Origin of the sequence: Nonomuraea cavernae, from assembly GCF_014646355.1 — a bacterium.
GTDB lineage: Bacteria > Actinomycetota > Actinomycetes > Streptosporangiales > Streptosporangiaceae > Nonomuraea > Nonomuraea cavernae.
Map to the genome: position 1 here is coordinate 2400 of NZ_BMNH01000024.1, position 57671 is coordinate 60070.

A 57671-nucleotide genomic window follows, 5' to 3' on the forward strand; every position below is an offset into this window, starting at 1 on the left:
CGCGTCCTGGCGGGAGCTGTGCGGCATGCTGGAGTACAAGAGCCGCTGGTACGGGCGGCGACTCGTGGTGGTGGACCGCTGGTTTCCCTCCTCCAGGCTGTGCTCTGTGTGCGGGACTCTCCAGCCGTCCATGCCGCTGAACGTCCGGACCTGGGTGTGCGCCTGCGGCGCCTGCCATGACCGGGACGTCAACGCGGCCAGGAACATTCTCGCCGCCGGGCTGGCGGAGAGCTGAAACGCCTGTGGAGCCGATGTAAGACCTCAAGGGAAGTCCTCCTTCCTGGCGGGCGGCCGGCGGTGAAGCAGGAACCCTCACGGGCGACCGTGAGAATCCCCCGCGTTCACGAGGGGGAGAAGGTCAACATTGCTCCTTATGCCTTCGTGCCGACGAGGGTGAGGAAGACGTCCTCGAGGGTCGGCTGCTTCTCGACGTATTCGACCTTGGCGGGCGGGAGCAGTTGCTTGAGCTCGGCCAGGGTGCCGTTGACGATGATCCGGCCCTCGTGGAGGATCGCGACCCGGTCGGCGAGTTGTTCGGCCTCGTCCAGGTACTGCGTGGTGAGCAGCACCGTGGTGCCCTGGGCGGCGAGCTCCTTGACGGCCTGCCACACCTCGATGCGCGCCTGCGGGTCGAGCCCGGTCGTCGGCTCGTCGAGGAAGATGATCGGCGGGTTGCCGATGAGGCTCATCGCGATGTCCAGGCGGCGGCGCATGCCGCCGGAGTACGTCGCGACCTTCCGTCCCCCGGCTTCGGTGAGCGAGAAGCGGGCGAGCAGCTCATCCGCGATCGCGCCCGGATCCTTGAGATGCCGCAGCCGGGCGACCAGCACGAGGTTCTCCCGCCCGCTGAGGATCTCGTCGACGGCGGCGAACTGCCCGGTGAGGCTGATGGACTCGCGTACGTCCGCGGCCTGCGTGGCGACGTCGAAGCCGTGCACGCGGGCCGTTCCCGTGTCGGCCTTGAGCAGCGTGGACAGGATCTTCACGACCGTGGTCTTGCCCGCCCCGTTGCTGCCGAGCAGGGCGAAGATGCTGCCCCGTGCCACGGTGAAGTCCACGCCGCGCAGCACCCGCAGCTCCTTGTACGACTTCTTTAGGCCATGCACGTGGATCGCCGGGGTCTGCTGTGTCGTCATCGGTCTGTCCTTTCCTCTGTCGCGGTGTTCTCGCCGGCGGCGCGCGCGATGGCGCTGGTGAAGCGGTTGCGCTCGCGGGCCCTGTACTGGCCGATCGGGTAGTTGGCCACGAACGCCTCGACGAACTCCACCGGGTCTTCCCCGAAGACGTCTCGGATCGGGGTGCCGTCGGCCACGCTCTGCTCGAACAGATCGGCCAGGTCCTCGAACATCGCCATCGCACCGGCGCCGTCCGCCGGCCCGAAGTGCATCAGGTATCGCTCCAGCGCTTCGACGGCCGTGCGGTAGTCGTCGGGAAGCTGCTTGACGCGCGCCTTGTACTGCCGCCAGCGCTTCTTCTCGTCCAATGACCCGGTGACGATCTCCAGGTACTGCAGGTAGCGGCTCTTCGGCTTGTTCGACCCGGTCGTCATGACTGCTTGCCTCCCTTGCGGAGCTGTTCGAGCCGTTCTGCGAGGAAGCTCCAGGTCCTCCAGAACTCTTCGAGGTACTCCCGGCCCTGAGCGTTGAGGGAGTACACCTTGCGCGGCGGCCCCTTCTCGGACGGGACCTTCTCCACGTCGACCAGGCCGCGCTGCTCGACCCGGACCAGCAGGGCGTAGATGGTGCCTTCGGCGATGTCGGAGAAGCCCTGATCGCGCAGCCACGCCGTGATCTCGTAGCCGTAGGCGGGACGGACGGACAGGATCGCCAGGACGATGCCCTCCAACGTTCCCTTGAGCATCTCCGTCACGAGCTTGCCCATAGGCACCTCCCTTCAGCTACTTGGTGACGCTAGCTACTGGTACAAAGTAACACTGACTACCAGTACTTAGCAACGCAGAATAGTGCGCCATTGCTGAACTGTTCACGGCGTCCACCATCACGGGAAGGGCCGTCTTGCGGATCGCCGACGCTCTGGAACGGCGCTGATCCGGCCGACGGTCAGGCAAGCCCGCCGCGCCTCTGTGATCACGTGGGCCTATGATGCGGGTACGTGCGTGTGATCACGGTGGGCTTCATCGTCGCAGGAGTCCTGCTCGTCTTATGGGGCTGGTCCGGGGCCTGCTCTACAGTCCACCGCAGTACTACTCGGACACGGGCGTGTACCCGATGTGGATGCTTTCTGGCGGAGTTGGCGAAGCCCATCGCATTGATCGCGTCAGGGTGGGCGCTGCTGTTCGCCGGTCGGGTCACATCACTCCTGACCCCTGCTGAGCAGGGCACGGAGGGGTGACGTCCAACCCAAGATTCGCATCGGCACCTCGCCTTCCACGGGTACCGGCCCGGCGACCATGACGGTCGCAGGTTGGACATCTCGCCAGCAACTCCTGCTGACGCACGGGCACTGAGCAGACTGCGCGATCAAGTGGGCCGGCGAACGCCCCTGCCCAAGAGGGCAGGGGCGCCGAGGGTGATGTGCTCCGCTACATCACCGCCGACAACGGGACGGTGTAGAGGCTTCTCTTCTCGCCCAGCCATTCACGGTCGATGAACCGGCCGCTCATGCGCCCGGTGAGAAAGAGATAGGTCTCCAGGCAGACCCGGTTGTGGTCCTCGGGTTCGGTGATCCAGGATCCGGAGTGCACGGCCTCCGGGATGTTCGTGGGCGGCCCGGCTTCCCGGAGGTAGGGCTCGACCATAGAGCCGGGGTCGGCGAGGACCTCGCCGTACCAGCGCTGGGTCGCCCAGGCGGTCGTGACGCCGTCGCCGTAGAGGAGATCGTGGACGTAGGCGTCCATGGTGCGGATCTGCAGGAAACGGAGGCCGGCTTCGGTCAGGCCCGTGGTCACCGGGGGTGGGCCGCTGATGGTGAGGGCGTGGGTCCAGCCGTCGGAGTGGGGGCCGGTCCAGATGCGTTCGGTGAAGGCCATCGGCCGGTAGTGGGTCATGGCGGTCACGAGGTCGCAGTCCTGGCGGGAGGCGAGGTCCGCGCCGAGCAGGACGGCCACGGCATCGGTGTCGCCCGACTCGACCCAGGTGCCGGTGAAACCGCGCCCCATTCCGGTGCCGAGCAGGAACTCCCACTGGTCATCCACGGGGCCACGCCCCGTCCGGGATCCGGCAGAGCAAGCCTGGCGTGGTGAACCACGTGTCGTCGATGAACCTGCCGGTCGTGTACGCCGGCGCGGCGAGGTAGAAGTTCATCTCCTGGGCGTGGTCAGAGGAACCGACGAGATCTGCTCCCTCCTGCCGAGGGCGGTCCCAGTGATCCGCGGGGATGTCCTCCCACTCGTCCCCGTTGAAAAAGACCGGTTCGCTGACTTCGCCGAGCCCGTCACAGGACAGGTAGAAGGCCCGGCCGCCCGGCTGCGGGAGCGTGTCGACGACGGACCACAAGGACAATCCGGATAAAGCGAACATCTTGACCCAGCCGGGGCTCTGCTCGGCCACCCACACGATGTCTGAATCGCTCCGGGTTCGGTGGAGACTTGATCTCTTGAGAGGATCGAGTCCATGCCAGGTAAGTCCCCCTACCCTGCCGAGCTGCGCCGTCGAGCGGTGCGGATGGTCGCCGAAGTGCGGCCGGATTACCCGACCGAGTGGGCCACGATCAACGCCGTCGCGACCAAGCTCGGCATCGGCACCGCGGAGACACTGCGCACCTGGGTCCGCCAGGCCCAGATCGACGAGGGCAGCCGACCCGGCCGCACCTCAGATGAGTCAGCCGAGCTGAAGCGACTGCGCCGGGAGAACGCCGAACTGCGCCGCGCCAACGAGATCCTGAAGGCCGCGTCGGCTTTCTTCGCGGCCGAGCTCGACCGGCCACACACGCACTCGTGACCTTCATCGACCAGCACGCCGACGTGTTCGGTGTCGAGCCGATCTGCCGTGTCCTGACCGAGCACGGCTGCCCCATCTCCACCAGCACCTACTACGCCGCCAAGAACCGTCCGCCCTCGACCCGGGCCCTGCGCGACGCCGAACTGGACGAGCACATCACCCGCATCCACGCCGCCAACTACGGCGTCTACGGCGCCCGCAAGATCTGGCACCAGCTCCAGCGGGAAGGCCATCGAGTCGCCCGCTGCACCGTCGAGCGGCGCATGCGCGCCCTCGGCCTGCAGGGCGCCCGGCGAGGCAAGAAGGTGCGCACCACCGTGGCCGACCCCGGCCATGAGCGGGCGACTGATCGATTGCGCCGGGACTTCACCGCAAGCCGGCCGAACGCCGCCTGGGTGGCCGACTTCACCCACGTGGCCGCCTGGTGCGGAGTGGTCTACGTGGCCTTCGTGGTCGATGTCTACTCACGGGCGATCGTCGGCTGGGCCGCCTCGCTGTCCAAGCAGACCAGCCTGGTTCTGGATGCCCTGGACATGGCCCTGTGGCGACGCGAGCGCACCGGGCGACCCGTTGAAGCCGGGCTGATTCACCACAGCGATGCCGGTAGTCAATACACGTCTTTCCGGTTCACCACGCATCTGCTGGCGGCCGGGATCGACGCCTCCATCGGCACCGTCGGCGACGCTCTCGACAACGCCCTGATGGAATCGCAGATCGGCCTCTACAAGACCGAGCTGATCAAGCCTCGCGGCCCTTGGCGCAGCCTGGCCGACGTCGAGCTGGCCACCGCCGAATGGGTCGACTGGTTCAACGCCACCCGCCTGCACTCAGCGATCGGGCACCTGCCACCCGAGGAGTTCGAAGCTCTCCACTACGCTCAACATCAACCCAGCCAACCCGTCGGAATCAACCGTTGAGGTCTCCATCAAAGTCGGGGCGATTCAGTCCTCGTCTGAGTAGGAGCTGTACCATCGCCGCGCCTGGTTCAGGTCACAGGCGAGTGTCTCCTCCTCCGCCCGCAGCGCAGCGACCACCGCGCGGTGGTCGGGCGCCTCGACCCATGAGCCCGCGAACCTGTCTGTCAGGCCTCGCTCCTCGAAATACGACCACTGGTCGAACTTGTTACGACTTGTCACGATGCTCCGATTTCGGGGGATCAGATGTCACCCAGAGTTCCGCTCCTACTCCGCTAGGAGGCTACCTCCTAGCGGAGTAATATCATCGGTATGGCCGAGATCCTTCCACCACACATGCGGCAGCTCGCCGAAGTGGCGGCAATAGTGGCTGCCGCAGGCGCCACAGCTGACTGGCTGTATCACCTTGAGGGTGACATGTGCGCGCTGCGTGTGATCAAGGATGGCATCATCTCGGTTCCCGTCATGATCCCTGCCGATCCGGATCGCGACCCCGAGCTCTTTCGCGAAGCCCTCAAGCGCCTGGAGGCGGTCACAGAAAGGATGAGTCGATGAGTAAGACGATCACCTATGTCATCACCTATGAGAACGACCGGTGGGTGTCGCGCTGCCCCACCGGCGAGGTAGAGGGAGTTGGCCTGGCCGGCTCCTTGTCACAGTTGGAGCGTGACTTGGCGGAGATCCATGCCTGGGCCTGGCCGGCGAACACTCCTGGCGTGGAGTTCGTCTTCGACCTGCCCGACGACGTGGCCATGCTGGTGGCCGAATACAGCCATGAGAAGGAACTGGCCGAAGCCCATACCAAGCGCGCCGCGGAACTGGCCGTCAAGGCTGCGAAAGTTCTCACCAGCCACTGGTCGGAGCCGGATACGGCACGTGTCATGGGTCTGTCCAAGCAGCGCGTCCACCAGTTGAAGGCGAGCGCCTGACGGTTGTCACGGGGTAGCGCGTCAAAAGGGACGGGCAGGTGGACGCGAATGAGTTGCTTGATGACCTTGAGGGAGGTCCCCGGTATGCGTGGGAGATGAATTTCTGAGGCGTCAGGGCTTGACGAGCTGGTCCTGGGCGGCTCGGCGGAGGCGTTCCTCGCTCGTGATCTCGACGCGTCGCATCGCGATGCGGAGGATCGGCGGGGCCATCAGGGAGGTGACGATCGCGACGACGATCACAATGGTGTACATCTCCGTGTTGATGATGCCGAGACGCAGGCCGACCATCGCCACGATGACCTCGATGACCCCGCGCGCGTTCATGCCGGCCCCGAGCGCGAGGGCCTCCCAGCCGCTCATCCGGCTCAGCAGGGCCCCCAGGTAGGCGCCGAGGAACTTGCCGACGATGGCCACGCCGAGGACGATGCCGGACGCGGCCAGGACGGCGGGCTGGGCCAGCAGGGTGAGGTCCATGCGCAGGCCGGCCGTCGCGAAGAAGAGGGGCGCGAGGACGCTGAGGACGATCGTCCGCAACGGGGCCAGCCATTCGGCGTCGGCCTGGCCCGAGCGGCCGATGAGGATGCCGCAGACGAACGCCCCCAGGATGGCCTCCAGGCCGAGCGCGTGCGTGGCGGCGGCCGACAGGAGCACGAGGACCACGGCGACGGCCACGGCCGGGCCGGGCTCCGCGGATCGGGTGGCGGCGGCCATCGTCCAGCGGACGAGCGGGCGGCCGATCCACACGGCGAACGGCACGAGGGCGACGAGGGAGATCAGCGACAGCACGACCTGGCCGGTGCGTACGCCTGTGGTCGCCATGGCGGAGACGATCGAGAGCATGAACCAGCCGAACGCGTCGTCCACCATCCCGGCGGTCAGGCAGAGCTGGCCGACGTTGCGGTGCAGGAGTTTCATGTCCGTCAGCGTCTTGGCGATCACCGGGATGGCACTGACGCAGGTGGCCACCCCGAGGAACAGGGCGAAGACGGTGACGCTCGTGCCCTCGGCGAGGAGGGAGGCGGGCAGCAGGTAGCCGGTGGCCACGCCGAGTGCCAGCGGGACGACCAGGCCGGCGATGCTCACTTTGGCGGCGGTGGAGCCGCGGCGGCGGACGAGGCCGAAGTCGAGCTGGATGCCGGTGATGGCGACGAGCAGCAGCACGCCGACCTGGCCGACCGCGTCCAGCAGGTGGAGCTGGGTGAACTTCAGGCCGGGGGCCAGCTGGTTGAGCAGGGAAGGGCCCAGGAGCACGCCCACGGTCAGCTCGCCGACGATGGCGGGCATGCGCAGGCGTACGGACAGCCGGCCGAGCAGGACGGCGAGACCGAGGAGCAGGCCCAGCTGCAGCATGAAGACCAGCAGTTCGTGGGCTCCCAGAGGCATGTCAGGCACAGGAGAGGCTAAGCCGATCGGGTGTGCGTCCTGCTGCTCAATATTGAGCCCGGCGCTCCTGCCAGGGGTGGACGCCTGCAAGGGGCCTGCTCAATATTGAGCGGACGTCCCCGCGCCCGTGGGTGACATTCGGGGCATGACGAAGTCGGCGCAGTATCAGACCACCCTGCCCCCCGAGCAGCTGCTGCACTCGGGCAACGCAGGCTTGATCATCCATCGTGTGGGGATGCTGGAGTACGGCATGGCCCGCGAGGGCCGCGACTTCAGCGTCGACCTGCTCGACTACATGAACCGCGCTCAGGCCGGCGTCGCCACGACCTTCTGCTACGAGGAGGTCTTCGGCGTACGCGAGCGGCTGCACTGGTTCGTGCACATGAAGTCCCCCGAGAAGTACAGCAAGCTCCTCGACATGGTCGACCACGACGAGGCGTTCCAGCAGATCTCGCTCAAGGACCGGCTGCCCAAGAAGGGCGGCGGCAACTGGGAGAAGATGTTCGTCTACGGCAGCCTGCGCGAGACGATCATGTGTCCGCAGCACGGGTTCACCGACGACGTGCACGACGTGCCGGGCACGTTCGTGCCGCCCGCGACGCACCAGACCACCCAGAAGGAGCAGCTCAACTCGGCGACCGCCGGGGCGATCGTGCTGCGCAGCGCCGACGTGCGCTACGAGCTGCGCGAGGAGGGACGGCAGTTCCTCTACGACTGGTCGCAGTACGTCAACAACAGCCTCGAAGGCCGGGCCACGGCCTACATCTACGAGCAGACGTGGGGGCAGCAGGACCGCATCCACGCCCTCATCCACCTGCGCGAGCTGGACGACTACCAGGCGGTGCAGGAGGTGGACCGGGGCGACGGCATGCGCGAAGAGGTCTACGGCGTGGAGCGGGTGCCGGAGCGGCACGGCGGCGGGCAGTGGGACCGGCTGTTCGTGCCGACCAGCATCAACGACGTCCTGATGGTGCCCTAGCCCATGGCTCTCGGGATCGAGGCGATCAACGCGTACGTCGGCCGGGCGTACACGGACGTGCGCGCGCTGTTCGACGCGCGCGGCCTGGACGTGAACCGCTTCGGCAACCTGATGATGGAGCAGCGCTCGGTCAACCTGCCCTGCGAGGACCCGGTCACCAACGCGGTGAACGCCGCCAGGCCGCTGGTGGACGCGCTCACCCCGGAGGAGAGGGACCGGATCGAGCTGCTGGTCGTCGGCACGGAGTCGGGGCTCGACTTCGGCAAGCCGATCAGCACGTACATCCACCACCATCTGGGGCTGAACCCGGCCTGCCGGTCGTTCGAGGTCAAGCACGCCTGTTACGGCGGGACGGCCGCGCTGCAGAGCGCGGCCGCCGTCGTCGGCGCGAGCCCGATCCCCGGGGTGAAGGCGCTGGCCATCGCCACGGACGCGGCCAGCGGCACGGCCAAGTCCACCTACTGGGAGCCCTCGGAGGGCGCCGGAGCGGTGGCGATGCTGGTCGGCGAGGACGCGCGGGTGCTGCGGCTCGATCCGGGCGCCAACGGCTACCACACCTTCGAGGTGATGGACACGGCCCGGCCGCGGCACGACACGGACGCGGTCGATCCCGACCTGTCGCTGCTGGCGTACATGCGCTGCGTCGAGGAGTGCTTCGCGGTCTACGAGCGGCGGGTGACCGGGGCCGACATCGTGGACACCTTCGACTACCTGGCGCTGCACACGCCGTTCGCCGGCATGGTGAAGGGCGCGCACCGGATGCTGCTGCGCAAGCTCAAAGGGCTGGGGCCGCGTGAGATCGAGGCCGACTTCGAGGCGCGGGTCGCGCCGTCCCTGGCCTACGGGGTGCGGGTGGGCAACACCTACTCGGCCGCGCTCTACCTGGCGCTGTGCTCGCTCATCGACCACGGCGGCTTCGACGCGCCGAAGCGGGCGGGGCTGTTCTCGTACGGGTCGGGCTGCGCGTCGGAGTTCTTCAGCGGCGTGATCCCCGCCCAGGGGCGCAGCGGCATCGCCGAGGCGCTGGACGACCGGCGCGGGATCACCGTCGAGGAGCTGGACGCGCTCACCGAGCTGAGCGCCGACCGCGCGTTCGGGGTGCGGGACGCGGTGCTGGACCCCAAGCCGTACGGCGACCTGTACGAGGAGGCCTTCGGCGGGCGCGGCCTGCTGGTGCTGGACCGCATCGCGGACTTCCACCGGGAGTACAGATGGAGCTGACGTCGGCGACGATGCGGCACAGGCTGCGGCGCGGCACGATCGACGACCGCGTCGTCAAGGAGATCGGCGCCGCCCTGGACGAGGCCGAGCGCGCGCCCGGCTGCCGCATCCTCCTGCTGGAGGGCGGCGGCGACGGCGTCTTCTGCACCGGCATGGACCTGGAGGAGGCGGCGGTCGGGGACGTCGCGGACGGCGGCCGGGCGTTCTACGGCCTGTTGCGGCGCTTCACCGAGACGCCGGTGACGGTGGTCGCGCGGGTGGACGGCCGGGCGGCGGGCGGCGGCGTGGGGCTGGCCGCGGCCAGCGACTTCGTCTTCGCCAGCGAGCGCAGCACGTTCAGCCTCCCCGAGGCGTTGTGGGGGCTGCTGCCGTGCTGCGTGCTGCCGTTCCTGATCCGGCGCACCGGCTTCCAGAAGGCGTACGCGATGACGCTGAGCACCCAGCCGGTGAGCGCCGCGGAGGCCGCCGCCTTCCATTTGGTGGACGAGGTGTCGGACGACTCCGAGGCGCTCGTGCGGCGGCTGGCATACCGGCTGACGAAGCTGGACCGGTCGATCGTCACGGACATGAAGCGCTACTTCCGCGAGCTGTGGATCGTCTCGGACGAGACCGAGCGGGTGGCGGTCGGGGAGTTCGGCAGGCTCATGTCCGACCCCGAGGTGCGCCGGCGGCTCGTCGACTACGCGACCGAGAAGAGATTCCCCTGGGAACGCTAGAGAGGAACACGCCTGATGTCCGTCGTGTGGGTTTTCCCCGGGCAGGGGTCGCAGCGCAAGGGCATGGGGGCGGGCGTCCTGGAGAGGTACCCCGAGCTGTGCGCCCGCGCCGACGAGATCCTCGGCTACTCCGTCGCCGAGCTGTGCGACGACCCGGTGCGGCTGCGTGAGACCCGCTACGCGCAGCCGGCCCTCTTCACGGTCAACGCCCTGAGCTTCCTGGCCCGGCAGGACGAGGGCGGCCGGCCGGACTACCTGGCCGGGCACAGCCTGGGCGAGTACACGGCGCTGTTCGCGGCCGGCTGCTTCGACTTCGAGACCGGGCTGGCCCTGGTCAAGCGGCGGGGGGAGCTGATGTCCGGGGCGGCCGGCGGCACCATGGCGGCGGTGCTCGGGGCCGAGCCGGAACAGCTTGAAGAACTGCTGGCGGGCACCGGCGTCGACATCGCCAACTACAACTCCCCGGAACAGGTGGTGCTCGCCGGGCCCAAGGACGAGCTCGACTCGCTCAGCGGCCGCGCCCCCGGCAAGTGGGTGCCGCTGAGCGTGAGCGTCCCCTCGCACTCGCGCTACATGGAGCCGGCCGCCGCCGCCTTCGCCGAGGCGCTGGACGGCGTCCGCATCGCCGAGCCGCGGGTGCCCGTCATCTCCAACGTGACCGCGCGCCCGTACCAGGCGGGGGAGGCGGCCGACCTGCTGCGCCGCCAGATCTGCAACCCGGTGAGGTGGCTGGACGGCCTGCGCTACCTGATGGGCCAGGGCGTGCGCGAGCTGGAGGAGATCGGCCCCGGCGACGTGCTCGGCAAGCTGTGGGACGTCACCCGGCGCCATCCCGTCGAGACGCCGGCGGCCCGGGACTCCGGGGGCGCGTTCGGCTCCGGAGTCCCGGCCCGCGACTCCGGGATCGCGCTCGGCTCCGCCGAGTTCCGCGCGGACTACCGCGTCCGCCACGCCTACCTGGCCGGGTCGATGTTCAAGGGCATCGCGTCGGCCGACCTCGTGATCAGGATGGGCCGGGCCGGGCTGATGGGCTTCTTCGGCGCGGGCGGGCTCACCCTGGACGAGATCGGCCAGGCGCTCGACCGGATCGAGCGTGCCCTCGGGCCGGACGGCGCGTACGGCGTGAACCTGCTCTACGGCTTCGACGAGGAGGGCCTGGAACGCGAGACGGTGGACCTGCTGCTGCGGCGCGACGTCCGCCACGTCGAGGCCGCCGCCTACTCGCGCGTCACCGCGCCCCTCGTGCGCTACCGCTACAGCGGCGCCCACCGTGACGCCTCCGGCCGGCCGGTCGCCGTCCGGCACGTGCTGGCCAAGGTCTCCAGGCCCGAGGTCGCGAGCGCCTTCATGCGGCCCGCGCCGCGCGCCGTCCTGGACAGGCTCGTACGGGAGGGGGCGTTGAGCGCGGCCGAGGCCGAGGTCGCGGCGGAGCTGCCGGTCAGCGCGGACATCTGCGTCGAGGCCGACTCGGCCGGACACACCGACGGTCGCTCACCGTACGCGCTGATGCCCGCGATCGTGCGGCTGCGCGACGAGGAGATGGCCGCACACGGCTACGGCAGGCGCATCAGGGTCGGCGCGTCGGGCGGGATCGGCTCCCCGGAGGCCGCCGCCGCCGCGTTCGTGCTCGGCGCCGACTTCATCGTCACCGGCAGCGTCAACCAGTGCACGCCGGAGGCGGGGACGTCCGACGCCGTCAAGGACCTGCTGGCCGGGCTCGACGTGCAGGACACCGCCTACGCCCCGGCCGGCGACATGTTCGAGCTGGGCGCGCAGGTGCAGGTGGCCAGGAAGGGCACGCTCTTCCCGGCGCGGGCCAACAAGCTCTACCAGCTCTACCGCCGGCACGGCTCGCTGGAGGAGATCGACGAGAAGACCAGGCGGACGATCCAGGACAAGTTCTTCCGCCGATCCTTCGACGAGGTGTGGGAGGAGACGCGGGCGTTCCTGGCCGCGCGCAGACCGGGCGAGCTGGCCCGCGCCGAGCGCGACCCCAAGCACCGGATGGCGCTCGTCTTCCGCTGGTACTTCGTGCACACGATCAGGCTGGCGCTGCGCGGCGAGGCCGGGCGGGAGGTGGACTACCAGGTCCACTGCGGCCCGGCGATGGGCGCGTTCAACCGGTGGGTCGCGGGCACCGAGCTGGCCGACTGGCGGGCCAGGCACGTGGACGTCATCGCCGACCGGCTGATGGAGGCCGCGGCCGGGCTGCTCGAAGCCCGGCTGCGCGACCTGTCCAAGGACGGTTGACGGCCGGGCCGGTCAGGAGACGTTCAGAAGGTGGCGGTCCAGGTCCTCCTGGATCGCCGCCAGCACCTCGGGCCGCGGGCCCTTGAGGTAGAAGTGGTCGCCGCCGAACACGCGCAGCGTGAAGCCGCCGCCGGTGGCGTCGGCCCAGGCGGCGATCTCGTCCGGGTCGACCTCGGGGTCGGCGTCGCCGAGCAGCGCCGAGATCGGGCAGCCCGGCCGCGTGCCGGGCAGCGGCGTGTACGACTCGTTCAGCTCGAAGTCGGCGCGCAGGCTCGGCAGGAACAGCTCCAGCAGGCTGCGCTGGCCCATCACCTCGGACGGCGTGCCGTTCAGCTTGCCCAGCTCGGCCAGCAGCTCGTCCTCGGACAGGTCGCTGAAGCGGCGGCGCCGCGTCGGCAGCTGCGGCGCGCGCCGCCCCGACACGAACAGCACGACAGGGGGAAACCGGCGGGCCGTCTCCCAGGCCACGGCGGCGCCCATGCTGTGCCCGAACAGCGCGAAGGGCCGGTCGGTGTACGGCTCGATGGCCTCCGACAGCGGGCCCACGAGCCGCTCCATGCGGTCGTAGGGGCGCTCGCGGATGCGCGACTCGCGCCCCGGCAGCACCACGGGGCAGACGTCGATCTCCGGCGACAGGTGCTCGTCCCACTTGCGGAACAGCGCCGACCCGCCTCCCGCGTGCGCGAAGCAGAACAGTCTGATCCGAGCGTCGGCCCTGGGCTCTCCGCCCGCAATCCAGGAATCAGGCATGGTCCGAAAGCTACGGCCGGACGCCTCTCGGTGACTGCTCAGTCTTGAGCAGGCAGGGCGCGGCCTCCTCACTAGCGTCGCAGAGACGGAGGAGGCTTATGGAGCACAACGAGCGCGTGACCGAGGCGGTCGTCCGCCTGCTGGCCGAGGCGCTGCCCGGCGGCGCGGACCTGACCCCCGACGCGTCACTCAAGGACAGCGGACTCGACTCGATCTCCGCGGTACGGGTGTGGTTCGAGATCCAGCGGGAGTTCGCGCTGGACTTCCCCGTCGAGTGGCTGGGCGAGTGCGCGACGCCGGCGCGGCTGGCCGAGCGGATCGCCGAGCTGGCCGGGCCGGAGCGGAACGCCGACCAGGCCGCTCCCGCCGCCCCGACCGGCCCGGTGATCGGCGCGGCCCCCGGCGAGCGGCACGAGCCGTTCGCCCTGACGCCCCTGCAGCAGGCCTACGTCATGGGCGCGGACGAGGACGTCACCCCCGACCCGGTCGGCTGCCAGGTCTACCGGGAGTTCGAGGTGCCCGACGTCGACGCCGGACGCCTGCGCGAAGCCTGGCAGCGCGTCGTCGACCACCACGACGCGCTGCGCCTGCGGCTGGACGAGGACGGCACCCAGCGGGTGCTGGAGCGGGCCCCGTCGTGGGAGCTGCCGGTGGACCGGCCCGGCGCCCGCGAGCGCCTCGCGCACCGGCGCTACGAGCCCGGCGTCTGGCCGCCGTTCGCCGTCGAGGTCACCACCCCCGGCACCGTGCACTTCGGCATCGACGCGAGCGTGACCGACGGGCGCGGGCTCGACGTGCTCCTGCGCGACTGGTGGCGCTGCTACCGCGACCCCGGCCACCGGCTCGGCGACGCCGCCCCCTCCCTCCGCGACTGCCTGCGGGCGCTGGAGGCGTACCGGCAGGGCCCCCGCCTCCAGGAGGACCTGGACTACTGGCGGGGACGCCTGGCGGACCTGCCGCCCGGCCCCGCCGCCGGTGTGCCGGACGGGTCGCCGCGCTCCGCGCTGACCGGCTCGCTGAGCGCCGCCCAGTGGAGCGCCCTGCGCGCCAGAGCCGCCGAGCTGGACGTCTCGCCGACCGCCCTGGTGCTGACCCTGTTCGCCGAGACGGTCGGCAGGGGCGAGGACTGCTCCCTGGCCGTCACCACGACCGGCCGGGCGTGGCTGCCGCGCGAGGTGGACGAGGTCGTCGGGCCGTTCACCGGCACGGCCGTGTTCGCCGCCGAGAGCACGTCGGGCGAGCCGCTGGAGGAGGCGGTCCAGGAGGTGCACCGGCGGCTGTGGCGGGATCTCGGCCACGCGGCCGTCCCCGGCGTGACCGTCATGCGGGAGCTGCGCGAGCGGGCGCCGCTGCCCGTCGTCTTCACCAGCCTGCTCGACGCCCGGCCCGACGAGGCCGTGCCGCCGGTGTCGTACGCCCTCAGCCAGACCTCCGGCGTCGCGCTCGACCACCAGATGTGGGAGCTCGACGGCGAGCTGCGGATCCGCTGGGACCTCGTGCCCGGCTGCTTCGCGCCCGGCGAGCCGGAGACGTTGTTCGCCCGTTTCACCAACGCGCTGCGCGCCCTGTGCGCCGACGCGGGAGACGCGGAGATCCGGCCGCTCAACGAGCTGCAGAAGGCGTACTACGTGGCCCGCGCGGCCGGTTCGTGCCGATACGACGGCTGCCAGGTCTACCACAGCTTCCACGTCCGCGATCTGGACCGGGACCGGCTCGAGCGCGCCTGGCTGCGCCTGGTGGCCGCCTACGACGCGCTGCGTTCGGAGGTCACGCACGACGGCACGCTGCGGATCAGGCCGCACGCGCCGCGGAACTGGAGCATCCCCGAGACCACCGAGGTCGAGGTCGAGGAGATGGCGGGGCGGGCCTTCCCGCTGGGCCGCTGGCCGCAGTGGGAGCTGCGGGTCACCGGCGAGACCGTGCACGCGGCCGTCGACCTCACCGTGCTCGACGGGCGGAGCATCCACCGCGTCCTGCGCGAGCTGTTCCTGCTGTACGCCGACCCGTCCGCCGAGCCGCGCCCGCCGCAGGAGCACACCCTTGAGGACTCGGGCGAGGCCGGCTACTGGACCGAGCGGTTCCGTGACCTGCCGCCCGGACCCGAGGTGGCCACCACGCCCGCCCGCCGCGTCCGGCTGAGCGGCAGCGTCGCCGCGGTCTCCGACGAGACCGTCTTCGCCGCCCTGACCGGCGCGCTGGGCAGGCGCTTCACCGACCCGTTCAGCGTGTCCGTGGTGCGCTGGACCGCCGAGTCCGAGCCGCTGCGCCCCGGCGAGTTCACCGCGCTGAGCTGGGTCACCAACGCGGAGTCCTACCAGGACCGGATCGGGGCCGACGCCGCGAACGGCGCTCTGACCGGCCTGGCCACGCTGCGCGGCCACGTCATGAAGGAGCGCCGCCGCCGCGCCTACGCCTTCCCCGTCGTCTACACCAGCACCCTCGACCTGACCGCGCATCCGCTGCCGGACGGCGTGGAGGCCGGGCCGTGGATGACCTACACGCCGGACGTCGCGCTCGACTGCATCGTCATCAGGGAAGGCGACCGGCTGCACTACCACTGGGACGCGCTGGAGCCGGAGTTCCCCGACCTCGCCGAGCTGTTCGCGGCCTTCGAGGACCGGCTGCGCCCCGCGCACCGGCTGTTCGAACGGCAGGCCGCCGCCCGGCCTGACGCGGTCGCGCTGCGGCACGCCGGCGGGACCATGACGTACGGCGAGCTGAACCGCCGGGCCAACGCCGCCGCCTGGCGGCTGAAGGAGCTGGGCGTGGGGCCGGGGACGGTGGTCGGCGTGCGCCTGTGCCGTGGGCCGGACATGGTGGCCGCCGTCCTCGGGATACTCAAGGCGGGCGGCGCCTACCTGCCCGTCGAGCCGTCGCTGCCGGACGAGCGGGCCGCCGTCATGCTGGACGACGCCGCCGCCGGGATCGTGCTCACCTGCCCGCGGACGCCCGGCTGGGCGGTGCCCGAGGGCGTGCGCACCGTCGAGCTCGACGCGGACGGCGACGACCGCGGCGACCCGCCCCTGGTGAACACCGTGGACGACCTCGCCTACGTGATCTTCACCTCAGGCAGCACGGGCAAGCCCAAGGGCGTCGAGGTCAGCCACCGGCCGCTGCTCAACCTGCTCGACTGGTGTTACCGCACCTTCGAGTTCGACGCCTCCGACGTCGGGCTCTGCGTCACCTCGCTCGGCTTCGACCTGTCGGTCTTCGACATCTTCGGCCTGCTCGGCCGGGGCGCCTCGCTCTACATCGCCGACGAGGACCAGCAGCGCGACCCCGAGCTGCTGCTGAACATCCTGCTCGACGAGCCCATCACGTTCTGGAACTCCGCGCCCACCACGCTCAACCAGCTCGCCCCGCTGCTCGCCGACCACCAGGGTCACGAGGGCACCGGCGACCTGCGGCTGGTCTTCCTCAGCGGCGACTACACGCCGCTGCCGCTGCCGGACGCCGTGCGCGCGACCTTCCCTCGGGCGCGGGTGGTCAGCCTGGGCGGCGCCACCGAGGCCACCGTCTGGTCGAACTGGTTCGAGGTGGGGGAGATCGACCCGTCGTGGCGGAGCATCCCGTACGGCCGGCCGATCGACGACGCCCTCTACTACATCCTCGACGAGAACCGGCGGCCCTGCCCCGAAGGCGTCGAAGGCGACCTGTTCATCGGCGGCGGCTGCCTGAGCCTCGGCTACCGCAACCAGCCGGAGCTGACCGCCGAGCGGTTCGTGCCCGACCCGTTCGCGGGCGGCCGCATGTACATGACCGGCGACCGGGCCGCCCTGCTGCCCGACGGGAACATCACCTTCCTCGGCCGGGCCGACAACCAGGTCAAGATCCGCGGCTTCCGGGTGGAGCTGGGCGAGATCGAGCACCGGCTGCGGCAGCACCCGGGCGTGCGGGACGTCGTCGTCCTGGCCCGCGACGACCGCTCCGGCGAGCGGAAGCTGGTCGCGTACGTGGTGGCCGAGGGCGAGGAGCCTGACGTGGGGGAGCTGCGCGGGCACGCGGCCGAGACGCTGCCGGCGTACATGGTGCCCAACCACGTGGCGTTCGTGACCACGTTCCCGGCCACGTCCAACGGCAAGCTGGACCGTGACGCGCTCCCATGGCCGCTCGGCGAGCGCGCCTCCGAGCCCGTCGCAGCGCCTGCCCCGGAGCTTGTCTCCGAGCCAGATTTCGAGCGCGTCCCGGAGCGCGTCTCCGAGCCCGTTCCCGAGCCCGTTCCCGAGCCCGTTTCCGAGCCCGTTCCCGAGCGCGCCGCGGAGGTGGCGGCCTCGGCGGTGACGGAGATCGCGGAGCTGTTCGCCGAGCTGCTCGGAGTCGACGAGGTCGATGTCGGGCAGGACCTCTGGGACCAGGGCGTCACCTCCTTCACCATGGTCCAGGTCTCCAAGGCGCTGCGGAAGCGGTACGGCAGGCGCGTCCCCGTCGCGCTGCTGCTGGAGAACCCGACCGTCACCGGCATCGCCGCGATGGCGGGCGGCACCGACGAACCGCCCGCCGAGGTGCGGCCTGCTGGTGAACCGCCTGGTGCGGAGCGGCCTGGGCCGGAGCGGCCTGGCGAGGAGCGGCCCGCCGCCGAGGTGCCCGTGCGGCCCGCCGAGGTGAGCGAGCCGGGCGAGGTCGACTTCTTCTCGGCCGAGGACCGGGAGGAGTTCAAAGCCGGCCGGTGGAACCTGCGCCCGCTGGAGCCGGACGCCAGCCTCATCCGGCTGGACCGGATCGACGTGCCCGAGGAGCACTTCGCGTGGCGGGCCAGCGTGCGCGACTTCGAGCCCGGCTCCCTGCCGTACCGGTCGCTGTGCCGGCTGCTCAGCCTGCTGCGCGAGCGGCGGCTCGGCGACCGCGAGCGCCACCTGTACCCGTCGGCCGGAGACACCTACGCGGTGCAGGCGTACCTGCACGTCACCAGGGGCGCGATCGACGGCGTCGCCGAGGGGATCTACTACTACAACCCGAGCGAGCACGCGCTCCAGCTGGTGAACGGCCGTCCGGAGATCGACCGCTCGGCGCACTTCGTCTACAACCGCGACCTGTACGACCGCGCCGGTTTCAGCCTCTATCTGATCGGCCAGGTCAAGGGCATCGAGCCGCTGTACGGCGAGCAGAGCCTGCGCTACCTGACCCTGGAGGCGGGCTACCTCGGGCAGCTGCTGATGACCGGCCAGGCGGCCTGCGGCATCGGGCTCTGCCCCATCGGAGAGGTGGCCTTCGACCGCATCCGCGACCAGTTCGACCTCGACGACGGGCACCACTTTTTGCAGGCGTTCCTGGGCGGTCCAGCCGAGTGCGCGACCCCCGACGCCGCGCCCGTGTACTCCGCACCGGTGTCCACCGCGCCCGTGTCTGTCGCATCCGTATCTGCCGCACGGGTGTCCACCGCGCCCGTGTCCTCCGTACCGCGAATGGAGTCGGCGGCCGGGGCGGAACAGACCGGCCTCGCGGTGATCGGCATGGCGGGGCGCTACCCCGGCGCCGACGACCTGGACCGCTTCTGGCACAACCTGCGTACCGGCACCCGCAGCGTCGGCCCGAACGCCAGAGGCGAGCGGCCCGGCGGCTACCTGGAGCACATCGACCGCTTCGACAGCCTGCTCTTCCACGTCTCTCCGAAGGAGGCCCCGACGCTGGACCCGCAGCTCCGGCTGCTGCTGCACAGCGTCTGGGAGTGTCTGGAGCACGCCGGGCACACCCCCGCCTCGCTGCACAGGGGCGCGCCCAGGGTGGGCGTCTTCGTCGGCTCGATGTGGCACGACTACCAGCACGCGGGCGCCGCGGCCTGGCGCGAGGGCGGCCCGGCGGTGGTCTCGGCGACAGCCTCCGACATGGTCAACCGCGTCTCCTACTTCTTCGGCTTCACCGGGCCGAGCATCGCCGTGGACACCTCGTGCTCCTCCACGCTGACCGCCCTGCACCTGGCCGCCCAGGCCATTCGCGCGGGAGACTGCGACGCGGCCGTGGTCGCGGGCGTCAACCTGCTCGCCGACCCCTATCACGCCGGGCTGCTGGCCGGGCTCGGCCTGCTGGCCGACGAGGCCGGCGCCGCAGCCTTCGACGCCGACCGACCGGGCTGGACCGTGGGCGAGGGCGTCGGCTCCTTCCTGCTGCGGCCCGTCGCGGACGCCGTACGGGAGGGGGACGTCGTCCACGGCGTGGTCGAGGCCACCTGGGTCGCGCACACCGGCCGCAGCGGACGCTTCACCGCGCCGAGCGCCGATGCCATGGCCGAGTCCATGCGCCGCACCCTGGAGCGGGCCGGGGCCGGGCCCGACGACGTCTGCTACGTCGAGAGCGCCGCGGCCGGCGCCTCCCTGGCCGACGCGGCCGAGGCGGAGGCGCTCACCGAGGTCTTCGCCGGGCGGACCGAGCCCGTCGCGGCAGGCACGCTCAAGCCGAACATCGGCCACCTCGAAGCCGCCTCGGGCGCCTCCCAGCTCGCCAAGGTGCTGCTGCAGATCCGGCACGGACTGCTGGCGCCCACCCTTCTGGCGGAGCCGCCCACCGACGCGGTGACCGTGCCAGAGCAGCCTCGGCCGTGGACGGGCGAGCGGCGGGCACTGATCAACGCTTTCGGGGCGACCGGGACGCACGCGCACGCCGTCGTGCGCGCGCCCCTTCCCGAGGAGTCCCAGGGGGCCGCGCCCGACGACGGCCGGGAGCACGCGGTCCTGGTGTCCGCCGCGACCGGTGAGCAGCTCGTGACCGCCGCGCGCCGACTCGCCGCCAAGGTGGCCGGAGTCGCCGGGGCCGCCGAGACTGCCGTACCCGGGGCGGGGGACGCTGGGGCGGGGGAGCTGGGGCTGGGCCGCGTCGCCTACACCACCCAGACCGGGCGTGCCGCCCTCGCGCACCGGCTCGCCGTCGTATGCCGCGACCTGGAAGGGCTGCGGGAGGGGCTGGAGGCGTTCGCGGCGGGCAGGGCGCACGGGTCCGTGCTCACCGGCGACGCCGAACGGCCCCATGCCGCCGAACGGCCCGGCGACGTTGAACGCCTTCCTGCCGCCGACCGCCCTGGTGCCGGTGGCCGCCCAGGAGGGGCCGCCGACTCGCAGGACCTCCGGACGGAGGCCGAGGCGGCCGTTGCCTGGGTGACCGGGCAGGAGGTGGAGTGGGAGCGGTTCTGGCCGGAGGTCCCCGGTCGGGTGGCGCTGCCCGCCTACCCGTTCGCGGCGGAGCCGTACTGGATCGAACGGACGGAGCCGGTCGTGGCTCAGGTCGCCACGGGCGAGATGGAGGAGTACCTCAGGGGCGTCTACGCCGAGGTCTCGGGCATCGACGCGGACCGGCTGGGCCTGCGGGTGCCGTTGGAGCAGTACGGGCTGACCTCGTACCAGATCGTGCAGCTCAACGAGCGGCTGGAGCGGGACCTGGGCGAGCGGTCGCGGACGCTCTTCTTCGAGCACCGGGACCTCGCCGGCGTCGCCGCCGCGCTGTCCGCCAAGGCGCCCGCTCCACGGGCGACGCCCGCCAGCGCCACCGTGCCGGCCAGCAGCGGGCGCCCGGCCCGCGCCGAGCCCGTACGGCCCGGCCTGGAGGACGACGACGCGATCGCCGTGATCGGGATCGCCGGGCGGTACCCCGATGCCCCCGATCTGGCGGCGTTCTGGGAGAACCTGGCCGCCGGGCGGCATTCGCTCTCCCGCGTCCCGGACGGCCGGACCCGCGATGGCTGGCCGGTGGACCTGATGTGGGGCGGCTTCCTCGACGGCGTGACCGACTTCGACCCGCTGCTGTTCGGCATCACGCCGCGTGACGCGGCCCTCATGGACCCGCAGGAGCGCGTCTTTCTCGAGGTCACCTGGGAGGCGCTGGAGGACGCGGGCTACCCGCGCACCCGGCTGCGCGACCGGCACGGATCGAGCGTGGCCGTCTACGCGGGCGTGATGTACAACGAGTACCCCTTCTTCGGCGTCGAGGAGGGCGTGCGCGGCACGCCCCAGGACACCGGCGCGACCCTCGGCGGCGTGGCCAACCGCGTCTCCTATCACCTGGACCTCAAGGGGCCCAGCATGTCGATCGACACGATGTGCTCGTCCTCGCTGGCCGCGCTGCACCTCGCGGTCCGGTCGCTGCGCCAGGGGGAGTGCGAGCTGGCGATCGCCGGCGGAGTCAACCTCAACCTGCACCCGAACAAGTTCATCCAGCACGCCCGGATGCGGCTGACCGCCGGGGACCGGCGCTGCCACAGCTTCGGAGCGGGCGGCGACGGCTTCGTGCCGGCCGAGGGGGCAGGGGTCGTCCTGCTCAAGCCGCTGTCCAGGGCGAAGGCGGACGGCGACCGGATCCACGCCGTGATCAGGGGCACCGCCGTGGTGCACTCCGGCCGGACCAACGGCTGGGTGGTGCCCAGCCCGGTCGAGGAGGGCGACCTCGTGGCCCGCGCGCTGGCCGACGCGGGAGTGGACCCCGCCGACATCGGCTACCTGGAATGCCACGGCGCGGGCACCGCGCTCGGTGACCCCATCGAGATCAACGCCCTCATGCGGGTGTTCGGGCAGGCAGGGCTGGCTCCGGGGAGCATCCCGATCGGGTCGGTCAAGTCCAACCTCGGGCACGTCGAGTCGGGCGCCGGCATCGCCGGGCTCACCAAGATCGTGCTGCAGTTGCGGCACCGGCGGCTCGTGCCCTCCCTGCACGCCGACGAGCTCAACCCTAACATCGACTGGGACGAGATCCCCTTCCGCGTGCAGCGCGAGGCGGCCGACTGGCCCGAGGGGCCCGGCGGCGCGCCCCGGCGGGCGGGCATCAGCTCGTTCGGCGCCGGAGGGACGATCGCGCACGCGGTGCTCGAAGAACCCCCGCCCGCCGGGACCGGCGCGCCCGCCGGAGGACCGCAGCTGATCGTGCTGTCGGCGCACGACGAGAAGCGGCTGCGCGCCATGGCCGGTCGGCTGGCCGGGCACCTGCGCGCGACGCCCGAGAGCCTGGCCGACGTCGCCTACACGCTTCAGACCGGGCGGGAGCCGCTGCGCGAGCGGCTCGCGCTGGTCGTCTCCGAGGTGGGGGAGCTGTGCGAGCGGCTGGAGCGGTTCGCCCGGTCGGAGCCCGCCGACGTGCTGCGGGGCCGGGTCCGGGCGGGCAGCCTGCCGCCTCACGACCTGGTGTCCCACGACCTCGCGTCGGGCGATCTGGCGGGCGACGCGTCGGCCGCGCGGCCCGGCTACCTGGGGGGCAACGCGCGGGGTGCGCGGTCCGGCGACCTGGCGGAGCTGGCGGAGCCGGCGCGGCGCTGGGTGAACGGGGGGCACGTGGACTGGGCGCCCGTCGCGGGCGCGCGTCTGGTGGGACTGCCGTCGTACCCGTTCGACCGGATGCGGTGCTGGCCCTTCGAGGCCCCGGCCGCACCTGAGGACTCCGGCGCCGGGCGGCCCGCCGCCACCGACGGGACCGCCTCCGATGCCGCCTCTGGGGTCACCGACCAGGCCGTCTCTGAGTCGGCTGTGGCCGAGATGCCGCTCTTCGAGCGGACCTGGACCGCGTGCGAGCGTCCCGCCCACGATCCGGGAACGCTCGGCGGCGGGACAGTGGTGTGCCTGTTCAACGACGCCTCCGAGGCGCTCGCGCGGTCACTCGGCGAGCAGGTCGTGCTCGTACGCGAAGGGGAGCCGACACCGGAGGAGTTCGCCGGCTGGATCGACCTGTGCGACCTGGGCGAGGCGCGCCCAGCCCGCGAGCTGGAACGGCTCGCGTCCCTTCAGGACGCCCTGGCCCGACGCCGTCCGCTGACGATCCTGCACGTCACCAGCGGTCTACTGGACCTCGACGGAGCCCGGCCGAGCCTGGCCGGGGCGCGAATGGCGGGCTTCGTGCGGATGCTCGCCGCCGAGTACCCGGCGGTCACGGCCACCGTGCTGGACAGCGACCGTCCCTGCGCGCAACAGATCCGCGCCGAGTGGGCGGCCCCCGAGCCCTACGGAGAAATCTGCTACCGCGACGGCGGGCGGTACCGTCCCGCCCTGCGCGAGCTGCCCGCACCGTACGTGAAGCCGGACCTCGACCCCGAGGCCGTCTATGTCGTGAGCGGCGGCACCAGAGGACTGGGCGCGCTGGTGGCCCGCCACCTGGCCGATCACGGCGCACGCCGGCTCGCCCTCCTCGGCCTGCGGCCGCTGCCGCCGCGCGACCAATGGGACCAAGCGGACGGGCCCGGCCAGGAGGCGGTCGCCACCGTCCTGGACCTGGAGCGCATGGGCGCCCGGGTGGCCGTGCACAGCGGGCCGCTGTCCGAACGTACCGACCTGACCTCCTTCCTGGACGGTGTGCGGCGCGAGCTGGGACCGATCGGCGGCGTCGTGCACTGCGCCGGACGCTCCAGCCAGGGCCGTCCGTCGCTGGCGCACAAGAGCCAGGACGACCTCAGCGCCGTGCTCGCGCCCAAGGCCGACGGCCTGGAGGCGCTGGACGAGGCGTGCGCCGAGGACCGCCCCGCCTTCTTCGTCACCTTTTCCTCCGTCTGCGCCGCCGTGCCCGCGCTGGCCGCCGGGGTGGCGGACTACGCGGCCGCCAACACCTTCCTCGACCTGTACACCGGGGTCAGGCGGCGGGCCGGGCGGCCCGAGTTCCGCTCGGTCAACTGGCCGCAGTGGCAGGAGTCCGGCGGGGCGCGCGGGAAGCCGAACGTCTGCGAGCCCGTCGGAATCGCGCCGCTCGGCGACCGGGACGGGCTGCGGGTGCTGGACCGGGTCATCGGGCTCGCGCGCGGCGCGACCGTGCTGCCGTGCCCGCCGACGGACGTGACCGTGGACGTTCCGGCGCTGATCAGGCTGCCCGAGCAGGGGGAACGGCGTTCGGTCCCCGAGCGGGAGGAACGGCGTCCGGTCGCCGAACCCGCGCAGGCTGAGGGGCCCGACTGGCTGGCCGTACTGTTCTCCGAGACGATCGGCATCCCCGTGGACGTGCTGGACCCGACGGCGGAGTTCGGGGAACTCGGCGTCGAGTCGGTGATGCTGGCCGAGCTGGTGCAGCGGATCGAGGAGCGGCTCGGGGAGAGTCTCGAACCGTCCTTGCTGCTGGACTATCCGACGCTGGAGCAGCTCCGCGAGCGGCTCGGCGTCCCCGAGGAGGCCGTCCGGGACGCTGCGGAGTCCATCCCGGAGCCTGGGTTGAAGCCCGTGGCGGAATCCGTTCGGGAGTCTGTGCAGGGGGCCGTTGGGGAGCCTGTTTCGGGGACCGTTCGGGAGCCCGTGCCTGAGCCTGTTGCGGGGGCCGTTTCCGCTGGGCCCGTCGAGGTACGTGAGCGGCCCGTGGGCGAGGACCGCAGGATCGCGATCATCGGGATGGCCTGCCGGCTGCCCGGCGCCCCCGACGTGGCCGCCTTCTGGCGGAACCTGATCACGGGCCGGTGCGACGTGCGTGAGGTGCCCGCCTCCCGCTGGGACCACCGCGAGCTGTACCGGCCCGAGCCCGCGCTGGGGCGCAGCATCAGCAAGTGGGGCGGGTTCGTCGACGACATCGAGTCCTTCGACAACGACTACTTCGAGATGGGCGAGGACGAGGCCCGGGCCCTGGACCCGGCCATCCGCATGTTCCTGGAGTGCTGCGCCGTCTGCCTCGCCGACGCCGGTTACCAGCCCGGCGAGCTGCGTGGACGGCGGGTCGGCGTGTTCGCGGGGGCCCGCATGTCCGACTACGGGCGGCGGGTCGGCGTCCGGCCGGGCGGGCTCGCCTCCGACCAGAACTTCATCGCGGCCCGGGTCGCCCACCACTTCGATCTGCGCGGCCCCAACCTCGTCGTGGACAGCGCCTGCTCGTCCTCCCTGGTCGGCGTCCAACTGGCCGGGCAGAGCCTGCTCGCCGGAGAGGCGGAAGTCGCCCTGGCGGGCGGGGTGGAGGTGCTCCTCGACGAGAACGACTACCTGCAGCTCAGCGCGGCCAAGGCGTTGTCGCCCACCGGCCGGTGCCACACCTTCGACGAGCGTGCCGACGGGTTCGTCCCCGGCGAGGGGTGCGGGGTCGTCCTGCTCAAGCCGCTGCGCGCGGCCCTGGCCGACGGTGACCGGGTGCACGCGGTCATCGAGGCGGTCGCCGTGAACAACGACGGCCGCACCATGGGCGTCACCACGCCCAACCCCGAAGCGCAGGCCGACGTGGTCCGCCGGGCCCTGGCGGCGGCGGGGCGCACGCCGCGTGAGATCGGCCTGGTCGAGGCGCACGGCACCGGCACGCTCATCGGCGACCCCATCGAGCTGCGCGCCCTGACGCGCGTGTTCGGCGAGGGCGGCGACGCGGGGACGTGCGCGATCGGCAGCGTGAAGACCAACATCGGGCACACGCTGAGCGCGGCCGGGATCGCCGGGCTGCTCAAGGCGGCGCTGGCCGTGGAGCACGGGCAGATCCCGCCGACGCTGTCCTGCGAGCGGCCCAACCCGCGCTTCGACTTCGGCGCCTCGCCCTTCGAGCCCGCCACCGAGCCGCGGGACTGGCCCTCGCCGCGGGTCGCGGGCGTGAGCTCGTTCGGGCTCGGCGGCACCAACGCGCATCTCGTGCTCAGCGAGCTCGATCCGCGGCTGCGCGCGAAGCCGGAGCGCGAGCCCGCCTCCGCGCCGGTCTTCCGGCGCAGGCGGCTGTGGCTGGACCGCGACCCCGGCCCTGCTGCCGTACGCGATCCCGGCCCTGATCACGGCACCGGCGTCGGCCGTGATCCCGGCCGTGATCCTGGCCGTGATCCTGGCCACGATCTCAGCTCGCCGGACGACGCGAGCTCGCTGCTCGACCTGAACATCACCACGGGGAGGCGCTGACTCCATGCCCGCGATCGAGTGCCACACCACGCTGAAGCACACGGACTTCATCATGCGGAACCACCGGGTGCACGACGTTTCCGTCATGCCCGGGGTGACGTTCCTCGATCTCGTGTTCCGGACGCTGATCGCGACCGGGCGCGACCCGGGGGAGATCGTCCTGCGCGAGGTGCTGTTCACCGAGGCGATCGTCACCAGGCCGGAGGCCGACCGCGAGATCCGCGTCACCGTGGACGGCGAGGACGTTCAGGCGGAGAGCCGCTGGAGCAGGGACGGGACGCCGCTGTCCGGCTGGCGGCGGAACTTCACCGGCAAGGTGGGCACGCCCGGAGGCCCCGTGCCCGGCCCGATCGACGTGGACGCGCTCAGGAGGGGCGCGCGACGGCAGGGCGACATGGAGGAGCTGTACGCCCGCGCCAGAGCCGAGGACATCAGCCACGGCGAGCCGATGAAGTGCGCCGGGCGGCTGCATCACGGCGACGGCTACCTGCTCGCCGAGCTGCGGCAGGAGTCGCCCGCTCCGGGCCACGAAGGCTTCCACCTGCACCCCGCCCGGCTGGACGCGGCCACGCTGGCCGGGCTCGGGCAGACGCAGGCGTCGGGGGAGGAACCGTTCATCCCGGTGTACATCGCCGAGTTCCGCGCGCCCGAGCGGCTGGGGGCCGCCTTCTACGTGTACGCGCCGCGGCCGGAGACCATCGCGCCGTCCGGGGACGTGATCACCAACGACTTCGGGCTCTACGACGAGCGGGGACGCTTCGTCGCGGGGTTCGGCGGGCTGTCGTGCAAGCGCATCAGGTCGCCGCGGCTGATCGAGCGGCTGCTGGAGCACTCCGGGCCGCCGGAGCGGCCCGCCGTGGGCCACAACGGCGCAGGTGACCTGGTCGGCCACCTGCGCGCCCTGGTCGCGGGGCCGCTCGGCCGCTCTCCCGGCGAGGTGCCCACCGACACCGGCTTCTACGACCTCGGCCTGGACTCGGTCACGCTCGTGGACATCGGCGAGCAACTGGAGCAGGTCGTCGGGCGGCGGCTCTATCCGACGCTGCTCTTCGAGTACGGCGACATCGACACGCTCGCCGCCCACCTGTCCTCGGCCTACGACATCTCGCTGCCGGAGCCGGAGCCGGTGCCGGTGCCGGGCGGGGGCGAGACGCGGTGCTTCCGTGACGTGTGGGTGCCGATGCCGCCGGACGGCGACGATCCCGGCGAGTACCGCGAGATCACCCCCGGCACCCAGCCCGACGGTTCCCGGCATTTCCTGCTCCGCGCCAAGGCGGGGGAGCCCGCCGACCCCTGCCTGGCCGTCTGGGAGCTGGCGCGGGCCGTCCTCGCCACGAAGCCGGAGCGGCCGGTCACCATCACGTGGGCGCACACCGGCGACGACCCCTCCCACGAGGCCGTCGGCGCGCTGGCCAGGACGATCACGGCGGAGACCCCGCTGATCCGCTGCCGGAGCATCCGCCTGGACGGCGCGGCCCCGGCCGACGCGCTCAGGGACGCCTCCAGCGAGTCCGAGATCCGCTATGTGCGGGGTGAGCGCCTGGTGCGCCGCTGGCTTCCGGCCGACCCACGCGAGGCGGGCTGGACTGCGGCCGAGCCGCGTGACGAGGGCGGCGCCGTACCGTTCAGGAAGGGCGGCGTGTACGTGATCGCCGGCGGGACGGGCGGGATCGGCCGGATCCTCGCCGGCCACCTGGAACGCCACCACCAGGCCATCGCCGTGCCGATCAGCAGGAGCGCGGAGGTCGCGGCCGACCTGACCAGCCCGGACGAGGTCGAGCGCGCTCTCGCCGCGGTGCGCGAGCGCCACGGCCGCGTCGACGGCGTCATCCACTGCGCGGGTGTCAACCGCGACGGGCTCTACCCCGGCAAGCGGGCCGCCGACATCGAGGCCGTGGTGGCGGCCAAGGCGCTGAGCGTGCGCAACCTCGACGCCGCGACCAAGGACGACGACCTTGACTGCTTCGTGGTGTTCTCGTCCATCTCGGCGTCCCTGCCGAACCCAGGCCAGGCCGACTACGCCTTCGCGAACGCCTACCTGGAGGACTTCGCGCGCCGGCGCGCGGAGCGGGCGGACCGGCCCGGCCGGACCCTGGTCGTGGCGTGGCCGTACTGGGCCGAGGGCGGGATGCGGGTCGGGCCGGACACGATCGAGCGCGCCCGCACGGCCACCGGGATGGTTCCGTTGCCCAGCGAGGCCGCGCTGGACGTGCTCGACCGTGCCCTGAGCGGCACCGAGCACGTCCTGGCGGTGCTGCACGGCGATGCCGAACGCATCACCACCCTGCTGCCGCGCCCGCCGTCGACCGTCCCGCCCTCGACGACCCCGCCCTCAACGACCCCGCCCTCAACGACCGCGCCGTCAACGGGCGCGCGTCCGGTCGCCGGGTCTTCCAGCGAGGGACCGACGGGACGCGGTGAGGAGCCCGTGGCCGTCGTCGGCATGGCGGGCCGCTACCCCCAGGCGCCCGACCTCCGGGCCTTCTGGCGCAACCTCGCCGAAGGACGCGACTGCATCGAGGAGATCCCGGACGGCCGCTGGAATCACCATGAGATCTTCGACCCCGAGAAGGGCCGCGAGGGCAGGACGTACGGCAAATGGGGCGGTTTCCTCGACGGCGTAGACCGCTTCGACCCCGCCTTCTTCGGCATCTCCCGCCGCGACGCCGAACGCATGGACCCGCAGGAGCGGCTGTTCCTGCAGACCTGCTGGCACACGCTGGAGGACGCCGGCTACCCGCCGGACGCGCTGTCGAAGGAGAGCGTCGGCGTGTTCGCGGGCGTCATGTGGAACCACTACCAGCTGGTCGAGGGCGGGGAGGGCGGTGTCGCCCCCACGGCCATGCACGCCTCCATCGCCAACCGCGTCTCCTACACCTTCGACCTGCACGGGCCGAGCCTCGCGCTGGACACCGCCTGCTCCTCCTCGCTGACCGCCGTGCACCTGGCCGTCGAGAGTCTGCGGCGCGGTGAATGCACCCTTGCCCTGGCCGGCGGTGTGAACGCGACCGTGCACCCGCAGAAGTACCTGCAGCTCGCCCAGGGGCACTGGCTGTCGGAGGACGGCCGATGCCGCGCCTTCGGCGCGGGCGGCACCGGGTACGTCCCCGGCGAGGGCGTCGGGGCCGTGCTGCTCAAGCCGCTGTCGCGGGCCAGGGAGGACGGCGACCACATCTACGGCGTCATCGCCGCCACCGCCGTCAACCACACCGGCAAGACCAGCGGCGCCACCGTCCCGAGCCCGCGCTCCCAGGCCGCGCTCATCGGGGCGGCGATCCGCCGGTCCGGCTGGGACCCGGCGAGCATCGGCTACATCGAGGCGCACGGCACCGGCACCTCGCTCGGCGACCCGATCGAGGTCGAGGGCATGCGCCAGGCCCTGCCGGAGGGCGCGGACCGCGCGATCGGCTCGGTCAAGTCCAACATCGGCCACCTGGAGGGCGCCGCCGGGATCGCCGGGCTCACCAAGGTGCTGCTGCAACTCCAGCACGGGCAGCTGGTGCCGTCCCTGCACGCGGAGGAACTGAACCCCAAGATCGACTTCGACGCCACGCCCTTCCACGTGCAGCGCGCGCTCGAACCCTGGGCCCGCACGGACGGCACGCCCCGGCGGGCCGGGGTCAGCGCGTTCGGCGCGGGCGGCACGAACGCGCACGTCCTGGTCGAGGAGCACACGGAACCCGCTTCCGAGCGGACCTCGGACGAGGCCGGCGCGGACGGGCCCTGTCTGTTCGTGCTCTCCGCCCGTACGCCCGAGGCGCTGCGCGACTATGCCCGCGCCTACATCGGGTTCCTGTCGTCGGCTGACTCCGCCCCGGCCGTGGAGCGGGTGGCCGCGCTGATCGGCGTCCCCGCCGACCAGCTCGACCCCGCCGACTCGCTGGGCGACCTCGGCCTCGATCCCGCCGCGCTGATCCAGCTGGGGCGCGGGCTCTCACTCGACGACACCGTGGCCGACCTGGCCGGGCCGGGCCCCGCCCTGGCCGACCTCGCCTACACCTCCCAGGTGGGACGGACCGGCATGGCGGTACGGCTGGCGCTCGTCGTGAACGACGTGGCCGAGCTGCGGACCCGGCTGGAGGCGTACGCGCGGGGCGAGAGCCTCGGCTCCGGAGCCTTCACCGGCTCGGGCAGCGGGGACGGGATGCCGACAGGTGAGGAATGCGTGCGGTTGTTCCGGGCCGGACGGCTGGAGGAGGTGGCGGCGGCCTGGGCGGAGGGGGCCAAGGTGCCGTGGCGCGACTGCCACGACGGCGGGCGGCTGCTGTCGCTGCCGCTCTACCCGTTCCAGGAGGAGAGCTGCTGGGTCGGCCGCTGGCAGCGCGGCACGCCTGCCACGGCCGACGAGGCTCCCGCGCCCTCCGTCGCCTCCGTGCCCGTCGAGCAGCCCTCCGTCGTGTCCGTGCCCGTCGAGCAGCCGGGCGAGGCCGAGGAGGTCCTGCCGGACGGGGAAGGGGTGCGGTTCGAGGTGCTGCTCGAAGGCGTGGCGCTGGTGGTCATGGGTTCGGAAGGGGCCATGTTCACCCGGGAGCTCATCGACGACCTGCGGGCCGTGTTCGCCGAGATCGCCGGACGCGAGGACGTCAAGGCGGTCGTGCTCACCGGCAGCGGCAACGTCTTCAGCATGGGCGCCACACCGGAGGCGCTGCGCACTCTCGCGGGCGGCGAAGGCCGCTTCACGGACGTGCCGTTCCTGTACGAAGGGCTGCTGCGGTGCGACCGGCCGGTCATCGCCGCCGTTCAGGGGCACGCGTCGGGCGGCGGGCTGGCCTTCGGACTGTTCGCCGACCTCGTCATCATGGCCGCCGAAGGCGTCTACAGCGCCAACTTCATGAAGTTCGGCTTCACGCCGGGCATGGGCGCCACGTACATCCTCGAAGAACGGCTCGGCCGCTCGCCGGCGCACGAGATGCTCTACACCGGCCGTTCCGTCACGGGCGAGGAACTCGCCCGGCGAGGGGCCGGCGTCACCGTGTTGCCGCGGCGGGACGTGCTGAAGGCGGCGCTCAGGCACGCCCGGTCGATCGCCGCCCTGCCGCTGCCCGCGCTGCGGGCGCTCAAGTCCGAGCTGGCCGGACGGATACTCGACCGGCTGTCCGGTGTGATCGCCGGGGAGTCCGGGATGCACGAGCGCGTGCTGGGGGAGGAGTCGCTGGCCCGGGTCGACGAGTACTTCGCCAAGGTGGACACCTTCAAGGGCGAGCCCCGGACCGAGCGCCCCGCACCCGCACGTCCCGAGCCTGTACGTCCTGATTCTGTACGTCCTGATTCTGTACGTCCTGATTCTGTACGTCACGAGCCTGTACGTCCTGAGCCTGTACGTCCTGAGCCTGTACGTCCTGAGCAGAGCGGACGCCGCGACGAGCCGGTCGCCACGGACGCCGGCCCCGACCCGGCGGAGGTGCGGCGCGTTGTCGAGGCAACGCTCATGAACCACCTCTACCTGGAGGCCCACGAGGTGGACGACTCGCTGAGCTTCAGCGAGATGGGGTTGGACTCGATCGGCGCCGTGGAGATCGTCCGCGACCTGAACCGAGGCTTCGGCCTCGACCTGGACTCCGTCGCCGTCTATGACCATCCGACCATTCCCGCGCTGGTGGACGCCGTCCGCGACGCCGCGAACGCCGACGGCCTGAATCTCCCTTCGCCACGGCCCGCTCCCGGGCGGAAGACCACGGAGGAGGAACCTGCCGCGACCGAGCAGACCCAGCAGGCCGAGCAGCCTGAGCAGCTTGAGCAGGGCGGACAGGCCGAGCAGGCCGAACCGGTCGGGCATACCCATAAGACCCAACGGGCCGAGCAGACGCAGAAGGCCGGGCAGTCTGGGCAGGCCGGGCAGTCTGGGCAGGCCGGGCAGTCTGGGCAGGCCGGGCAGGCCGGGCAGTCTGGGCAGACCGAGCAGACCGAGCAGGTCGGGCAGGTCGGGCAGTCCGAGCGGGCCGAGGGGGCCGGGCGGGCCGTGGCTGTGGAATCCGCCGAGCCGGAGCGGACAGGTCGCGTTCGGCTGCCCTTGCTCGACGGTGACCGCGCCGAGCCGGGAGCCGGGGTCGAGGAGACGTTCGCGCGGGCCGGCAAGGTCACGCTGGAGGCGGTGGAGACCACCTCGGAGGTCTCGGGACGTGACGGTGACATCGCCGTCATCGGGATGGCCGGGCGCTTCCCGGACGCGCCGGACCTCCGGGCGTTCTGGGAGAACCTGGCGGCCGGGCGGTGCAGCATCCGGGAGGTCCCGCCCGAGCGGTTCGACGTGTCGCAGGTGTACGACACCGATCGGATGGCGCCGGGCAGGACGTACAGCAAGTGGGCGGCCATGCTCGCCGACGTCGACGCCTTCGACGCGGGCTTCTTCAACGTCTCCCCGCTTGAGGCGGAGACGATGGACCCGCAGCAGCGGCTGTTCCTGCAGGAGGCGTGGCACGCCATGGAGGACGCCGGGTACGCGGGCAGGTCGGGCCGCAGGCCGTGGGGGTGCTTCGTCGGCTGCGGGGCGGGCGACTACGCGAGTCTGCTCGCCGAGGCCGGGCGTGACGACACCGGGCACGCCTTCCTCGGCAACGCCTCGTCGGTGCTGCCCGCGCGGATCGCGTACCTGCTGGACTTCGGCGGGCCCACCATGGCCGTGGACACCGCGTGCTCGTCCTCGCTGGTGGCCGTGCACCTGGCCTGCGAGAGCATCCGGCGCGGGGAGTGCGAGGCGGCGCTCGCGGGCGGTGTGGCCGTGATGAACACCCCGAAGATGCACGTCTGGTGCAGCAAGGCCGGGATGCTCTCGCCGACCGGGACCTGCGCGCCCTTCGACGAGTCGGCGGACGGCATCGTGCTGGGCGAGGGCGTCGGCGTGGTCGTGCTGAAGCGCCTGGACCGGGCGCTGGCCGACGGCGACCACGTGCACGGCGTGATCCGGGCCGGCGGCGTCAACGGCGACGGCGCGTCGAACGGCATCACCGCCCCCTCCGCGTCCTCGCAGGCGGAACTGCTCACCGAGGTGCACCGCCGGGCCGGCGTCAGGCCCGGCGCGATCGACTACGTCGAGACGCACGGCACCGGGACGGAGCTGGGCGACCCGATCGAGGTCAAGGCCCTGGCGAAGGTGTTCGGCACGGATGAGGCCCGCGAGCGCCCGTGCCGCATCGGGTCGCTCAAGGCGAACGTGGGCCACACCACGATGGCGGCCGGGATCGGCGGGTTGCTGAAGACGCTGCTGGCGCTGCGGCACCGTCGGTTGCCGCCGTCGCCAGGGTTCGTGCGTGCCAACCCGAAAATCGACTTCGCGGACGGCACGCTCGAAGTGGTCACGGAGCTGTCGGAGTGGACGGCCGACGGCTCCGGGGAGCGGGTGGCGGCCGTGAGCAGCTTCGGCTTCAGCGGGACGAACTGCCACCTCGTGGTCTCCGAGGCGCCCTCCCGCGAACCCCGCGCCGACGCGCACGGCGGCGCGGACGTCGTCGTGCCCCTGTCGGCGTCGGACGAGCGGGCCCTGGCACGGCTGCGCACCGAGCTGGCCGGCCACCTGGACGACCACCCGGAGCTGGACGTGCGCGACGTCGCGCACACGCTCGCCGTCGGCAGGCGTCACCTGGCGGGGGCGCGGAGCGCGTACGTGGCCAGGGATCTCGCGGATCTGCGCGGGCAACTGCGCGACGGCGCCCGCGCGGCGCGGGGCGAGGCGGGACGCCTCGCCGAGCGGTACGCGTCGGGGGACGATCTGGACTGGAGCGACCTGAGCGCGGGCGGGCGGCGGGTGCCGCTGCCGACGTACCCGTTCGCGGACGACCAGCGCCACTGGGGCGGCCCCAACGGCCCCAACGGCCCCAACGGCCCCAACGGCCCCAACGGCCCCAACGGCCGCCCGGCACGGCCTGCGCCCGCTCAGAACGCCCGTGAAGAGGACGTTCGTGAAGCGAACGCTCGTGGAGAGGACGCTCGTGAAGCGAACGCCTATGAGGCGCAAGGTCGCGAAGCGTGGGTGCGTCCCGATGACCTCCTGGTGGCCGATCATCGGATCGACGGCACTCCCGTGCTGCCCGGCGTGGCCTTCCTGACGATCACCGCCGACCGTAGCGGGCTGCCCGCTCCGGTGCGGTTCGAGCGGGTCCGCTGGCTGCGCCCGTTCGAGGTGCGTGAGGCGCGTCCCCTGGACGTCGTGATACACGACGACGGCGGATTCGAGCTGGGCGGGCACGCCCACGGCAGGTTGCGGCGCGCGAGCGGTGAGCGGCGGCGGCTGGACGTCGCCGAGATCGAGGCCCGCTGCCTGGGCCGCCGCCCCACCGAGGACCTCTACCGCGCCTTCGACCGCGCCGGGCTGCACTACGGGCCCGCGTTCCGGGTGCTGCGCGAGATCCGCGTCGGCACCGGCGAGGCCCTCGGCGTCCTGCGGGACGGCGCGCGCTGGGAGGCGCTCCTGGACGGTGCCCTCCAGAGCATCGTGGCGCTGCGTCCGGAGGGCGCCGAACCCGCGATGCCGTTCAGTGTGGAGGTGGCCGAGCTGCACGGGCCGGTCACCGGCCCCGCCTACGCGCACGTGATCGAGGAGGGCCGGGACAGGTACACGGTCCGGCTCGCGGACGCCGACGGGCAGGTCCGGGCCGAGTTCCAGGGAGTCGTCCTGCGGACCAGGCCGCCCCGCGCCACAGCCGAAGGCATGATCTTCGCGCCGGTCTGGCGCGAGGAGGAGAACGCCGGACCGGCCGTGGGCGGCGGGCGGGCGCTCGTGCTGCACACCCCCGCCGGCGAGCCGCTCGCTCGCGCCCTGCTGGCCGCGCACGAGGGCGGCCGCCTGGCGCCGCTGGACGGCCCCGGCCTCCCGGAGGAGCGGTACGACACCGTGTACGTCCTCGCCGGGACCGGCCGGGACACCTCGACGCCGGCGGACGATCCGACAACGCGCGACGTGTTCCGCCTGGTCAAACGACTTTCCGAGCGGGCGCGCGGCGGATGGGCGCCCACGGTGAAGGTGGTTCTCGCGGGAGCCGTGCGAGTCGGGGACGAGGAGACAGTCCCGCACGCGGCGGGTGTGATCGGCCTGACCAGAGCGGTGGCCGCCGAGCACCCGCGCTGGACCGTCGCAACCATCGACGTGGGCGCCACGCCGCCGCGTCCCGCGGACCTCGCCCGTCTGGTGCGCGCCGAGGGCTGCGCCGATGACCTCGTCGCCCTGCGCGGCGGGCGCCGGTACGTCCGCACCTTGGAGCCGCTGACCCTGGACGCCCAGGGCAGCCCGTACCGGGACGGCGGGACGTACCTGATCGCGGGAGGAACGGGTGGTCTCGGCCGCACGCTGAGCAGGGAGCTGGCCACCAAGCACGGCGCGCGGCTCGCGCTGGTCGGGCGCCGCGAGGCCACGCCGGAGATCCACGAGCAGCTCGCCGAGATCGAGGCGCTCGGAGGCCAGGCCGTGTACCTGCCGGCCGACGTCGCCGACCGGACCGCGTTCGGCAGGGCCGTCGAGGCGGCGCGGGAGCGGTTCGGCGAGATCCACGGCGCCTTCCACGCGGCCCTGGTGCTGCGCGACAAGACGCTCGCCAACATGGACGACGACGCCTTCTCCGAGGTGCTGGCGCCCAAGGTGGCCGGAGCGGTCGTCTTCGCGGAGGCGCTCGCGGACGAGCCGCTCGACTTCCTGGCCTACTTCTCCTCGGCGGCCTCGTTCGTCGAGGTGGGGGGGCAGGCGAACTACGCGGCCGCCAGCACGTTCGAGGACGCCTACGCGCTGAGTCTGCGTGACCGGCCGGTAAGCGTGATCAACTGGGGCTACTGGGGCAGCGTCGGCGCGGTCTCGGGCGGCGGCTACGACGGCAGGTTCGCCGAGCTGGGCATCGCCTCGATCGAGCCCGAGGAGGGCATGGCGGCGCTGGCGACCCTCCTGAAGGCGGGTGTGCGGCAGGCGCTCGTCGTCAAGGCGGAGCCGGAGGGGCTGGCCCGCATCGGCGTGCGCGCCGCCGCCACCGGCGAGTGGGCCTCGCTGGAGCGGGGCCGGGCGGCGTTCGCCGCGCTCGACGAGCTGGCCCGCGGCCTGCTACGTCGCTCGGCGGACCGGATCCGCACCGTTCGGGAGGTCCCGGAGGGCCGCGGGCGGCTGCGCGCCGCCGTCCTCCACCTGCTGGACAGGCCGGCGCGCGAGCCGTCGCCGGAAGAGGTGCTGGCCCGCTTCCCCGACCTGGAACCGCACGTCAAGCTGCTGACCGCGTGCGTCGAGGCGCTGCCCGGCGTGCTGTCGGGTGAGCGCGACCCCATGGAGGTGCTGTTCCCCGGCGGGTCGATGAGCCTGGTCGAAGAGGTCTACAAGGGGCAGGCGGTCTCTGACCACTTCAACCGGCTGCTCGGCGAGGAGGTCGCCCGCGGCGGGGCCGGACGCGTCCTGGAGATCGGGGCCGGCACCGGCGCGAGCACCGGCTTCGTGCTGGACGCCCTCGAAGGCCGGGACATCGAATACACCTACACCGATATCTCGGCCGGGTTCCTGCGCCATGGCGAGCGGGAGTTCGGCGAGCGTCGCCCGGACCTCGTCTACACCCTCTTCGACGTGGAGCGGGACCCGTCCGAGCAGGGCTTCGAGACCGGGGTGTACGACGTCGTGCTGGCCACGAACGTGCTGCACGCCACCGCCGACGTCGGCCGGACGCTGCGCAACGCGGCGGCGCTGCTGCGCCCCGGCGGGCGGCTGCTGGTCAACGAGGTGACCCGGGCGGCCGACTTCCTGACCCTCACCTTCGGGCTGACGACGGGGTGGTGGCGCTTCACGGACGAGGAACTGCGGCTGCCGCACAGCCCGCTGCTCAGTGCGGTCCAGTGGCACCGGGCGTTCAGGGACGCCGGCCTCACCCCTGCCCGCACCCTGGGCATCCCCGGCACACCGGTCGAGGAGCTCGACCAGTGCGTCCTGGTGGGCGAGGCGGCCTCCCCCGGCACCGGCGGCGGCGCGCGCGACTACGTCAGGCGGGTGTTCGCGGAGGTGCTCAAGTACGGCACGACCGACCTGGACGAGCGCGCCACGTTCGAGACGTTCGGCATCGACTCGCTGGTGAGCCAGAACGTCATCCACCGGTTCGAGCAGGACCTCGGCCCGCTGCCGTCCACCCTCCTGTTCGAGAACCTCACCATCGAGGAGCTGGCCGCGCACCTGGAGGCCGAGCACGGCGAGCGCCTGCGCGCGGCCCTGGGACAGCGGCCCGCGCGGGAGGAGCCAGCGCGGGTCACGCGGCGGCGGGAGCCCGCTTCGCAGGCCCTCGACATCGCCGTGGTCGCGGTGACCGGCCGCTACCCGGCCTCACCCGACCTGGACGCCTTCTGGCGCAACCTCGCGGAAGGGGCGAACTGCGTCACCGAGGCGGACCGCTTCGACCTGGACGCCCTGTACGACCCCAAACGAGGCCGCAAGCAGCGCACCTACAGCCGGTGGGGCGGATTCATCGAGGGCGTGGAGGAGTTCGACGCGCCGTTCTTCGGCATCCTCCCGCGAGACGCCGAGATCACCGACCCGCAGGAGCGCCTGTTCCTGGAAACCGCCTGGACCCTGCTCGAAGACGCCGGCTACCTGAGCGAGCACACCAGGCAGCCGCGCACCGGCGTGTTCGTCGGCACCATGTACGGCTCCTACGGCCGGATGGCGGCGGCCGAAGGCTGGCCGCGCGGCAGGTTCGCCGGGGCGCACTCGGCGTACTGGTCGATCGCCAACCGGGTGTCGTACTTCTTCGACCTGCGCGGGCCGAGCTTCGCCGTCGACTCGGCCTGCTCGTCCTCGCTGACCGCGATCCAGCTCGCCTGCGAGAGCCTGCGGCGCGGCGAGTGCGCGCACGCCATCGCGGGCGGCGTAAACCTCATCCTGCACCCCGCCCACTTCGTCTCGCTCTGCTCGCTGAACATGCTCGCCGCCGACGACGCCTGCAAGGTGTTCGACGAGGCGGCGGACGGCTTCGTGCCAGGTGAGGGCGTCGGCGCGGTGCTGCTCAAGCCCCTGGCCGACGCCGAGGCGGACGGCGACCGGATCTACGGCGTCATCAAGGGCGCCTTCGCCAACGCCGGTGGGAAGACCGCCGGCTACACCGTGCCGAACCCGGGCGCCCAGGCCGAACTGGTCTCCGAAGCGGTGCGGCGCGCCGGGATGGACCCGCGGACCGTCTCCTACGTCGAGGCGCACGGTACGGGCACCGCGCTCGGCGACCCCATCGAGATCGCCAGCCTGACCAGGGCGTTCGGCTCCGATCAGGGAGACGGCGTGGACCGCATGGTCGGCTCCGTCAAGGCCAACATCGGGCATCTGGAGGGGGCGGCCGGCATCGCTGGGCTGACGAAGGTGCTGCTGCAGTTCCAGCACGGGCAGGTGGCTCCCTGCGCGAACCTGGTGACCCCCAACACGAAGATCGACTTCGCCGCGTCGCCCTTCCGGCCGCCGGACCGGCTGACCGACTGGCGCCGGCCCGTGCTGGACGACGAGACGTTCCCGCGCCGGGCGGGGGTGAGCTCGTTCGGGGCCGGCGGGGCCAACGCGCACGTGGTCCTGGAGGAGTACGTGCCCTCCACCGGGACGCCGCCGGAGCCCGCGGACGCGGGGGAGCACGTGGTGCTGCTCTCGGCGCGCACCCCCGCCCAGCTCCGCGCCATGGCGGGTGGAGTCGCCGACCTCGCCGCGCGCGGGACGGCGGGGCTGGCCGAACTGGCCTACACCACCCAGGTCGGCCGGGCGGAGCTGTCCGAACGGCTCGCCGTGCGGGCCGCCGGCCTGGACGAGCTCGCCGAACGGCTGCGGTCCTTCGCGGACACCGGCGAGGCCGAGGGAGTCACCGCCGGGACGGCGGAAACCGGGTCGGACGCGGTTCCGTCGGAGGCCGGACGGGGCGAGATCGCGTCGGTGGCCGGGGTGGACGGCGTCGAGCGGCTTGCCGCGAGGTGGGTCGCGGGCGCCCGCGTGGACTGGGGAGCGAGGTGGCCCGCACCGCACCCGAGCCGTGTCACGCTGCCGCCCTACCCCTTCGACCGGCGCCGCTACTGGCTGCCGTCCGACCCGACCGCTGAGCCGGCCGTGGAGTCGGTGTCCGAGTCGGCCGTGGGGTCGGCGGCCGAGGGCGGGCCGGTGGGAGGGGGAGCCGCTGACGTGCGGTGTACCTACCTGCGGCCGGTCTGGACGCCCGCCCCGCTTCCCGAAGAGACCTGGGAGCCGAGCACGCTCCTGGTGGTCACCGAGGACGACCGGCTCGCCGAGGCGCTCGGCGGCGTCCGGGTCCGGCTCGGAGACGCGTTCTCCTCGGACGCGGGCTCGTACACCATCGACCCGGCCGAACCTGAGCACGCCGGCCTGCTCCTCAGCGACCTGGACAAGACGCCGGACGCGCTCGTGATCGCCCCGTCGGACCCGTTCCCCGGCAGCGCCGCCTTCCACGCCCTGCTGTGGACGGCCACGGCCGTGCTGCGCGAAGGGGGCCCGCTGCGGGTGGTGGTGTCCGCCTCGACCGGCGAGCCGCACCACACCGCCCTGGCCGCCGCGCTGAGAACGCTGGCCCTGGAGCACACCAGGTTCGGCGGCGTTTGCGTCACCGGAGCGGATCCGGCGCAGGTCGCGGCCGAGCTGCGTGCGCCCGGCGCCGACACCGGCCCGGAGCGGCGGGTCTCCGAGGTCGCCTACCGCGACGGCACCCGCCTGCTGAAGAACATGGAGCCGTACGAGCCGCCCTCGCCGGGTCTGGACGTCCGGCGGGACGGCACGTACCTGATCACCGGCGGCGCCGGCGCCATCGGGCTGGCCTTCGCCCGATTCCTCGCCGAGCGGGGAGCGGCGAAGCTGGTCCTGACCGGACGGTCCGAGCCCAGTGACGACGTCGCACGCCGGATCGCCGACCTGCCCGCCGTCTACGTGCGCGCCGACGTGTGCTCGGCCGGCGACCTGCGCGAGCTGCTCGACCGGCACGGCCCCTTCCACGGCGTCATCCACGCCGCCGGAATCCACCGGGACGCCCGGGCCGTGCGCAAACGTCCCGAGGACACCCAGGCCGTCCTGAGTCCCAAGATCCTCGGCACCACCCTGCTCGACGAGGCCCTGCGCGGGCAGCCGCTGGACTTCCTGGCGCTGTTCTCGTCCGTGGCGGCCGAGACCGGCAACATCGGGCAGATCGACTACGCCTACGCCAACGCGTTCCTCAACCACTTCGCCGAGCGGCGCGAGCGGCTCGGGCACGGCAGAACGCTCGCCGTCGGCTGGCCGCTGTGGGAGGAGGGCGGCATGACGGTGGACGACGCCACCCGCCGGCTGTTCGAACGCCGCTGGGGCAGCGTCCCGATGGGCACCGCCGCCGGGCTCACCGCCTTCGCCAGGGGGCTCGCCGGCCCCGAGACGAGCTTCGCCGTGGTCGAGGGCCCTTCCAGGCCCGTACCCGAACAGTCCCAGCCGCCCGCGACCCCCGAACCCGAGGTTATGGAGATGAGCGAGCCCATGTCCGCGCCGGAGCCGACCAGGTCCGGCGGCGATCCGAACGATCTGGCCGAGGCGGTCCGGGCGGAGCTGCGCCGGGCGGCGGCCGGGTTCCTGCTGGTGGGCGAGGAGCACGTGGACCTCGACGCCGAGTTGATGGAGATGGGATTCGACTCGATCTCCCTGGCCGAGCTGGTGGACCAGGTCAACGAGCGGTACCAGCTGGATCTGCTGCCGACCGTGCTCTTCGAGGCGTCCAACCTGGCCGCCTTCGGCGACCACCTCCTCGCGGAGCACCCGGCCGAGGTGGCCGCCGCCCACACGCCGCCCCGACCTGCCGAAAGGCCCGCCACCGAGCCCGCCACCGAGCCCGCCGAGCCCGCCGAGCGCGCCACCGAGCCCGCCGAAGAGCCCGCCGGGCAGCGGGAGAACGCCGAGCCAGGCCCGGCGCCGGAGACCGTGAACTCGCCCCCACGGCCCGGCGCCGGGACCTCCCCGGCCGTGCTCGGCGGCGTCGCGATCGTCGGCATGGCGGGCAGCCTGCCCGGCTCCTCCGATCTGGACGACTTCTGGCGGCACCTGGCCGAAGGGCGCGACCTCACCCGCTCGGTCCCCGAAGACCGGCGCGAGCTGCGCGAGAACCCCGAGACGGCGAACGTCCGCGCCGGGTTCCTCGACGACGTGCGCTCCTTCGACGCCGCGCTGTTCGGCATCTCGCCCAAGGAGGCGGCGATGATGGACCCGCAGCAGCGGCTGTTCCTGCAGACCGTCTGGCGGGCCGTCGAGGACGCGGGCTACCGGCCCTCCGACCTGGCGGGGACCAGGACGGGCCTGTTTGCGGGCGTGTCCGCGTGCGACTACGACGACCTGCTGCGCGAGCACGGGGTGCCGGTCGAGGCGCACACCGCCAGCGGCGTGGCCGACTGCATCCTGGCGAACCGCGTCTCGCACCTGCTCGACCTGCGCGGCCCGAGCGAGGCGGTGGACACCGCCTGCTCCAGCTCCCTTGTCGCCCTGCACCACGCGGTGCGCGCCATCGAGGACGGCGAATGCGACGCGGCCATCGCCGGGGGCGTCAACCTGACGCTGAGCCCGGGACTCTACATCGCGTTCGCCAAGTCCGGCATGATCAGCGACGACGGCGTCTGCAAGACGTTCGACGAGCGCGCCGACGGCTACGGCCGGGGCGAGGGCTGCGGCGCCGTGCTGCTCAAGCCGCTGAAGGCGGCGCTGGCGGACGGCGACCAGATCCTCGCCGTGGTCAGGGGCAGCGCGGTCAACCACGGGGGCCGGGCCAGCTCGCTCACCGCGCCCAACCCCGAGGCGCAGGCGCGCGTGCTGCTCGACGCCTACCGCAAGGCGGACGTCGATCCCACGCAGGTCAGCTACATCGAGGCGCACGGCACCGGCACCAGACTCGGCGACCCGATCGAGATCGAGGGCATGAAGAAGGCGTTCGCCCGGCTGTACGCCGACCGGGGGCTGCCCGCGCCGGACGCCCCGCACATCGCTCTCGCCTCCGTCAAGACCAACATTGGGCACCTGGAGGCGGCGGCCGGCATCGCCGGGCTGCTCAAGGTGTTGCTCTGCATGCGTCACGGGGCGCTGCCACCGACGATCAACTACGAGCGCCCCAACCCGTACGTGCGGCTGGAGGGGACTCCGTTCGCCATCAACACGCGGCTCACGCCGTGGGACGCGGCGGACCGGGTGGCCGGGCTCAGCTCGTTCGGCTTCGGCGGCACCAACGCGCACGTGGTGCTGGCGGCGTACCGGCAGGAGATCCCGGCGGACACCGCGGGCGAGCCGCGGCTGCTGGTCCTGTCGGCGGCCAGCCGGGAGGCCCTGGAGGAGTACGCGGCGAACGTCGCCCGCCACATCCGGGAACATCCGGAGATCGGCCTCGACCGCATCGCCTACACGCTGCAGATCGGACGCCGCCCCCTGGCCGAGCGGCTCGCCGTGGTCGTCCGGGATCGCGAGCAGGCGGTCCGGGCGCTGAGCGGCGAACTGGACGAGGTGCACAGGGGCACCGCCCGCAAGGACGCCCCGGCGCCGTGGGGTACCGGGCTGGAGGACATCGCGCAGGCGTGGGTCTCCGGCAGCGAGGTGGACTGGCCTCGGCTGTGGCAGGACCCGCCTCCGGTGCGGGTCTCGCTCCCCGGCCCGCCCTTCGCCCGCACCGAGCACTGGTTCACCGTTCCCACGCCGACGCCCGCCCCGCAGGCCGACGCCTCCCCACAGGCTGACGCCGCCCCGCAGGCCAACGGGGCCGTCCGGCGGACGAGCGACGGGAAGGTGCGCCTGCGCGCCGCCAAGGGCGGTCAGGCGCCGGGCGCGGCCGGCCCGGCCGGGCGGGCGGGTCGCGCTCAGCCGGGCAGAGCCGGTCCGGCCGAGCGGGCGGAGGCCGTGCGGCTGGACGAGACGCCGGTCGCGCCCGCCGGGAGCGCCGGTGGTCCCGCCGGGGTGGAGGAGATGCTGCGCGAACGGCTCTCCGCGATCCTGGACACCGACCCGGCCGGCGTGGACGTGGACACTCCCTTCGGGGAGCTGGGGCTCGACTCCATCTTCAGGATGGAGCTGGTCAAGGCGATCAACACCGCCTTCTCCCTCGACCTGCAGGCGGCGGAGCTGTATGAGTACGACACGGTGGACCGGCTCGCCGGTGCCGTGGAGGCGGCGATCGCCGACGCCCCCCGTCCCGAGCCCGCCCCGGAGCCGGAGCTGAAGACCAGGCCAGAGCCGGAGCCGGAGCCGGACCGGAAGCCGGAGCCGGACCGGAAGCCGGAGCCGGAGCCGAAGCGGGAGTCCGTGCGGGTGAAGGCGTCGACCGGCCTGGAGGAGCAGCTCGCGGAGCTGATCGGCTCGATTATCGAGCGCCCGCTCGACCGCGACCGAGGCTTCGCCGACAACGGGCTCACCTCCTTCGAGATGCTGCGCGTGGTGAGCGCCCTGGAGAAGCAGGTCGGCGCGTTGCACAAGACCCTCCTGTTCGACCACCCCACGCTCGCGGAGCTGGCCGCGTACCTGCGCGACGAGTGCGGAGCCGACGCCGTCCAGAGCCCGCCGGAGCCGGACGGGCCCGCGCTGCGGCAGGCGGAGGCGCGCGACGGTGAGCCGGTCGTGCTGCTGAAGCGGGACCTGCCCCGGCATCCGGAGCTGCGCGACCTGGTGGAGGGCATCGACCGCCGTCACGCCAAGGAGGGCGGCCTGGCTGGCCGCGACATCGCGCCGCTGGCCTTCATCGGGTCGGCCAGGAAGGGATACCTGCACTTCTCCGAGAACGGCGGCAACCTGCTGGCCTGGAGCTACGCGGGCTCGGAGGAGTACTTCCACGAGCTGGTCGAGGAGTACACCGGTTACGCGAAGGCGAACGGCCTGCGGCCCAACTTCCTGTCCCTCGTCCCGGTGCGCGAGGTGGCCGGGCAGCCGTACAGCGCGACGCCGTTCGGGGCCGTGCAGCGGCTCGAGGACCTGGGCTCGTTCACCCTCAAGGGCGGGCGGATGGAGCGCCTGCGCTACATGGTGCGGCGCTTCCGCAAGGCGGGCGAGTGCCGGACGGTCGAGTACCGCTCGGGCGACGACCCCGCGATGGACCACAGGCTGGCCGAGCTGGTGGACGAGTGGGCCGAAGGAAAGCAGATGGTCAACCCGTACGTGGCGGTCGTCCGGCGGGAGATCGAGGAGGGGCGCCTGGACCGCAGGCACCGCGTCTTCGTCACCTATCTGGACGACGAGGTGGCCAACGCCGTCGTCATCACGGAGATCCCGTCGGAGAACGGCTATCTGCTGGACGTCGAGTTCTACCCGAAGGGCATGCCGCTCGGCGGGCTGGAGTTCGCGATCGTGCGTGTCATCGAGCAGCTCGTGGACGAGGGACGCACGATGTTCAGCTTCGGCGCGAGCTTCGGCGTGGAGACCGAGGAGTCGGCCAACGCGGCCCCGGACGTCAGGGAGGCGCTGGACGAGCTGCGCTCGATGGGCGTCTTCGGTGAGGGGAACTTCCAGTTCAAGAACAAGTTCCGGCCGGTCAACGTCCCCCTCTACCTGTGCCAGCCGGAAGGGCCGGACCGTACCCCGGTGTCCGAGATCATCCTCATGATCGCGGACCCGGACGTCAGATCCGCCGCGGCCGAGAAGCCCGCCGCGGACCGGAAGCCTGCCGCGGACGGCAAGCCCGCCGCGGGCGGGAAGGGCTCCGGGAGCACCGACGAGCGGCGGGCCGCCAGGGTCGAGCTGCTGGCCGCGCACGGCGACGAGCCGGCCCGCGTCCCCGCCCACCACATCACCACCGACCTGATCACCGACTCCTGGGCCGAGCTGGACGCCCCCTGGATCGCCGAGCGGCTGCGGCGGCTGACGGACCGGTCGGCCGCCCGCCCGGACGCGCCGGGGCTCGAGGGCCTGCCGTTCCCGTTCGTGGTTCCGACGGGATCCGGCCGGTCGGCGGAGGCGCTGCTGTGCCGGTCGTGGCCGGGGCGGAGAGGACGGGTGCTGCACAACGGCCTGTTCCCGACGTGGTTCCTGAGCCTGGCCGACAACGGGTTCAAGCCGGTCGAGATTCCCGGTGGCGCGGAGCTCGCGGAGCTCGACGTCGAGGCGCTCCGGTCGGAGCTGGCCGGGGACGAGCCGGTGTCGTTCGTCTGCGTGGAGGTGAGCAACAACGCGGCCGGCGGCCGGCCGACCTCCCTGGCGAACCTGCGCGCGGTCAAGGAGGCCGCGGCCGGGCACGGCGTCCCGCTGGTGATCGACGGCGCCCGCGTCGTGGACAACGCGGTGGCGATCGCGGACGGGCAGGACGTGTGGGAGGTCGTCCGCGAGATCCTGGGCCTGGCCGACAGCGCGACGATCAGCCTGTCCAAGGACTTCGGGGTACCGTTCGGCGGGCTGCTCGCCACCCGCGACGAGGCGCTGCGGCGGCAGGTCGCCGAGCGGCTGGAGACATGGGGCAGGGACGTCGGCCTGGCCAACCGCAGAATCATCGCGGCCGCCCTGGAGGACCGCGAGACGGTGGTCGAGCAGGTGCGCGCCCGGATGGACGCGGTGGCGGCGCTCTGGCAGGGCCTCTCGGAGTCGGGCGTGCCGCTGGACGGCCCGGCCGGCGGCCACTGCGTGCTGCTCAAGGACGCCGACCACGTCCGGATCTTCCGGGAGACGGGCATCCGGGGCGCTCCGCACTTCGGCCGCGAGGGCCTGGTGCGGCTGGCGGTGCCGGTCGGCCTGAGCGTCGAGGAGGCCAAGGACGCCGCCGCCCGCCTGGGCGCCGTCCTCGGCGGCGACGCCCCTCCCACGAAGCCCGCCGGACAGCGGAGCAAGAACGCGGGACCACGCAGAAAGAACACCGGACCACGGAGTGAGAACACCGGACCACAGAGTGAGGACGCGGACAACCCCAACCTGGCGATCCTGCGCGAGCACAATCCCGACGTCGCGCACGAGATCGTGGACACCCCGGACGGGGACGTCGAGGTGTTCAGCGCCGGTTCGGGACCGCCGCTCCTGCTCATGCACCCGTTCAACATCGGCGCCGGCGTCTACGCCCGGCAGTTCGAGGGCCTGGCGCACCGCCACCGGGTGACGAGCGTGCACCATCCGGGAGTCGGCAACACCACGGCCGCCGCCGACCTGTCGCTCGACGGCCTGGCCCGGCTCTGCCACGACGTCGCGGGAGGCCCCGCGCACGTGGCCGGGGCGTCGTTCGGCGGCCTGATCGCCCTGACGTACGCGCTGGCCTACCCGGACGACACCGAGTCGCTGATCCTGATCGGCAGCTCCTACCGCATCGGCAACCGCGTGGGCGACATCGACAAGCTGGAGGTGGTGGCCACCCAGGACTTCGACCGGGTCATCGAGGGCAGCGGATCGAAGCGGCTGCGCGAGCGGCGGGCCGGGCTGATGCGGCTGTTGCTGCGCGCGGAGAGCATGGCCCCGCAGGTCGGCCTGCGGTACCTGGACGTGTTCGCCGAGCGTCCCGACCTCGGCGACCGGCTGGAGGAGGTCCGGGCGCGCACCCTGATCATCCAGGGCCGGCATGACACCGTGATCCCGCCCAAGACCGCGCACCTGTTGCACGGCCTGATCCCCGACGCCCGCTACGAGGAGATCCCCGACGCGGGGCACTTCGCGCAGCTCACCAGCCCCGGCCACGTCAACCGGCTCATCTGCGAGTTCCTCGATGAACAGAATTGACGAAAGCACCGTGACCAGGACCGCGCTGGTGAAACCCGGCATGTGCGGGCCCAACTCGCTGTTCGTGGGCGAGGTCGGCGACTGGACCTGGGACACGGTCAGCGCGCTGTGCGGCACGAACGCCTTCGACGCGAGGAACGCGGCCGGCGATCCGACGTACCTGTCGTTCTACTACTTCCACGTCCGGGGCAGCCGGGACCTGCACGTCAACGCGCTGACGTTCGGCGACGAACTGGAGGTCACCTCCAGGCTGTTCGGCTTCGGCAGCGAGTCGGTGCTGGCGCTGCACCGGATCGGCCGCGACGGCGCCCAGGCCGGGCCGCTCGACCCGGACCGGTTCTACGCCTTCGACGACCCCGGCTCCATCTACGTGGAGACCTTCAACCGCTGGATCGCGCGGAGCGCCCCGGGCAGCAACGAGGGCCTGGTCAAGTCGTCACCGGTGGACTTCAGGCACGAGCACCTGCCGACGCTGCCCGGGGCGTACTCGCCGAGGAGGGTCTACAGCCACGCGAGGAGCACCGGCACCTTCCTGGACCGCAAGCCGGACGATCCGGTCACGTTCACCGCCGACTACCCGGTGGAGCCGTCCAGGGACCTCAACGGCGTGGGCCTGCTCTACTTCGCCTCCTACTTCTCGATCATCGACTGGGCGCTGCTGCGCTTCTGGCGGCACCGGGGCTTCAGCGTCGCGGACTTCCTCGGCCGCGTCGTGCTCGACCAGCGGCTCTGCTACCTGGGCAACGCGAACGCCGACTCGGTGCTGCGCCTCCGCCTGGAGTGCTGGCCGGCGGCCACGAACGAGAACGCGAAGGAGAACGCGAACGAGAACGCGAACGAGAACGAGAACGAGGAGATCGTCAACCTCGTCATGGAGGACCGGGGCCGCACGATCGCGGTCAGCACCCTGCACCTGCTCAGGAGGGGAGACACCGATGGCGACGCGTGAACACGTCGAAGGCGTCGTGCACAAGGCGATCGACGAGATCCTGCCCGGCGTCGAGATCGACGGCCGGGCGCACCTGAAGGACCTGGGCGCGGACTCCGTGGACCGGGTCGAGATCATCCTGGCCGTGCTCGACCGGCTCGGCGTCTCCGAGCCGCTGTCCTCCTTCGGCGGCGTGCCCAGCATCGACGCCCTGGTCGACTACCTGTGGGAGCGTCTGAGGTGAACGTCGGAATCGAGGCACTCAACGTCTACTGCGGCCTGGCCCAGATCCCGGTGCCGGCGCTGTTCGAGGGGCGCGGGCTGGACGCCGAGCGCCTGGGCAACCTGATGATGCGCAACCGCTCGGTCGGCCTGCCCTTCGAGGACCCGGTGACGAACGCGGTCAACGCCGCCCGGCCGATCGCCGACGACGACCGCATCGAGATCCTGATCACCTCCACCGAGTCCGGCCTGGACTACAGCAAGTCGGTGGCCTCCTACGCGCACGAGTACCTCGGCCTGCCGAAGAGCTGCCGCGTCGTGGAGGTCAAGCAGGCGTGCTACGCGGCGACGGCCGCGGTCCAGCTCGCCGCCGCGTACGTCGCCTCGGGCGTGTCGCCCGGCGCGAAGGCGCTGGTCATCGCGACGGACGTGGCGCTGGTGGACGAGCGGGCCGCCTACGCGGAGCCCGCGATGGGCGCCGGGGCGGCCGCCGTCCTGATCAGTGACCGGCCGCGCATCCTGGACCTGGACCTCGGGGCGTTCGGCAACCACAGCTACGAGACCATGGACTCGGCGCGGCCGGAGCCGACGTTCGACATCGCCGACTCCGACCGTTCGCTGTTCGCCTACCTCGACTGCCTCACGAACTGCCTGGCGGGCTACCAGGCCAAGGTGGACAACGCCGACTTCGCCACCACCTTCGACTACCTGGCCATGCACACCCCGTTCGCCGGGATGGTCAAGGCCGCGCACCGCAAGCTGATGCGGGAGTCAGGGGGCGGCACGGCGTCGGTCGAGGAGGACTTCGAGCGGCGGATGCTGCCGTCGCTGGCCTACCCGAGCCGGGTGGGCAACCTCTGCTCCGGCTCGGTCTACCTGGCGCTGGCCAGCCTGATCGACCACGCCGCCCTGGACGGCGCGGCCCGGGTCGGCCTCTACTCCTACGGCTCCGGCTGCTCCTCGGAGTTCTTCAGCGGCCTGGTGGACGAGGAGTCGGCGCGGACGCTGGCCGCGATGCGGATCGGCGACCAGCTGGACGGCCGCTGCGAGCTCGGCTTCGACGAGTACGCGGCGCTGCTGCCCGCAACGCTCACCTGCCTCGTGCCGGAGCGGGACAGGGAGGTCGACGTGGGCGCGTACGAGCACCTGCTCGGCCGCGCCCGCTTCGACCGTGACCTCCTGGTGAACACCGGGACGAAGGACTATCACCGAACCTACGAATGGCTGGCAAGATGACCGACGCGCAGATTTTCGAGACCGTCAAGCAGAACGTCCTGAAGGTGCTGCCGGACCTGCGGCCCGGCGACGTGACGACCGAGGGCACCTTGACCGACCTGGGGGCCAACAGCGTCGACCGGGCCGACGTGGTCACCATGAGCATGGAGGACCTCGGGCTGACCGTGCCGGTGTCGGAGTTCCAGGAGGTGCACGACATCAGGTCCCTGGTCGACCTGCTGGCGAGGCACGCATGAGGGTCGTCGTCACCGGCATGGGCATCGTCTGCTCGATCGCCTCCACCGTGCCGTCGTTCACCAGGGCGCTGCGGGCGGGCCGGTGCGGGATCGGCCCAGTGCCCGATCCCGGCGACGGCGGACCGAGGCTGGCCGCCCTGGTCAAGGGCTTCCGCTTCAGGGACGCCGTGGCGGCGCGCCATCGCCTGCCCGAGGAGACGCGCCGCAGCGCGCTGCGCGCCGCGAGCCGCTCACCGCGGCCGCTGCAGATGGACCTGGTCGCCGCCATGCAGGCGTTCGAACAGGCGGGGCTGCACGAGGCGAAGGCCGACCCGGAGCGGATGGGCCTGGTCGTGGCCGGGCACAACCTCAGCTCCGGCTACGCGCACGACCTGCACCCCAAGTACGAGGACAACCCGGCCCACCTGCCGGCCAGGTTCGCCCTGCACTTCATGGACACCGACCGGGTCGGCACGCTCAGCCAGGTGTTCGGCATCAGGGGCGAGGGCTACACCGTGGGCGGCGCCTCGGCCAGCGGGAACGTGGGCCTCATCAACGCCGCCCGGCTGGTGGAGTCGGGAGCCGTGGACGTCTGTCTGGTGGTGGGCGCCATGACCGACCTGTCGCCGATGGAGAAGCGCGGGCTGGCCACGCTGGGCGCGGTCGCCGGCGTCGAGGAGCCGCACAAGGCCAGGTGCCGGCCGTTCGACGAGGACCACGAGGGGTTCGTGCCGGGCCAGGGCGCCGGCTGCGTCGTGCTGGAGAGCGCCCGCTCGGCCGCCGCCCGCGGCGTGACGACCCTGGCCGAGCTGTGCGGCTACGACCTGAAGCTGGACGCCAACAGCCTGCCCGACCCGCGCGAGGAGGGCGAGGCCAAGGTGATGGTCAACGCCATGGCCAACGCGGGCGTCGGGGCGCGCGACATCGACTACGTCAACGCCCACGCCACGGCGACGCCGAGCGGCGACCTGGCCGAGCTGGCCGCGCTGCGCCGGGCGCTCGGCGACAGCTTCGGCCGGCCGTGGGTCAACTCCACCAAGGGGCTGGTCGGGCACTGCATGTGCGCGGCCGGCGTGGTGGAGGCGATCGCCACCGTGGTGCAGATGCGCGGCGGCTTCGTCCATCCCAACCTGAACCTGCGCCATCCGATCAACGACGACTGCCGCCTGGCGCCGGGCCGGCTTCGCGACGCCGACATCCGCTACGCGCTGTCCAACAGCTTCGGATTCGGCGGCTTCAACACGTGCATAGTCCTCGGGCGCGAGCGCTGAGCCGGCGGCGAATCGCCGGTGAACGCATAGCGCCCGGAGTCAGGGGTAGCGCAACACCGAGCAAAGAAGGAGCTGACATGACCACCCAAGGTAAGGGCTCGTACCAGATCACCGGATGGGACGAGAAGCCCTACGAGGAGAAGAAGGGCCAGCCCAAGCTCACTCAGGCCCACGTCACCAACGCCTTCAGCGGTGACATCGAAGGAGAGGGCCGGGCCGAGTACCTCATGGCCTACGCCAGCGACAGCGACGCCAGCTTCGTCGGCATGCAGAAGGTCGTCGGGAGCGTCCGCGGCAAGAAGGGTTCCTTCGTGCTGCAGACGACGGGCACCTTCGACGGCGGCAAGGCCAAGGCCGACTGGTTCGTCGTGCCGGACTCCGGCACCGACGAGCTGAAGGGGCTGAGCGGCAAGGGGGGTTACGTCTCCAAGAGCGACGGCTCGGCGGAGGTCACCCTCAACTTCACCCTCAAGTAGGCGCTTCCCACATCGGGTACGCGGGGCCACGCGCCCCGCGTACCCGCATGTCAGGAGTGCTCAGTGTTGAGCAGACCGGCCCGCGCCCTCGCGGAACGATGGCCGCATGGACACTGAAGTGATCGTCGTCGGTGGCGGCCAGAGCGGGCTCGTCGCGGGCTACTACCTGAAGCAGGCCGGCATCCCCTTCGTCATCCTGGACGAGGAGCCCCGGCTCGGCGAGGCGTGGCGGCAGCGCTGGGACTCGCTGGAGCTCTTCACGATCGCCGAGTACTGCGCCCTGCCCGGCCTGCGCTTCCCCGGCAGGAAGAACCGCTTCCCCGGCAAGGAGGAGATGGCCGACTACGTGGAGGCGTACGGCAGGGAGTTCGACCTGCCGGTCAGGCTCGGCACCCGCGTCACCTCCCTGGAGCCCATCGAAGGCGGCTACCGGCTGGAGACCACGAAGGGCACGTTCGAGGCGCCTCAGGTGATCGTCGCGACCGGCGCCTACCGGCTGCCGAAGCTGCCGGACCTCGCGAGCAGGCTGGACCCGGACGTCTTCCAGGTGCACACCGGCCGCTACCGCAACCCGTCCCAGGTGCCCGGCGGCACGGTCGTCGTGGTCGGCGCCGCCAACTCCGGCGCGCAGATCGCCCCCGAACTGGCCGCCGGTCGCCGCGTCCTGCTGTCGCAGGGCTCGCCGCTGCCGCACTTCGGCCGCCGCTTCCTCGGCAAGGGCCTGCACTGGTGGGGCGACAAGTTCGGGCTGATCGCCAAGCCGCTGATGGGCGAGCGCGACCGCCTGCACAAGAAGACGATCCTGGTGGGGCCGAGCCTGAAGAAACTGGCCCGGCGGCACGGCTTCGAGCTCGTCGGCCGCACGGTCGACGCCGACGGCCGCACGCTGCGCTTCGAGGACGGCCGCTCGGCCGAGGTCGACGCCGTCGTCTGGGCCACCGGCTTCCGCTACGACTACTCCTGGATGCGCGTGCCGGTGCTGGACGACGCCGGCGCCCCGGCGCAGGAGCGCGGCGTGACGTCCGCCCCGGGGCTCTACATCCTCGGCATGCAGTGCCAGCACTCCTACGGTTCGGCGCTCATCTGGTGGGTAAAGGACGACGCGGCCTATCTGGTCGAGCGCATCAGGCAGTTCCGTCCCCAAGCGGTGGCCGGCAGAAGGGGTTGATGGACATGTCCAGGCAGGTGGCGTTGCTGCGCGGCGTGAACGTCGGCGGCCGGAACATGGTGAGCATGGCGGGGCTCCGCGAGCTGCTGGAGGGCCTCGGCTTCGAGGACGTCAAGACGCATCTGCAGAGCGGCAACGTCGTCTACACCAGCGGCGAGAGCCCCGACAAGGCGGCGGCCGAGATCCAGGCCGCGCTCGCCCGCGACCTGGGAGTCGACGTGCCCGTCCTGGCCAGGACGGGCACCCAGCTCGGCGAGATCCTCAAGGCCGACCCGCTCGGCGACGTGGCCGACGACCACGCCCTCTACCTGGTCACGTTCCTGTCCGGGAAGCCGGAGAGCAAGCCGATCAAGGAGCTCGACCCCGACGTCTTCAAGCCGGACGTGTTCAAGCAGGTCGGCAAGGAGATCTACGTGTGGTGCCCCAACGGGGTGCGCAACACCAAGCTGTCGTACTCCTTCTGGGAGAAGAAGCTCGGCCTGACCGCGACCGCCCGCAACTGGAAGACCGTCACGAAGCTGCACGAGCTGGCCATCGCGAGCTAGCGGGCCTCGCGGCTCTCGCGGGCCAGCCGCCGCTTGAGGGTCTTGCCGATCGGGCCGCGCGGCAGCGCTTCGGTGACGACGTAACGCGCCGGCCGCTCGGCCGGGTCGAGCCGGTCGGCGGCGAAGGCGCTCAGCTCGCTCTCGGGCACGGGGGAGCGCAGCACGACGGCCGCGGTGACGCCTCGCGGCCCCTCGAACGCGGCCGCCTCGATCACCTCGGGATGCCAGTGCAGCGCGTGCTCCACCCGCAGCGAGGAGATCCGGCGCCCGCCGGACGTGATGACGTCGGCGGCGCGGTCGAAGAAGCGCAGCCGCCCCTCACCGTCCAGGTCGCCCAGGTCGCCCATGTGCGTCCAGCCGTCGCGGAAGGTCCGCTCGCCGGCGGCGACGTCGTTCAGGTAGTAGCGGGGCGGGGCGGCCGAGCGCAGGCAGATCTCGCCCTCCTCGGTGATCCGCACGTCGGTGCCGGCGCTCGGCAGGCCCAGCAGCCCTTCGTCCGCCTCGGTGGGCGGCGTCTCCACCGGGCGGTGCACGAAGGCGGGCGCCGACTCCGTCGAGCCGTAGCCGATGACGATCCGGACGCCCGGCAGGGCCTCCATGAGCCGGGCGACCGTCGCCATCGGCACCGGCGCCGAGCCCAGCATGAGCGCCCGCAGGCCGGACAGGTCGAAGCGCTGGTGCCAGCCGTGCGCCACCATGCGGGTCGCGGTGGACGGCGGGACGATCGCCATCGGCACCCGCAGCTTCTCCAGCATGCGGGCCACGTTCTCCGGCCCGAGGTCGGTCAGCACGTGCGTGGTGGCAGGGGCGGTCATCGCCGTCATCAGCGCGCTGTGCCCGGCGTTCGTGCCCAGCGGGACGGCGGTGAGCACCCCGTCCACGCCGGTGAACAGCTTCCCGCGGCCCTCGTGGCCGTAGGTGAGGTTCGCGACGGGGACCGCCACGGCCTTGGGACGGCCGGTCGTGCCCGAGGTGTAGAGGATCTCGGCCAGGTGGTCGTCCCGTGAGTCGTCCCATGACTCGTTCCGCGCGCCGTTCCGCGCGCCGTTCCGTGAGTCGTTCCGCGTGCCCGCGTGGTCGTCGATCGGGCCGGGCAGCACCTGGCCCACCCCGCACTCGGTCAGCCGGGCGCGCACCTCCTTGTCCGGCAGCGCGGGCGGCAGGCCGAGCACGGTGCCGCCGGCCAGGTGCACGGCCAGAGCGGCCACGGCGTGCTCGATCCAGTCGTCGTGCCGCAGCGCCGTCCTGACGGGGGCGAGCCGTCCGGCCAGCTCCTGTGACCGGGCGGTCCAGTCCGCCACGCTCAACTCGCGCTCGCCGTCCACGACGAGCGCTACATGATCGCCCGGACGGGCGCTGACCAGGTCTGCCGGGGTCGTCGTCATGCGGCCGATCGTAGGAAGCCGGCCGCTCCCCGGATGCTCAGTGTTGAGCAGACCCGGGAGACGGCTTCGTGTGGGCTGGAGTCGGCATGGGTCCGAGAAGAAGTGGGACGGCTGCCAAGAACAAGGGAGGCGATGACATGAACCAAACCGGTTCGAGTACGCGCGGCCAGCTGTTCGCCACCATCGGCGCACTCCTGGCCCTGGCCCTGGCCTCGATCGACGTCTCGGTGGTGGGGGCGGCCATGCCCCGGATCGCCGACGACCTGAACGGCCTGTCGCTGTACGCGTGGGTGGGGGTCTCCTACGCGGTCGCGGCCGCCGTCGTCGTGCCGATCGCCGGCAAGCTCGGCGACATGTTCGGCCGCAAACCGGTGCTCCTCGTCGGCCTGGCGGGCTTCCTGGTGGCGTCGTGGCTGTGCGGCGCGGCCCAGACGATGCCCCAGTTGGTCGGCGCGCGAGGGCTGGCGGGGCTGTTCGGCGGTGTGCTGATGGCCAACGTCTTCACGCTGCTGGCCGACATCTACACGCCGGAGCGCCGTACCCAGATGCAGGGGGTCTTCTTCGGCTTCTCCGGCCTCAGCATGGTGATCGGGCCGCCGCTCGGCGGGGTCATCACCGACAACTGGAGCTGGCGCTGGGTCTTCTACGTCAACGTGCCCATCGGCCTGCTCGCGATCGCCGCCGTGCTGATCGGCGTGCCGTTCGTGCGCAGCGGCGCGAGCTGGCGCGACATCGACTTCGCCGGCGTCGTCACGCTCGTGGCCGGGCTCGTCCCGATCCTGATCGGGCTCACGCTCACCGGCGACGGGCACGCCTGGACCTCGCCCGAGGTGCTCGCGCTGCTGATCGGCGGCGCCGCGCTGCTCGTGGCGTTCTACCTCGTGGAGACGCGGGTGGCCAAGAACCCGCTGGTGCCGTTCGCGCTGTTCCGGAGCAACCAGGTCTCCGTCATGGCCGTGGTGGCCTTCTTCTCCGCGTTCGCCATGATGGGCACGGCCTTCTACGTGCCGCTGCTCTACCAGGGCGTGCTCGGCGTGAGCGCGACCCACTCCGGCACCCTGCTCATCCCGATGATGCTCGGCCTGATGCTCATGGCGCCGATCGCCGGCAAGGCCATGACGGCCCTGCCGCGCTACCGCGTCCTCGGCGTGTTCGCCATGGCCGCCATCGTCGCCGGGCTGCTGATCCTGTCGGCCGTCGGGCCGGGCAGCGGCCAGGGCCTGCCGATCACCGCCATGGTGCTCATCGGCGTCGGCATCGGCATCGCCTTCCCGATGGCCACGGCCGTCGTGCAGAGCGCGATCCCGATGGAGCAGGTGGGCGTCGGCACCAGCCAGATCCAGTTCTGGCGGATGATCGCGGGGCCGGTCTCGCTGGCGATCCTCGGCTCGATCATGTCGAGCCGGCTCGGCGTCGCCGCGCAGGGCGGCGAGGGGGTGTCCGCGCCGGTGCTCGCCGACGCGCTGGGCGACCTGTTCCTCGCCTGCGCGATCGCGGTGGGCATCGGCCTGGTGGCCAGCCTGTTCCTGAAGGAGATCCCGCTGCGCGACATGTCCATGGGCAAGTCGCCAGGGGGCAAGCCGGATCAGCGAACCTCTCAGCAGCAGGACCGTACAGCCAGGGCGTGATCCGGTTCGTCGGTGGCGGGGCCGTGCGCGGCCCCGCCATCGCCGTGCCTGCTCACAGTTGAGCAGACGGACGCGGGCACGCCGACCAGGCTTGCTGGCATGAACTCCTACCCGATCCCCAGGACGTGCCCGCTGGATCCGCCGTCCGAATACCGGGACCCGCGATCGGGGCGGCCCATCAGGCGCGTGCGGCTGGACTTCGACGGGAGCGAGGTCTGGCTGGTGACGCGGTACGAGGACGCCCGCGCCGTGCTCGGCGACGCCAGGTTCAGCTCCGACTTCGCCACGCCCGGCTTCCCGGCCCGGCTCACCTCGCAGCCCCCGGGGCCGGGCACCTTCATCAGGATGGACCCGCCCGACCACTCGCGGCTGCGCCGCCTGCTGCTGCCGGAGTTCAACCGCAGGCGGGTCGAGGCGCTGCGTCCGGCGATCCGGCGCATCGCCGGGGCGCTGGTCGACGAGCTGGCCGCGCAGGGGCCGCCGGCGGACCTGGTCGAGGCGCTGGCCCTGCCGCTGCCGTCCCAGGTCATCACCGAGCTGCTCGGGGTGCCGTACGAGGACCGCGACTACTTCCACGAGACCACCAAGGTCATCGGTGATCGGAACGTGGAGCCCGAGCAGCGCATGAAGGTCCGCGAGGATCTGCGGCACTACCTGGAGCGGCTGGTGGCCGAGCGCGAGCAGCGGCCGGTGGACGATCTGCTCAGCCGCCTCGGCGCGCACCGGGAGGCGGCCAGGGTCAGCCGCGAGGAGGTCGTCGGCATCGCGACGCTGCTGATGGTGGCCGGTTACGAGACCATCGCCAACCAGATCGGCGTCGGCACCGTGGCGCTGCTGGAGAACCCCGACCGGCTGACGGAGCTGCGCGAGCGGCCCGAGGCGCTGCCCGCCGCCGTCGAGGAGATCATCCGCCACCAGACCGTCATCGACTACGGCGCCCGCCGCGCCGCCACCGCCGACGTCGAGGTCGGCGGCCAGACCATCAAACAGGGCGAGGGCGTGGTGGTGGTGCTGGCCGCGGCCAACCGTGACGAGGAGGCCTGGGCCGAACCCGACCGGCTCGACTTCAGCCGGTTCGGCGACCTCACCGATCGGCAGGAGCACCTCTCCTTCGGCTTCGGCATCCACCAGTGCATGGGCCAGTTGCTGGCCCGTGCCCAGTTGGAGATCGCCTGGTCCACCCTGTTCGACCGGCTCCCGGGGCTGCGCCTCGCGGTGCCCCTCGACGAGGTGCCCTTCCGCTCGGACATGTTCGTGTACGGCGTCCACGCGCTCCCGGTGACCTGGGGATGAGCCGCGACCCGCGGGACCGGCTCCGCGCGCTCTTCGACCCGGGGACCGTCCGGCCGCTGCCGGGCGACGACGGCTGCGGCGTGCTCGCCGCGCGGGGCGGCATCGGCGGTCGCCCGGCCGTCGCCTACGCGACCGACCCCGGCCGCATGGGCGGCGCGATGGGCGCCGAGGGCTGCGCCGGCATCGTCGACACCATCGACCTCGGCGTCCGGGAGAGGATGCCCGTCGTCGGCCTCTGGCACTCCGGCGGCGCGCGGCTGGGCGAGGGCGTCACCGCGCTCGACGGCGTCGGCCAGGTGTTCGCCGCGATGGTCCGGGCCTCCGGCACCGTCCCGCAGATCTCCGTCGTGCTCGGCCCCGCCGCCGGCGGCGCGGCCTACGGTCCGGCGCTCACCGACGTGGTGATCATGAGCGACAGCGGGCGCGTCTTCGTCACCGGCCCGGACGTCGTCCGCAAGGTCACCGGCGAGGACGTCGACATGGAGCACCTCGGCGGCCCCGACCCGCACAGCAGGCGCAGCGGCCTGGCGCACCTCACCGCGCCCGACGACGAAGCCGCCATCGACGCCGCCCGCCGGGTCACCATCCTGCTCGGCGGCCAGGGCGAGCTGCGCCCCGGCGACGCCCGCGCCGACGCCGGGCTCGGCGAGCTGCTCCCCGAACGCGCCAACCGCGCCTACGACGTGCACCGCATCGTCGCCAGGCTGCTCGACGGCCCCGGCGAGGAGCTGCATCCGAAGTGGGCGCCCAACCTGGTCACCACGCTCGGCCGGCTGACCGGCAGGACCGTCGGCGTCATCGCCAACAACCCCCTGCGCAAGGGCGGTTGCCTCGACGCGGCCGCCGCCGAGAAGGCGGCGCGGTTCGTGCGCATGTGCGACTCCCTCGGCGTCCCCCTCGTCGTGCTCGTGGACGTGCCCGGCTACCTGCCCG

General features: G+C 72.3%; 29 protein-coding genes and 1 pseudogene (1 of these 30 only partly in view). 21 read left to right on the top strand and 9 right to left on the bottom strand.

The window, feature by feature from the left end; translation table 11 throughout:
- Positions 1-324: pseudogene (locus IEY82_RS29185) on the top strand (RNA-guided endonuclease InsQ/TnpB family protein); the annotation flags it as partial.
- A 47-nt stretch (positions 325-371) separates the two neighbouring features.
- On the opposite strand, the gene IEY82_RS29190 reads toward IEY82_RS29185, so the two are convergent.
- The 5 genes from IEY82_RS29190 to IEY82_RS29210 form a co-directional block, all read right to left on the bottom strand.
- Positions 372-1136, bottom strand: a complete 765-nt coding sequence (locus tag IEY82_RS29190) for an ABC transporter ATP-binding protein (protein ID WP_189127462.1) — start codon at positions 1134-1136, stop codon at positions 372-374.
- Positions 1133-1549 carry a DUF1048 domain-containing protein gene (locus IEY82_RS29195; RefSeq protein WP_189127463.1) on the bottom strand — a complete coding sequence of 139 codons (417 nt, stop codon included), beginning with the start codon at positions 1547-1549 and terminating at the stop codon, positions 1133-1135. The genes IEY82_RS29190 and IEY82_RS29195 overlap by 4 nt, the downstream gene beginning before the upstream one ends.
- Positions 1546-1881: a PadR family transcriptional regulator gene (locus tag IEY82_RS29200; RefSeq protein WP_189127464.1), complete on the bottom strand. Its 336-nt coding sequence runs from the start codon at positions 1879-1881 to the stop codon at positions 1546-1548. Before IEY82_RS29200 ends, IEY82_RS29195 begins: the two co-directional genes overlap by 4 nt.
- 661 nt (positions 1882-2542) lie before the next feature.
- Complete coding sequence (locus IEY82_RS29205) at positions 2543-3154, bottom strand: hypothetical protein (protein ID WP_189127465.1); 612 nt, start codon at positions 3152-3154, stop codon at positions 2543-2545.
- Positions 3147-3509, bottom strand: coding sequence for a hypothetical protein (locus IEY82_RS29210; protein WP_189127466.1), 363 nt, complete (start codon positions 3507-3509; stop codon positions 3147-3149). Before IEY82_RS29210 ends, IEY82_RS29205 begins: the two co-directional genes overlap by 8 nt.
- Before the next feature lie 63 nt (positions 3510-3572).
- Between IEY82_RS29210 and IEY82_RS29215 the strand changes: the two genes are divergently transcribed.
- Positions 3573-4816, top strand: a protein-coding gene (locus IEY82_RS29215) for an IS3 family transposase (protein ID WP_189127467.1) whose coding sequence is annotated in 2 segments (ribosomal slippage) — positions 3573-3855 and positions 3855-4816 — 1245 coding nt in all. Because the reading frame shifts where the segments join, the coding sequence is not laid out codon by codon here.
- Positions 4817-4840: 24 nt separating this feature from the next.
- On the opposite strand, the gene IEY82_RS29220 is transcribed toward IEY82_RS29215, so the two are convergent.
- Positions 4841-5035, bottom strand: coding sequence for a hypothetical protein (locus IEY82_RS29220; RefSeq protein ID WP_189127468.1), 195 nt, complete (start codon positions 5033-5035; stop codon positions 4841-4843).
- A gap of 90 nt (positions 5036-5125) precedes the next feature.
- Between IEY82_RS29220 and IEY82_RS29225 the strand changes: the two genes are divergently transcribed.
- Positions 5126-5368 (top strand): hypothetical protein, encoded by a 243-nt coding sequence (locus IEY82_RS29225; protein ID WP_189127469.1) that lies wholly within the window; start codon positions 5126-5128, stop codon positions 5366-5368.
- The gene (locus IEY82_RS29230) at positions 5365-5742 is read left to right on the top strand and encodes a hypothetical protein (RefSeq protein ID WP_189127470.1); all 378 of its coding nucleotides are present in this window, start codon (positions 5365-5367) and stop codon (positions 5740-5742) included. Before IEY82_RS29225 ends, IEY82_RS29230 begins: the two co-directional genes overlap by 4 nt.
- 111 nt (positions 5743-5853) lie before the next feature.
- On the opposite strand, the gene IEY82_RS29235 is transcribed toward IEY82_RS29230, so the two are convergent.
- Positions 5854-7125: a cation:proton antiporter gene (locus IEY82_RS29235; RefSeq protein ID WP_225262630.1), complete on the bottom strand. Its 1272-nt coding sequence runs from the start codon at positions 7123-7125 to the stop codon at positions 5854-5856.
- Between the two features lie 145 nt (positions 7126-7270).
- On the opposite strand from IEY82_RS29235, the gene IEY82_RS29240 reads away from it, so the two are divergent.
- From IEY82_RS29240 to fabD, 4 genes are read left to right on the top strand one after another with little or no spacing between them, the layout of a single operon-like run.
- Entirely contained in the window at positions 7271-8104 is an 834-nt protein-coding gene (locus IEY82_RS29240) for a DUF6039 family protein (RefSeq protein WP_189127471.1), read from the top strand.
- A gap of 3 nt (positions 8105-8107) precedes the next feature.
- Complete coding sequence (locus IEY82_RS29245) at positions 8108-9325, top strand: hydroxymethylglutaryl-CoA synthase family protein (protein ID WP_189127472.1); 1218 nt, start codon at positions 8108-8110, stop codon at positions 9323-9325.
- On the top strand, positions 9316-10041 hold the full coding sequence (locus tag IEY82_RS29250; protein WP_189127473.1) for an enoyl-CoA hydratase-related protein: 726 nt from the start codon (positions 9316-9318) through the stop codon (positions 10039-10041). The genes IEY82_RS29245 and IEY82_RS29250 overlap by 10 nt, the downstream gene beginning before the upstream one ends.
- 15 nt (positions 10042-10056) lie before the next feature.
- Positions 10057-12291, top strand: coding sequence for an ACP S-malonyltransferase (fabD, locus tag IEY82_RS29255; RefSeq protein ID WP_189127474.1), 2235 nt, complete (start codon positions 10057-10059; stop codon positions 12289-12291).
- 12 nt (positions 12292-12303) lie between these two features.
- On the opposite strand, the gene IEY82_RS29260 is transcribed toward fabD, so the two are convergent.
- Entirely contained in the window at positions 12304-13041 is a 738-nt protein-coding gene (locus IEY82_RS29260; RefSeq protein ID WP_189127475.1) for a thioesterase II family protein, read from the bottom strand.
- Between the two features lie 98 nt (positions 13042-13139).
- On the opposite strand from IEY82_RS29260, the gene IEY82_RS39490 reads away from it, so the two are divergent.
- The 10 genes from IEY82_RS39490 to IEY82_RS29315 all read left to right on the top strand — a co-directional run bounded on the left by IEY82_RS39490 (position 13140) and on the right by IEY82_RS29315 (position 52432).
- Positions 13140-25778, top strand: coding sequence for an amino acid adenylation domain-containing protein (locus IEY82_RS39490; RefSeq protein ID WP_225262633.1), 12639 nt, complete (start codon positions 13140-13142; stop codon positions 25776-25778).
- A gap of 4 nt (positions 25779-25782) precedes the next feature.
- The gene (locus IEY82_RS29275; protein WP_189127476.1) at positions 25783-46371 is read left to right on the top strand and encodes an SDR family NAD(P)-dependent oxidoreductase; all 20589 of its coding nucleotides are present in this window, start codon (positions 25783-25785) and stop codon (positions 46369-46371) included.
- Entirely contained in the window at positions 46358-47320 is a 963-nt protein-coding gene (locus IEY82_RS29280) for an LnmK family bifunctional acyltransferase/decarboxylase (protein WP_189127477.1), read from the top strand. Before IEY82_RS29275 ends, IEY82_RS29280 begins: the two co-directional genes overlap by 14 nt.
- On the top strand, positions 47307-47543 hold the full coding sequence (locus IEY82_RS29285; protein WP_189127478.1) for a phosphopantetheine-binding protein: 237 nt from the start codon (positions 47307-47309) through the stop codon (positions 47541-47543). The genes IEY82_RS29280 and IEY82_RS29285 overlap by 14 nt, the downstream gene beginning before the upstream one ends.
- Positions 47540-48757, top strand: a complete 1218-nt coding sequence (locus IEY82_RS29290; RefSeq protein ID WP_189127479.1) for a hydroxymethylglutaryl-CoA synthase family protein — start codon at positions 47540-47542, stop codon at positions 48755-48757. The genes IEY82_RS29285 and IEY82_RS29290 overlap by 4 nt, the downstream gene beginning before the upstream one ends.
- Positions 48742-48993, top strand: coding sequence for a phosphopantetheine-binding protein (locus tag IEY82_RS29295; RefSeq protein WP_189127480.1), 252 nt, complete (start codon positions 48742-48744; stop codon positions 48991-48993). Before IEY82_RS29290 ends, IEY82_RS29295 begins: the two co-directional genes overlap by 16 nt.
- The gene (locus IEY82_RS29300; protein WP_189127481.1) at positions 48990-50243 is read left to right on the top strand and encodes a beta-ketoacyl synthase N-terminal-like domain-containing protein; all 1254 of its coding nucleotides are present in this window, start codon (positions 48990-48992) and stop codon (positions 50241-50243) included. The genes IEY82_RS29295 and IEY82_RS29300 overlap by 4 nt, the downstream gene beginning before the upstream one ends.
- 77 nt (positions 50244-50320) lie before the next feature.
- Entirely contained in the window at positions 50321-50719 is a 399-nt protein-coding gene (locus IEY82_RS29305) for a DUF3224 domain-containing protein (RefSeq protein WP_189127482.1), read from the top strand.
- A gap of 106 nt (positions 50720-50825) precedes the next feature.
- Positions 50826-51887 carry a flavin-containing monooxygenase gene (locus tag IEY82_RS29310; RefSeq protein WP_189127483.1) on the top strand — a complete coding sequence of 354 codons (1062 nt, stop codon included), beginning with the start codon at positions 50826-50828 and terminating at the stop codon, positions 51885-51887.
- 5 nt (positions 51888-51892) lie between these two features.
- A complete protein-coding gene (locus IEY82_RS29315; RefSeq protein WP_189127484.1) occupies positions 51893-52432 on the top strand; it encodes a DUF1697 domain-containing protein in 540 nt (179 codons plus the stop codon).
- Here the strand turns inward: IEY82_RS29315 and IEY82_RS29320 are convergent.
- The gene (locus IEY82_RS29320; protein ID WP_189127485.1) at positions 52429-53817 is read right to left on the bottom strand and encodes a class I adenylate-forming enzyme family protein; all 1389 of its coding nucleotides are present in this window, start codon (positions 53815-53817) and stop codon (positions 52429-52431) included. The genes IEY82_RS29315 and IEY82_RS29320 overlap by 4 nt on opposite strands.
- A 137-nt stretch (positions 53818-53954) precedes the next feature.
- Between IEY82_RS29320 and IEY82_RS29325 the strand changes: the two genes are divergently transcribed.
- The 3 genes from IEY82_RS29325 to IEY82_RS29335 all read left to right on the top strand — a co-directional run.
- On the top strand, positions 53955-55445 hold the full coding sequence (locus IEY82_RS29325) for an MFS transporter (protein WP_189127486.1): 1491 nt from the start codon (positions 53955-53957) through the stop codon (positions 55443-55445).
- Positions 55446-55544: 99 nt separating this feature from the next.
- Complete coding sequence (locus IEY82_RS29330; protein ID WP_189127487.1) at positions 55545-56738, top strand: cytochrome P450; 1194 nt, start codon at positions 55545-55547, stop codon at positions 56736-56738.
- A protein-coding gene (locus IEY82_RS29335) for an acyl-CoA carboxylase subunit beta (protein WP_189127488.1) crosses the window boundary here: on the top strand, positions 56735-57671 show its 5' portion. 437 nt of this gene lie beyond the right edge of the window; only the first 937 of its 1374 coding nucleotides appear in the window; its start codon is at positions 56735-56737; its stop codon lies beyond the right edge, outside the window. Before IEY82_RS29330 ends, IEY82_RS29335 begins: the two co-directional genes overlap by 4 nt.

Bases quoted from the DNA above. Each gene is read 5' to 3' on its own strand.
- IEY82_RS29190 (WP_189127462.1), bottom strand. From the start codon at position 1,136: ATGACGACACAGCAGACCCCGGCGATCCACGTGCATGGCCTAAAGAAG.
- IEY82_RS29195 (WP_189127463.1), bottom strand. From the start codon at position 1,549: ATGACGACCGGGTCGAACAAGCCGAAGAGCCGCTACCTGCAGTACCTG.
- IEY82_RS29200 (WP_189127464.1), bottom strand. From the start codon at position 1,881: ATGGGCAAGCTCGTGACGGAGATGCTCAAGGGAACGTTGGAGGGCATC.
- IEY82_RS29225 (WP_189127469.1), top strand. From the start codon at position 5,126: ATGGCCGAGATCCTTCCACCACACATGCGGCAGCTCGCCGAAGTGGCG.
- IEY82_RS29230 (WP_189127470.1), top strand. From the start codon at position 5,365: ATGAGTAAGACGATCACCTATGTCATCACCTATGAGAACGACCGGTGG.
- IEY82_RS29235 (WP_225262630.1), bottom strand. From the start codon at position 7,125: ATGCCTCTGGGAGCCCACGAACTGCTGGTCTTCATGCTGCAGCTGGGC.
- IEY82_RS29240 (WP_189127471.1), top strand. From the start codon at position 7,271: ATGACGAAGTCGGCGCAGTATCAGACCACCCTGCCCCCCGAGCAGCTG.
- IEY82_RS29245 (WP_189127472.1), top strand. From the start codon at position 8,108: ATGGCTCTCGGGATCGAGGCGATCAACGCGTACGTCGGCCGGGCGTAC.
- IEY82_RS29250 (WP_189127473.1), top strand. From the start codon at position 9,316: ATGGAGCTGACGTCGGCGACGATGCGGCACAGGCTGCGGCGCGGCACG.
- fabD (WP_189127474.1), top strand. From the start codon at position 10,057: ATGTCCGTCGTGTGGGTTTTCCCCGGGCAGGGGTCGCAGCGCAAGGGC.
- IEY82_RS29260 (WP_189127475.1), bottom strand. From the start codon at position 13,041: ATGCCTGATTCCTGGATTGCGGGCGGAGAGCCCAGGGCCGACGCTCGG.
- IEY82_RS39490 (WP_225262633.1), top strand. From the start codon at position 13,140: ATGGAGCACAACGAGCGCGTGACCGAGGCGGTCGTCCGCCTGCTGGCC.
- IEY82_RS29275 (WP_189127476.1), top strand. From the start codon at position 25,783: ATGCCCGCGATCGAGTGCCACACCACGCTGAAGCACACGGACTTCATC.
- IEY82_RS29280 (WP_189127477.1), top strand. From the start codon at position 46,358: ATGAACAGAATTGACGAAAGCACCGTGACCAGGACCGCGCTGGTGAAA.
- IEY82_RS29285 (WP_189127478.1), top strand. From the start codon at position 47,307: ATGGCGACGCGTGAACACGTCGAAGGCGTCGTGCACAAGGCGATCGAC.
- IEY82_RS29295 (WP_189127480.1), top strand. From the start codon at position 48,742: ATGGCTGGCAAGATGACCGACGCGCAGATTTTCGAGACCGTCAAGCAG.
- IEY82_RS29300 (WP_189127481.1), top strand. From the start codon at position 48,990: ATGAGGGTCGTCGTCACCGGCATGGGCATCGTCTGCTCGATCGCCTCC.
- IEY82_RS29305 (WP_189127482.1), top strand. From the start codon at position 50,321: ATGACCACCCAAGGTAAGGGCTCGTACCAGATCACCGGATGGGACGAG.
- IEY82_RS29310 (WP_189127483.1), top strand. From the start codon at position 50,826: ATGGACACTGAAGTGATCGTCGTCGGTGGCGGCCAGAGCGGGCTCGTC.
- IEY82_RS29315 (WP_189127484.1), top strand. From the start codon at position 51,893: ATGTCCAGGCAGGTGGCGTTGCTGCGCGGCGTGAACGTCGGCGGCCGG.
- IEY82_RS29320 (WP_189127485.1), bottom strand. From the start codon at position 53,817: ATGACGACGACCCCGGCAGACCTGGTCAGCGCCCGTCCGGGCGATCAT.
- IEY82_RS29325 (WP_189127486.1), top strand. From the start codon at position 53,955: ATGAACCAAACCGGTTCGAGTACGCGCGGCCAGCTGTTCGCCACCATC.
- IEY82_RS29330 (WP_189127487.1), top strand. From the start codon at position 55,545: ATGAACTCCTACCCGATCCCCAGGACGTGCCCGCTGGATCCGCCGTCC.